Origin of the sequence: Vibrio sp. 1F263 (assembly GCF_041439035.1) — a bacterium.
GTDB lineage: Bacteria > Pseudomonadota > Gammaproteobacteria > Enterobacterales > Vibrionaceae > Vibrio > Vibrio tasmaniensis_A.
Window position 1 is genome coordinate 1 of sequence record NZ_JBGONI010000011.1, and the last position, 57,671, is coordinate 57,671.

Genomic DNA, 57,671 nt, shown 5'->3' on the forward strand with positions numbered 1-57,671 from the left:
CCGATAGTACCAACGTTTACGTGCGGTTTCGTACGTTCAAATTTTTCTTTAGACACAATCGTGTTCCTTCCTAGTTATGATTCGCCACGTTCATTATTGAGCGAGACGCGCCAGAAATTGCTATTTTATGCGCCAACTCTCGTTAGCGCAATATTTGGACGCATTGTTCTTTCAAAAAATGAAAAAATTGCGTCCCTTTTGTTTAACCACGCTCTGCAATGATTGCATTAGCAACATTTTTTGGCACTTCAGCGTACTCACTAAACTCCATAGAGTAAGAAGCACGACCTTGTGTCGCAGAACGTAAATCAGTTGCGTAACCGAACATGACAGACAACGGAACTTGTGCACGAATTATCTTCAGGCCAGCTGTCCCCTCGTCCATACCTTCGATGATGCCGCGACGACGGTTAATATCGCCAACAACGTCACCCATCCAGTCTTCTGGAGTAGTTACTTCAACTTTCATCATAGGCTCAAGCAAAACTGGTTGCGCTTCTAGTGCACCTGTTCTGAAAGCCATAGAGGCAGCGATTGTAAACGCCATCTCACTTGAATCTACTTCATGGTAAGAACCATCATATAGTGTAGCTTTGATATCCAAAACTGGATAGCCCGCTAATACACCATTGTTCATTTGCTCTTCAACGCCTTTAGCGACAGAGGTAATGAACTCTTTTGGCACGATACCATTGGCAATTTCATCTACGAAGACAAAGCCTTCACCGGCTTCTGATGGTTCCAGTTTCAGCCACACGTGACCGTACTGTCCTTTACCACCATGTTCGCGGATAAATTTACCTTCAGCTTTCGCTGTACCACGAATGGTTTCACGATAAGCAACTTGCGGATTACCAACGTTGCAGTTCACACTGAATTCACGCTTCATGCGGTCAACGATGATATCTAAGTGCAGTTCACCCATACCAGAGATTAGTGTCTGGCCAGTCTCGTCATCCGTTTCAACACGGAACGATGGATCTTCTGCCGCTAGCTTACCTAACGCGATAGTCATTTTATCTTGATCAGCTTGAGAGCGAGGCTCTACAACGATCTGAATAACTGGATCTGGGAATTCCATACGTTCAAGAACAATTTTATGGTTCTGATCACATAGAGTTTCACCAGTAGTAACATCTTTAAGGCCGATAATGGCTGCGATGTCACCTGCTCGTACTTCTTTTACTTCTTCACGCTTGTTTGAGTGCATTTGAACAATGCGCCCTAAACGTTCACGTTGTTTCTTCACAGAGTTGTAAGCTGTTTTACCGCTTTCAACAACACCAGAGTAAACACGGATGAAAGTTAAAGTACCAACAAATGGGTCTGTTGCAATTTTAAATGCTAGCGCTGAGAACGGTTCTTTGTCGTCTGCATGACGCTCTGCTTCGTTCTCGTCTTCATCGATACCTTTAATTGCAGGTACATCGACAGGAGAAGGAAGGAAGTCAACAACTGCATCTAGAACAGCTTGTACACCTTTATTTTTGAATGCACTACCACATGTAGCAAGTACGATTTCATTATTAAGGGTACGAGTACGAAGACCTTGTTTGATTTCAGCTTCTGTTAGTTCACCTTCTTCAAGGTACTTATCCATCAGCTCTTCATTTGCTTCTGCAGCAGCTTCAACAAGTTCTGTACGATATTCTTCAGCCATTTCTTGCATGTCTGCAGGAATATCTTCGTACGTGAAAGTCATGCCTTGGTCAGCTTCGTTCCAGTTAATCGCCTTCATCTTGATAAGATCGACAACGCCTTGGAAGTTTTCTTCAGCACCAATGTTCAGTTGAATTGGAACAGGAGTTGCGCCTAGGCGATCCTTGATCTGTTCAACTACACGCAAGAAGTCTGCGCCTGTACGGTCCATTTTATTAACGAAAACCATACGTGGAACTTGGTATTTATCAGCTTGACGCCATACAGTCTCTGACTGAGGTTCAACACCAGATGAGCCACAGAACACAACAACTGCACCATCAAGTACACGCAGAGAACGTTCTACTTCGATTGTGAAGTCAACGTGCCCCGGAGTGTCGATGATATTAATACGGTGGTCAGAGTACTGAGCTTCCATACCACGCCAAAACGTAGTAGTTGCTGCTGAAGTGATCGTAATACCGCGCTCTTGCTCTTGCTCCATCCAATCCATGGTTGCTGCACCATCGTGAACTTCGCCGATTTTGTGAGAAAGACCGGTATAGAACAGAATACGTTCACTTGTGGTTGTTTTACCTGCATCTACGTGAGCAACGATACCGATATTACGGTATTGCTCAATAGGAGTTTTACGAGCCACGGTTGAATCCTCTTATTAGAGACTTAGGGACTATTGCTATGTCTAGATTATGCGCTAGAAGCGATACTTCGCTAAAAAGTGCTTGCCCTAGAAATAGCAATAGTTCCTAGCATAAGCATAGGAACTAAAGAAGTGCTGCAAGGAAACTTGCAGCACTAAAAAGGTATTACCAGCGGTAATGTGCGAACGCTTTGTTTGCGTCAGCCATACGGTGAACGTCTTCACGTTTCTTAACCGAAGTACCTTTGTTCTCAGACGCGTCTAGCATTTCAGCAGCTAGGCGTTGAGCCATAGATTTTTCACCACGCTTACGCGCAGCTTCAACTACCCAACGCATAGCAAGAGCGTTACGGCGAACCGGACGAACTTCTACAGGTACTTGGTAAGTTGAACCACCCACACGGCGAGATTTAACTTCTACCGCTGGACGAACATTTTCAAGAGCTTCTTCAAATACAGCTAAGTGATCTTTACCAGATTTCTCAGCCATAACTTCTAGTGCAGTGTAAACAATCTTCTCTGCAGTAGATTTTTTTCCGTCAACCATAAGGATGTTAACGAATTTTGCCAGCAGCTCAGATTTGAACTTAGGATCTGGAAGGATCTTACGCTGGCCTATTACGCGACGACGTGGCATGGAATTTCTCCGTTGTCTTCTTCAGGTTTTTTCCAAAACTTTTCAGAATAATAAATAAATAGTGTTTGGCCTTACTTAACGCTTTCTTTTAAAAAAAAGACGCATTAAGACTTAGGACGTTTCACACCATACTTAGAACGACCTTTCTTACGGTCGTTAACGCCTGCACAGTCAAGTGCACCGCGAACAGTGTGGTAACGCACACCTGGTAAATCTTTAACACGACCACCACGGATAAGAACAACACTGTGTTCTTGAAGGTTATGACCTTCGCCGCCGATGTATGAAGTAACTTCAAAGCCGTTAGTTAGACGAACACGACATACTTTACGTAGTGCTGAGTTCGGTTTTTTTGGAGTAGTAGTATATACGCGAGTACATACACCACGTTTTTGTGGGCACGCTTCTAGTGCAGGCACGTTGCTTTTAACAACCTGCTTTACACGAGGAGTACGTACCAACTGGTTAATAGTTGCCATTAACTAGCTCCTGATTTACTTGAAAGTAAGCTTGATGAAAAATCTAGCCCTATTACACATAGTGTAAATAGGGACGCAAAATTCTATTCAGCAGTGGGATGTGTGTCAAGAAATATACAGATCTTTTTTAGCCGTCTAGAGCTCAGGATGGTCTTTTTTTAACCACACTGATAAAATGCAGCTACCAAGTGACTGATTTGTCGTTCAAAACAGTCAGTTTTACGAATCCATCGAAGTCCACTTGATCCAGGGTGCTTGAAGCAAGTTGTTGTAAACCTCGACTATAAAGATCTGTTTTTAATACCGACACATGTTTAACGGTGGAGATTTGATTGAATAACTCATGATTTGGAAGGCAAACATACACCGCATCTTCAACCAAAAGGATATGGTCCTTTTGTTGCGAGTACATCAATGCAAGCTTGAGTTTGTCTACTGATTTTACAATATGAAGCATAACGTTCCCTAGAAAGTCAGTATTTTTTGGCTCTGAGCTAACTTCTGCGTCAACTCATTCATTTCTAGCGCAGTCACATCGATCAGTAAGTTATCAGTCGAGAGACCAAACTGATTGAGGCTATGTTGACACACGTAAACCTGCTCGATGTCGTAGAGGTCCATAAGCTTGAATGCAGAAATATAGTCACGTGATAAGGATTCATCAGGCTGTTGCGCTTTGAGAAGCTGTGTAACGCCATCACCGACAAAGAATACGCTGATGTCTTCACTGTAAGCTGAAGCCGCTAACAATGCGTCTAGCCCTTCCCTACCTGCAGCCGTTGTATGAGGAAAGCTGTTAAATATAAATGCTAATGTGCTCAAAACTGGACAACCCTATCTTGCGTCAGAAGTGCTTCAGATAAACTCCCTAAGCCTGCTTGGGTAAACCCTGTCGCCAAGTTAGAGGCAATTAATTGATGTTGCGCCGCTTCTTCAGTGCTGATAACTCCACGCCTTAGCGCAGCAGCAACACATGTCTCTAGGCTAACATTGTGCTCGTCCGCCAGTTTTTGCCAAGCGGCAGCTAAGTCAAATTCATCATTAGCCGGCACAGTAATGCCAGAGCCATTACTGACGCCGTCTTGATAGAAGAACACACTGTGAAGTTTGTGGCCCTGTTTCAATAGAGCCACAGCAAACTGATAAGCACTTCTTGCGGATTGTGACCCGTAAACGGGTCCATTAACTAAGAGTGTATAGCTTAACAACCCTCTTCATCCTCTGTTTTACGTTGACGGATGTACAAGTACACTGTGTGCTTAGAGATATTCAATCGCTCAGCAACGCGGTTAATCGCGTCTTTGATGTCGAAAATACCTTTGTCGTATAGCTCCATCACGATTTGGCGATTTTTGGTGTTGTTCGATACAGATTTGTCTGCATTGATTTCTTCAATCGTGCGTTCAACCGTTTGATCGACAAGTTCTTCAACATCACTAGCAAAGTTAACAGATGACGCAGCTTCGTCCGCGTCTTGCGTAGGCATGAAAGATTGCAGCACTTGTGAGAATGGCGCATCTAAGTTCACGTTAATACACAGTAAGCCAATCACTCGGTCTTCACCATTGCGGATAGCAACCGTGATCGACTTCATTAGTACCCCGCCTTTAGCGCGAGTAAAATATGAACGAGAGAAGTTACGCTTAGAACCTTCAATATCTTTCAACATCTTCAATGCAAGATCTGTGATTGGCGAACCAACCTGACGGCCTGTATTTTCACCATTGGCAATTTTAATCGCTGAAGTATTGAGGTCTTCTAAAGAGTGTAAAACGATTTCACAAAACGGACCGATCAGACTCGCAATACCATCAACTACGGCCTCATAAGATCTTAGGATAATTTTATCGTGTTCACTGAATGGCATGACATGGACTGATTCCATTTCGAGTAACATGTCCGCATTGACTGTTTCTGTAGTAGTCACTTATTCCTTACCTTCGTGTGAAAAATCAACAAATTTATGTAAGTTTATCAGAAAATTTTAATTGCACACCTAGCTAACATTGCAACTAGTGATTTAGAACAAGTTTAAAAATCAAATACTCATATTCAAGTCATAAAAAAAGCCTAACTTAAAGTTAGGCTTTTTATTCAATCAACGTATTTTAGTACGAGGCTTTTAATCGATATTATTGTGCAGGAGCTGCTTCAGCGTTATCGATGTTTAGTAGTTCTACTTCGAATACTAGCGTTGAGTTAGCTGGAATAGTCGGTGTATCTTGCTCACCGTATGCTAGCTCTGGCGGGATAACGAACTTGTACTTAGAACCCACTTGCATCAGTTGTACACCTTCAGTCCAACCTGGGATTACGCGGTTTAGTGGGAATGTTGCTGGTTCGCCACGATCGTAAGAGCTGTCGAACTGAGTACCGTCTGTTAGCGTACCTTTGTAGTGTACTTGAACCGTATCAGTGTCTTTTGGAGAAGCGCCTTCACCAGCCGTCATTACTTGGTAAAGTAGACCAGATTCAGTTTGCTTAACGCCTTCAGTTTTAGCGAACTCAGCGCGGAAGTCATCACCCGCTTTCTTCACTTCTGCAGACTTTTCTGCCGCTTGTGCTTGCATCGTTTCAGCAACACGCTTGTCTAGAGCTTCAAGAGCTGCACGAGTCTCTTCTTCGTTAAGTGCCGTCTTCTCTGCGAATACGTCTTCGATACCTTGAAGAACCATCGCTTTGTCTAGGTTAATACCTAGCTCGCTTGGCTTATCAATGCTTGTGCTTAAGTAGTTAGCGAAAGATACACCGATTGCGTATGCCGCTTTGTCATCTTCTGTTTTAAAGTTTACTGCTGCAACTTTAACTTCTTCTACCTGTGGAGCTTCTGCCTTTGGTTCTTCTTTCTGACAACCAACTGCTAGCATAACCGTTGCGGCAAGCAGTGATACTTTTAAAACTGATTTCATTGAATTCTCCAATTAATGGCCAAGCCATTGGTTATTGTGCACAAATCTAATGATTAGATTGGTGTGAATACGTTAGTTATAACAATATACTAGTCATATGTCTTTCGACACAAACCGGATTATTGGATGTGATGCGAATATTTTTCCACTCATTGCTATGTACGATTGTCATCACCTTGTTAAATGGCTGCTTTTTCTTCCAAGATGATGACCAACGCTGGGAAATTGAACCCAACGGCGCCACCAGCTTTGCCCTAAGTAGAGATGGACGCTTCGCGCTGCTCTACTCGCAGCAAAAACAGCTGCTCCTTTGGGATCTTGCCCAGAACAAAGAACTGGCTCAGCTTGGTCCACAAGATCAATCCGAAAATCAAGTATCGCGTATTCGCATCTCTGACAATGGTCGCTTTGCCATTACCGCCAGTCAGATGAATTTCGCCGTTTGGGACTTATCTTGGACACAAGCTGAAGGGCTATGGTCGATTTCCGATGGCTTAATTCGCGATGTTGATATCTCTAGCAACGGTGAAAAAGTACTGCTGGGCCTATCTAATGGCAAAGCTATCTATGTGGACTTAGTCACCGGACGCCGTCTGGAGTTCCTCGCTCACCGAGAAAAAGTTAATTCCGTCTCCCTATCTTCGAATGGGCGCTACGCATTATCAGGCGGTAACGACTATAAAGCTTACCTTTGGGATACCGAATCAGGCTTGGTATTGCGTACATTCGAGCACGAACAAAGAGTCGTACGAGTTGCCTTACAACGAGATGGAGAGCTAGCTTTTACCTCCGATGGAGGGAATCAAGCGATGATCTGGGATCTTGAGACAGGTGAACCTCAAGCTCAATTGCAGAGCTGGTCTCGACAGCTAATTTTCTCCAGTGCTCGCTTTTCTGATGACGGCAGTATGTTGGTAACAGGTACGCCATCTAGCCAAGTGAGCGTGTGGAATACTCAAGATGGCAAACGCATTTCTCGCCACGACGCCGAGCCATTAAAAGATGCTCGCCCTCCTCGTGCGGTAGTGTATGATGCAGCCTTTGATGATAAGAACCGTGTGATATCGGGCACCTCTGCGGGCATTGCCCAAGCTTGGAATGTGGATTAAGAACGATGACAGAAAAGCGAGTTGAACAATTAGAAAGCCGCGTGAATGACCTAGAATGTCAGTTGGCTTTCCAAGAGCAAACCATTGAAGAACTTAATGAAGCGCTTAGCCAACAACAGATGTTGATCACGAGAATGCAAGACCAGATGAAGTTCGTGGTTGGCAAAGTAAAAAATATGGATGGCTCAAACCTCGCTGACGCATCAGAAGAGACGCCCCCTCCACACTATTAAGTGCGCTTTAAAGATAACGAATTAGTTCTAGTGACGCATATCGTTAGTTTTTCGTCCTCAATGTGTAAACACATTTCAGGACGGGACATAGAAAACCAAAAGGGCGACAGATACTTATCTGTCGCCCTTTTGTTTGTTTAATCTGCGCTAATTCAACTAAAGTCAGTTAAGCCAATACAAACTTAGTCATCGGCATAAATTTTTACTTCCACGCAGCCATTAGTATCAACACTCGCACGGTACATTCCTGAACTGTTCATACCGAAATGAATATCACCTTGTCCATCGATAGCAATCAAGCCTCCTTCACCACCCATGGTTTTCAATTCACCTTGAATTATCGTTTCACAAGCCGTATGCACATCTTCCTTGAGATAACGCATTCGTGCCGCCACATCACTGGCAACCATCTTTCTAAGGAAGAACTCCCCCATACCTGTTGTTGAAACGGCCACATTGCCATTTTCAGCAACAGTGCCTGCACCGATGATTGGAGAATCTCCCACACGACCGTATTTTTTATTGGTTACGCCACCAGTGCTGGTTGCGGCTGCTAAGTTTCCGGCTTGGTCTAATGCGACCGCGCCAACCGTGCCGTACTTTTTATCATCTGGATATTTATCAGCTTGCTCTTCATCATATTTCGCTTCAGACAAAGCAAAAATACCTTTCTCTTTCATCGACTGAAGTTGGTCATAACGACGCTCAGTAAAGAAGTAATCTTGCTCGGTGAAAGTATGGTCATACTCAAACGCAAACTTCTCGGCGCCTTCACCAATCAGTAGCACATGGTCGCTTTTAAGCATCACATCACGCGCAAGCTCAATTGGATTTTTGATATGGCGGACACCGGCAATAGCCCCCGCATCCATTTCACGACCGTGCATCACAGAAGCATCCATCTCAACAAATTCATCATGAGTTAGAACTGAACCTTTACCTGCATTAAAGTGGGGACTGTCTTCCATCACCTTAACTGAAGCAACCACTGCATCTAGCGCATCGCCACCCGACTGTAATACTTGATAGCCAGCCAAAACCGATTTTTCCAAAGCCTCGGTAATACCCGTTTTTAATTCATCACTCATTTGCTCTCGTAAGATGGTGCCTGCACCACCATGAATGGCAATTGAAAAAGGCTGTGACATACAAACTCTCCACTGACGTCGACTTATAATGTTGTGCTATCAATACCACATCCATGGTTTGATGTCTGATAGCGAAAACCAAACTATTTACGAACGCTTAGATTTGCGGACACTAAGATTTGCAGACAATTAGTTTGGTAGACGGAAAGCCAGCTCAAAAAGCTAGCACCCTAAACGAAAAAAACCTCCACAAGGGAGGCTTTCAATATTCTTAAACTAAACCGTTAATTCGGTATTAGTGAGAACCACAGCTACCGCCGCCGCAGCAGCCGTCTTTTTTCTCTTCAGCATGGTCATGGCCTTCGCCACCACAGCAACCACCTTCGTGATCATGATCGTGGTCGTGACCGCCACAGCCGCCTTCTTGGTGTACGTGACCGTGTTGAACTTCTTCTTCAGTCGCTTCACGAACCGCTACAACTTCAACGTCAAACGTTAGAGTTTGGCCAGCTAGCATGTGGTTACCGTCAACAACAACTTCGTCGCCATCTACTTCAGTAACTTCAACTGGGATTGGACCTTGGTCAGTATCCGCTAGGAAACGCATGCCAACTTCGATTTGCTCAACACCTTGGAATACGTCTGCAGGAACACGTTGAACTAGGTCATCGTTGTGCTCGCCGTAAGCGTCTTCTGGAGTAACAGTTGCTGAGAACTTGTCGCCAGCGACTTTGCCTTCAAGCTCTTTTTCAAGACCTGTAATTAGGTTGTTGTGACCGTGAAGGTAATCTAGTGGAGCTTCTGCAGTTGATTGATCAACTACTACGCCATCTTCAAGTTTCACTTGATATGCAACACTAACTACTACGTTCTTTTCAATTTTCATGAGAGCTCCAAGGAGGTTTGGACTAAGCTCGAACAGTTGAGCTTAGGAAAAATTCTGTACCCGGATATTATGGGGATCAATTGACGAAACTCAATCACTCAGGCTTAAAAATACCGATCATTTCTTGATTCGCGTGTTCAGATTTCTCTACAGTTTTCGGTTTACGCTGTTCTGTGAAGTCACAATCGACACATTCCACCAGCTCGATATTATTTTCAATCCACCAGCGGAGTGTGTCTTGAGTCTTGCAGCTTGGGCAGCTCGCCCCTGCGATAAAGCGTTTTTTCTGTTTCACGTTGATATCCTTTACTACTCTGGATTCGCAGTTCTTCCGCTCTAGCTCTATTAAAGACAAAGCAGAGACCACGTTTATTATTAGATCAGTTATCTAGACTTTTATTTCTAGAGCTCAAGCTATATGTCTATGCCCAAGCTTCATTTCTAAGCTCAAGCATTAGTTATCACTTCAAGCTACTGCCAATAGTTTCGAGATTGGTGATCGTTTTCCATCTCGTGTCCAAAAATCTCTTCAAGCTCTTTGCGAGCCTCTTTCGCTCTTTGGGCTAACTCGGCATCTTCGTTATGCTGAGGCAGCAACTCTTTCAGCATACCATTATCCAGTTTCCTAAAGTGTGCTTCTGCTCGCTTCGCTTTATATGGATGCATGCCAAGTTCAGTCAATGTTTGACGACCTAAATCCAGAGCACCAAGGAAGGTTTCACGCGAGTAGTTGCTCACACCGTGGTTAAGTAATTGATACGCTTCAACACGGCTTCGAGCACGCGCTAAAATCTTTAACTGTGGGAAATGCTGCTTACACAAGTCGACAGTTTTCATGATTTCGTCTGGAGAGTCGGTACACAACACGATCGCTTCCGCTTTATCAGCTCCGGCTGCGCGTAATAATTCAAGATGAGTCGAGTCACCGTAAAACACCTTGTAGCCGAACTTCCTAAGGATATGTATTTGGCTGGCATCACTTTCAAGGACGGTGATACGAATCTTGTTAGCATACATCAGACGACCAATGATCTGACCGAAACGACCAAAGCCTGCAATGATCACTCGAGGGCTACGATCAACCACATCCGAAGACATCGCACTTTCGCTGATTTGGTTCAGCTGACGAGCAAAGAATCGGTCTTGCAGCTTAAGCATCAGCGGCGTGGTCACCATAGACAGGCTCACTACCACCAGTAAGAACGACACCTGTTCGCCACTTAAGATGCCTTGTGCACTCGCAGCGGTAAAAATTACGAAGGCAAACTCACCACCTTGGCTGAGAATCATCGCCATTCGGCTGCGCGCTTTAGCTTGAGTGCCGAAGATACGAGCCAGCGCATACAGCACCAAACCTTTCAATATGACCAGAGACGACACTGCGATAAGTATTGCGAATGGGCTTTCTGCCAATAAACCTAGGTTTACTGCCATACCCACAGAGATAAAGAACAGACCAAGCAGTAACCCTTTGAATGGGTCAATCGCAATTTCTAACTCGTGTCGATATTCACTTTCAGCCAGAAGTACGCCCGCCAAGAAAGTACCTAATGCCATCGACAAACCAATCTGCTGCATGATGACGGCAATACCAATCACCAATAACAGCGCTGCTACCGTGAACAACTCACGCACACCGCTCATGACTACATATCGGAACAGTGGTCTCAACAAGAAGTGACCACCGACAAGCAAGCCAATCACACCGCCTAGCATCCACAACATGTCAGCCCAACTGCCGCCCGTATTGCCAGCAAGCAAAGGCAGCATCGCCAACATAGGGATTACGGCAATATCTTGGAAAAGTAATACCGCAAAGCCTGACTGCCCTGCTTCTTTGCCACCAAGCTCTCGCTCTTCAATAACACGCAACGCAATAGCGGTCGAAGACAAAGCTAAACCCATGCCGATGACTAAGCTAGTTTGCCAAGTTAAACCAAACATACACGCGATAGCGGTAATAATCAGAGTGGTGATCAGCACTTGCGCGCCACCGAGTCCTAGAATGGGGGCTCGCATCTGCCACAGTTTTTTCGGATTAAGTTCGAGACCAATCAAGAAGAGCAGCAGTACCACCCCGAATTCGGAGAAGTGTAGAATCGCCTCTACATCACTGATTAAACCAAGCCCCCATGGGCCAATCGCCACACCCGCTAATAAGTAACCGAGTACCGACCCTAATCCAGCGCGCTGTGCGATAGGAACCGCAACTACAGCAGCTGCTAAAAATATAACGCTACTTTGTAGAAAATCGTTAGTCAGAGCCATCATTCGCTCCTATATCTTGTAGCGGGTCTCGCAACCAATTTCGATACGCTTCTGCGTGTTGGTAACGCGTCATATCGGTGACATTTCGTGCCCAGTGTAAAACCAAAGGGGATATCCAGTGCATCTGACACAAAGCAGCCGTTAGCTCGAATGGTTGCAAAATCTCTTGTAATGGATATTTATTATAGCCTGCGGCACCAAACGCCTCTTCTTTACCACCGGTAGTAATCACACTGCGCCAGTGTTTACCTTTAAGCGCACTTTGCTCACCAAACGCAAAACCCTTGCCTAATACTCGGTCAAACCACTCTTTAAGCAGTGATGGGCAGGAATACATAAACAAAGGGTGTTGGAACACGATCACATCAAATTCAAGCAGCAATGCATGCTCAGAAGGCACATCAATAAAGAAGTCAGGATAGATGGCGTAGAGATCGTGGACTTTGACATTCCCAAGCGACTCTATCTTTTTAACCATGATCTGGTTAGCGATAGAGGTTTGCGGCTCTGGGTGCGCATAGATGACCAGCACCTTTGGCACGGGGTTGTCTGTCGAGGGAGTATTACTCATTCCTTTGAAACATTCCTTTGAAGGCTAAACGGTGGCAAGGCCACAAGAATTTAAGCAAAAGTTACTAATATGTTATTGGCATCATAACGCAAATTGCATTGTGATCGACTTTTATCTGGTTTCAGCCTACTATGCAGGCGTCTGTTCACCTCTAATTTCTATGCTATTTCAATTATGATTACTTTCTCTGATATTCAATTGCTACGCGGCGGTAAGCCACTCCTCGACCAAGCATCTGCGACTTTTCACCCTGGCGACAAGATCGGTTTGGTTGGTAAGAATGGCTGTGGTAAATCTACGCTGTTCGCCCTAATTAAGGACGAACTGTCTATTGATGCTGGCTCATTCAGTAAACCAGCCCATTGGGAAATGGCTTGGGTTGCTCAAGAAACACCTGCATTAGAAAGAACAGCAATTGAATACGTGATTGATGGCGACCGTGAATACCGTGGCCTTGAAGATCAACTTGAGAAAGCCGAACAAGCCGACAACGGCACATTAGTCGCAGAGATCCATGGCAAGATTGAAACCATTGGTGGTTATAGCATCAAAGCACGCGCGGCTGAGCTGTTAGACGGCCTGGGCTTTCGCCAAGAACAAATGACATGGAACCTGACTCAATTTTCAGGGGGTTGGCGTATGCGTTTAAACCTAGCGCAAGCCCTACTGTGTCGCAGTGACCTACTGTTACTCGATGAGCCAACCAACCACTTGGATTTAGACGCTGTAATGTGGCTAGAACGCTGGTTACAAAACTACCCAGGCACACTCGTTCTTATCTCACACGATAGGGACTTCTTGGATCCTATCGTCAACCGCATCGTGCATGTTGAAAATCAACTGCTCAATGAATACACCGGTAACTACTCGTCGTTCGAAACCCAACGAGCGCAAAAGCTAATTCTGCAACAAGCTATGTACCAAAAGCAGCAGAAACAAATGTCGCACATGCAGAGCTACATTGACCGTTTCCGTTACAAAGCTTCAAAAGCTCGCCAAGCGCAAAGCCGTATTAAAGCGCTAGAAAAAATGGAACAAGTACTGCCCGCTCAGTTTGATAACCCTTTCAGCTTTGAATTTAGAGAACCAGACGCACTACCAAACCCAATCATGATGATGGACGAGGTATCGGCGGGTTACGACGACAACCTGATTCTAGAGAAGATTCGCCTAAACCTAGTACCGGGCAGCCGTATTGGTTTGCTTGGTCGAAATGGTGCAGGTAAATCGACGCTGATTAAACTGCTTTCTGGCGAACTGAAACAGCAAGGTGGTGAGCTGAGCTATTCGCAAGGCGTTAAAATGGGTTACTTTGCACAGCACCAATTAGAGACGCTGCACCCGGAAGAGACACCACTTCAGCACATGATGCAGATTGCGCCAAAACACACCGAGCAACAACTGCGTGACTACCTAGGTAGCTTTGGCTTCCAAGGTGAAAAAGCACTCGATAAAGTGGCACCGTTCTCCGGTGGTGAAAAAGCGCGTTTAGTATTGGCTCTGCTGGTATGGCAAAAACCGAACCTATTACTACTCGATGAACCAACCAACCACTTGGATCTCGATATGCGTCAGGCACTAACGTTTGCGTTGCAGACGTTTGAAGGCGCGATGGTTATCGTATCGCACGACCGCTACCTACTTCGTGCCACTACTGATGATTTATACCTTGTACACGACCGTCAAGTTGCACCGTTTGATGGTGACCTTAGCGATTACTACAAGTGGCTAACCGAACAACAGAAAGTTGAGCGCAAAGAAGCACAAGCATTGGCACCAGCAAAAGATGGCGCCAACAGTGCAGCAGCAAAAAAAGATCAGAAACGTAAAGAAGCAGAGTTCCGTAAACTGACGGCACCAATTCGTAAAAAGCTGACTCAATTTGAAAAGCAGATGGATAAATTAACGTTGGCTCTTGAAGAAGCCGAGCAAGAATTATCCGATACTTCACTGTATGAAGCTGAAAATAAGGCTAAACTGAATAAAGTACTCGCTCTACAAGCGAGCAGTAAGTCACAGCTAGAAGAAGTTGAAATGGATTGGATGTCCACTCAAGAAGAGCTTGAGCAGATGGAACTGGATATGGATAGCTTATGAGCCCAGAGCACGCACCAATATCACTAACACTGGAACGACTATGGCAATTTAGCCTTCAGTATTACAGTGTGCGCGGTGTTAAGGATGCGTGCTTAGCTTTGCAAAACCAATTCCATGGCAACGTCAATCTACTGCTGCTTCTCAAATGGCTTGATGAGCAGCAACTCTCTTTCGCTGAGGAGGAGTGGCACAAGGTGCAACAATGCTTAAGTCGCTCTGAAACCTTGCTTCATAGTTATCGAGAGCTGCGTAAACACCTCAAAGCACACGTTGTTGATTCACTCTACCGTGAAGCCTTACAATTTGAGCTACAGCTTGAGAAACAACAGCAATCCGATCTCGTCGACTGCATTAAGTCTCTTCAACTTACTGCGAACCAACAATCACCGCTCGCTTTACAGTACTGTCGTTTATTAGGGGCGGAAAATCTCTACGACGCTTTTTCTGAACCAGCACCACAGCCCTAACGCATTTCCTTTTCCTTTTATTCAATCAAGCTCCAAGCTTAACTGCGCTCTCTCGCTACCATGATCGCATGCTGACTAAAACACATTTGGGGGAGTCTTTAATACGCCCAACCTTGATATTATTCAACCAGTTACCCATCACCTGTTTTGGTCGATCATATCAGTGAAACCCTTGCGCTTATGCTAAGAATCAACCAAGCTCAAATAAAAACGTGGGCGTTTCGCTAAAAGCTCAACACTTTATCAAAGCCCATAAAAGAAGCATGGACTGTTTTTATGACAATATTTACCGCTGCCGCTGGCCTATCGAATCCACATTTACAAACCTTAGTGCCAAGATTTATTAGAAAGCAGGCGTTGTTTGCTCCTCAATGGCAGACCTTAGAAACTCCCGACGGCGATTTCCTAGACCTTGCATGGAGTGAATCGCCAGACGGTGACACGCCAAGCAATGATGATAAAAGTAACAAGCCAATATTCGTTCTATTCCACGGATTAGAAGGGAGCTTTGAGAGCCCTTACGCCAACGGGCTGATGAATGCATTTGCTAAAGATGGTTGGCTATCAGTGATGATGCACTTTAGAGGTTGCAGCGGAAAACCAAATCGCTTGGCTCGTGCATACCATTCAGGTGAAGTCGAAGATGCGCGCTTTTTCCTAAGGCATCTGCACGCGCAGTTCCCCAACAACCCCAAAGTTGCAGTTGGTATCTCTTTGGGTGGTAACATGCTGGCGAATTATTTGGCTGAGTATGCCGACGACCCATTGCTGTCGGCGGCGACCATAGTATCTGCTCCATTTGACTTGGCTTGTTGTTCTAGTCGCATTGAGCAGGGCTTCTCCAAACTCTATAAGAAGTATCTACTCAACTCTCTAAAATCAAACGCCTTGAAAAAAGTTAGCCTGCTACAGGAAAAGCTTGGTGTCACAGCGGAAACCATTAAGAAGATCACCAAACTGTATGAGTTTGATGAACAAATCACGGCGCCTCTGCATGGGTTCAAAAATGCCCAAGATTATTATGCACAATGCTCCGCACTACCTAAACTCAAGAAGATCAAACTACCAACTCAGATCATTCATGCCAAGGACGATCCTTTCATGACCGATGATGTGATTCCAAAGTTCGTTCTGCCTGATAACATCGATTATCGACTGTTTCAAAAAGGCGGTCATGTGGGGTTCATTACCGGCAGCACACTCAAGCCAAGATTTTGGTTAGAAGAAGCATTACCCGCCTACTATGAAAGTCTACAAGATTCGGCATAATGACGAGCCTTAGTAAATAACAGTTAAAATATTACTAAGCTCACTCATTTCTACAACAATAAACCTACCCATGAACATAAAAGAGAGAAGTATTTATGATCATCCCGTGGCAAGACATTGCGCCAGAGACACTGGAAAACCTCATCAAAGAATTCGTACTGCGTGAAGGTACGGACTATGGTGACGTAGAAGTTTCACTGCAAAACAAAATTGACCAAGTGAAACATCAATTAGCCTCAGGAGAAGTGAGTATCGTGTTTTCTGAACTGCATGAAACAGTTGATATTCAAGTCACAAAACGCTTCTAAGCTGCGCTCATAAAGGAGCCGTGTTATAGTGGTAAACGATTGCTAACAAGTAAGTTACTCAAAAGACAAGGGTTGTCATGTCCGCTAAACATCCAATTATTGCGGTGACGGGTTCATCTGGAGCCGGCACCACCACTACCTCAGAAGCCTTCCGAAAAATGTTCAATATGATGGACGTGAAGGCAGCTTGGGTTGAAGGGGATAGTTTCCATCGCTTCACTCGACCAGAGATGGATGTCGAGATCCGTAAGGCGCGCGAGCAAGGTAAGCACATCAGCTACTTTGGTCCACAAGCTAACGATTTTGGTGCATTAGAAGATTTCTTCCGTCAATACGGCAATGAAGGCACGGGAAAAGTCCGTAGCTATCTGCATACCTTCGATGAAGCCGTGCCTTACAATCAAATGCCCGGCACCTTTACGCCATGGCAAGAGATCCCTGAAAACTCGGATGTGATGTTCTACGAAGGTCTTCACGGTGGCGTAGTCGATGGTGACATCAATGTTTCTCAACACGTCGATCTGCTTATCGGCATGGTACCTATCGTAAACTTGGAGTGGATCCAGAAATTCGTTCGTGACACACGCGATCGTGGTCACTCTCGCGAAGCGGTGATGGATTCTATTGTTCGCTCAATGGATGATTACCTTAACTACATTACCCCGCAGTTTTCGCGTACTCATATCAACTTTCAGCGTGTCCCTACCGTAGATACATCAAATCCACTGAATGCAAAAGGGATCCCAAGTTTAGACGAAAGCTTCGTGGTTATACGTTTGCGCGGCATCAAAAACGTCGATTTCCCTTACCTGTTGGCTATGATTGATGGCTCATTTATGTCACGTCATAACACGCTTGTGGTGCCAGGAGGCAAGATGAGTTTTGCTATGGAGCTCATTGTAAGGCCGATCCTGCAACAACTTATAGAAACCGGGAAAATAGGCTAACAAAACAACATTCTGGTTGATTACTTTTCATACCGTGATCATGTGCACAATTTTGCGTAAAAAATCGTAGCTTGGTCACGATTAAAATCAAGAAATAGTACCTGAAAAAGGATACTATTCTTAAACGAAACACAAGATAGCTTGCAGCACTCAACGAGTGCTCTTATCCTAGCTAGGTCAATTCAGGCTTAGCTAAAATATGGAAAGCGGCAAGCATACCCTGCAGAGGAAGTAAGATATTATGGTTCTAGGTAAACCCCAAACCGATCCAACATTAGAGTGGTTCCTTTCACACTGTCATATTCATAAGTACCCTTCAAAAAGTACTTTGATTCATGCTGGTGAAAAGGCAGAAACCTTGTACTACATCGTTAAAGGTTCTGTGGCAGTTCTTATCAAAGACGAAGAAGGTAAGGAAATGATTCTTTCTTACCTAAACCAAGGCGACTTCATCGGTGAGCTTGGCTTGTTCGAAGAAGACCAAGAGCGTACTGCATGGGTTCGTGCAAAATCTCCTTGTGAAGTAGCTGAGATTTCTTTCAAGAAATTCCGTCAACTTATCCAAGTGAACCCAGATATTCTAATGCGTCTTTCAGCGCAAATGGCAAACCGTCTACAAGTAACTAGCCAAAAGGTTGGTGACTTAGCGTTCCTTGACGTAACAGGTCGTATCGCTCAAACGCTACTAAACCTAGCAAAACAGCCAGATGCAATGACTCACCCTGACGGCATGCAAATCAAGATCACTCGTCAAGAGATTGGCCAGATTGTTGGTTGTTCTCGTGAGACCGTAGGTCGTATCTTGAAGATGCTAGAAGAGCAGAACCTAATTTCTGCACACGGTAAGACCATCGTGGTATACGGCACTCGTTAATCTCGATTAACTGAGCCAAAAATTTGAAAGCCACCAAATGCGAATTTGGTGGCTTTTTTGTTTTCTAAAGGTCTAAAGAACAGATGCGGGAAGCAAAGTTAGAAATCGGACTTCACTATTCTAAAGTATCTCGAAGCGAAGCGTACCCGCACCTCTAGGGCAAAGCCCGTACTCGTATCTTTCTTTAACCGTTGGTGCTTTCAAAGATCTTGTCAGCTGAAGCCGCGACAAATCCGGTATAAAGCTCACCATTGGCCATCACATAACGCTTAGCAAACTCATAAAAGCCTCCAGGAATCATCTCATTGCCTTCAACAAATGAAACTGGGACTTTGTCTGCCATAGTTGATGATTGCTCTAATAAGACCTCTGGAGAGCCTTTCACCTCACCACCTGACGCATTGATAGTGAATCCCGACTCATTCAGATAGTCATTCACGGCCTGCACTTCATCGAACTTATTTAACTGGTTCACACTCACCGTAAAGTGGTTTGCACCGTAACCATGAGCTGCGAGCCAAGAAGCGTATTCACTCTCTTTTGCTAGCACTTGGAAATCTGCGAAGCTCAAACCCCAAAGACGACCACCAAACAAGAATTCATGACCCTGAAGCTTGCTTGCGTCTACTTGCCCAACCAACTTAGCAACGATCTGTTGTAAGTCGCTTGAACACTCTTCGACCTTCAACTCACTAATGAACACTTTTGGTTGTTTTGGATCTGGATGCTCGTAATGCTTAGCCACTAGCTTCTTGCTCTCAAACAAGTAATCGCCACATGCCTTGTAACCTAACTCAAGGAAAGGCTTGGCCAGTGTTTCAATCCCCAGCGGTGCAACATTAAAAGTACGCAGTGCAATATGATCATTAATCAGGGCTTCGTCTTCTTTCAGCAAGTGATGTACTTTCTCAGCCGATGGACAAAGCCTGTGAATGTAATCATTCCATAGTGATTTAAAGAGTAGATCGGGCGTCATGGTGACTCCTTGTCAGAGGTTCTAGCAAGCTAGTAATTTGGATTAGAAAGGGAGAGGCTGGACATAGAGTCAGCAGCCATCAGCCTGTGACATACTTGTTCTATTATTATCTAGCGCCCAATCTAGGTGTCGGACGTGGGTGAAAATAGGAAGCGATAACACCGCTTCCTTATTACACAATCAATCAATGAATCTGTTACTCATGAACCTAGAGCTCATAAGCTTATGATTCATCAAGTTAAAGCTTAAGAACCAAAACTACAGCTCAATACCTGGGCTAAACGTAGTTGGCAGTTGAGTTTCACCACCTTCCATTGACGCCATTGGGTAAGCACAGTAGTCAGCCGCATAGTAAGCACTTGGGCGTAGGTTGCCTGAAGCACCCGGGCCACCAAATGGTGCATCACCACTTGCACCTGTTAGCTGGCGATTACGGTTAACAATACCCGCACGGATATGGTCAACGAAGTATTCCCATTCGGAATCGTCGGTTGAAACTAGGCCTGCAGACAAACCAAAGCGCGTGTCATTAGCCAGTTCAACGGCTTGCTCTAGCGATTGGTAGCGAACCACTTGCAGCAATGGGCCGAAGTACTCTTCATCTGGCAGTTCAGCAATGTTGGTTGCATCGATAATACCCGGAGAAACAAACGCCGCTTCGCCCGCTTTGGCTTCGACTAGGCTTACACCACCTAACGATTGCAGATTAGCTTGCGCGTCCAAAATGAACTTAGCCGCCGCTTCAGAGATTTGTGGGCCCATGAAGGGTGCTGGCTCAGCGAATGGCTGATCAACACGAATCTTCAAGGTAGCCGCAACAAGCTTATCGAGCAGTTGATCGCCCTTTTCTCCAACAGGCACATACAAGCGACGCGCACACGTACAACGTTGACCCGCACTGATGAAAGCCGATTGAATAATGGTGTAAACCGTCGCGTCAGCATCACCAAATTGGTCAGTGATCACCATAGGGTTGTTGCCGCCCATCTCTAGCGCCAACATCTTGCCCGGTTGACCTGCGAACTGACGGTGAAGGATATGACCGGTATTAGCACTGCCCGTGAATAACACGCCATCAAGACCTTTAGCATCAGCCAGTGCGATACCAGTTTCTTTAGCGCCTTGCACTAGGTTAATCACGCCAGCTGGAAGGCCTGCTTCTTGCCACAGTTTCATCGCAAACTCACCCGTCCAAGGTGTCTGCTCTGACGGCTTAAATACCACGGTATTACCCGATAGCAGTGCCGGAACAATATGACCGTTAGGCAGATGACCTGGGAAGTTATAAGGACCAAATACCGCCATTACGCCTAATGGGCGATGACGCAATACGATTTGGTTGCCTGCGGCTTCACGTGAAGCTTCACCCGTACGTTCGTGGTAAGCACGAATAGAGATAGCGATTTTACCCGCCATCGCACCCGCTTCAGTGCGAGTTTCCCAAATCGGCTTACCCGTCTCTTTTGCAATAATCTGTGCAATTTCTTCGCTGTTCTCTTTTACCTTCTCAGCAAAGTTCAATACGATCGCTTCACGCTCTGCAAAGCTCAATTGTTTCCAAACTAAGAAAGCGTCACGCGCCGCTGCTACTGCAGATTCAACCTGTGCTGGTGTTGCACTATCGCCTTGCCACACGACTTCATTATTGTATGGGCTTACTGATGTCATGGCGTCGCCTTGACCTGCCACCCACTGTCCTGCTATCCACTGAGTCATACTTCTATCCTTAAAATCTTCGACAGATAATCGCCGCTCTTATTGAGCCAACATGCGAACGAATTCGCCTTCTTTTACTTCAAGAGCGCTTGCTACTTCAGATGATAAAATCACTGTGTCGCTAGCTTGGTCATACGCGCCTTTCGCAGCTACTGCGCGGAAGTTCTCAAACGAGGTATTACCAATTAGGAAGTCTTTAGAGCTTGAATGCTCTGCAATTGTCACTTGAGCTCGAATCGCATGACGCACTGATTCGATATTTCTTAGATCACACTCAACCGTTGGGCCCCCATCAAAGATATCGACATAGCCACGGTTGGTGAAACCTTCACGCTCCAGCAACTTAAGTGCAGGGCGCGTATTGTCATGAACCTCTCCAATCACCGCCTGAGCTTCTTTGCTCAGCAAGTTCACATAGATAGGTAACTTCGGCATTAGGTCAGCAATGAAGCCTTTCTTACCAATACCCGTTAGGTAATCGGCGAGCGTAAAATCAATCGAGAAGAAATGCTCTTGCAGCCACTGCCAGAAAGGAGAGTTACCTTCCGCATCCGATACACCACGCATCTCAGCAAAAATCGTTTTCGAGAAACGCTCTGGGTGCTCTGACATGATCAAGAAGCGACACTTAGACATCAAACGACCATTCAATCCACCACGGAAAGCCGGGCGCAAGAACAGTGTGCAGATCTCACTGCATCCGGTGTAGTTATTGCCGAAAGTCAGTAGCTTCACGACGTTATTCACGCCAAGCTTCTGCGATGAGTGAACCACTTTGCTGATGTGGTAAGAGTAAAACGGAACATCCCAGCCAATTGAGGCTTCGATACCCGTAGTACCTGCGACTTCTCCGGTTTCGGTATCAAAGCCAACCATTAGGTAGCCTTCATCACCAGGTTCAGTCACGTCTTGTTTAGCAAAGCTGTATTCAGAATGAGTAATTCGGTTGGTTAACAGTTCTTCGTTAACCGGAAGAGATGTGAATCCGTGACCAGACTCAACCGCGCAGGTATGCAACGCATCGTAATCAGATAATTTTATTGGGCGAACAACTAGCATCAATATTCCCTCCAGATGCAAAACAGGCCCAAAACGAGAATCTTGGGCCTTTAGCAGTACGTCATGGGATCGCTCTAATGGCGATCATTCCTATGACGCCGCTCAGGCTAAACTAGCGTAGCGATTGCTTTGTCTAGTTTTGATAAACCTTCTTCAATTTCTTGTGTAGTGATAACCAGTGATGGCGTGAAACGAACCACGTTTGCACCCGCAACCAGTACCATCAAGCCTTGTTCGCCTGCTGCTACTAATACATCACGAGCACGACCTTGCCATGCTTCATTAAGTGCAGCACCTAGCAATAGGCCTTTACCGCGAACTTCACTGAATATTTGGTATTTGTCGTTAATCTTAGCCAAACCATCACGGAACATTGCTTCACGTTCTTTCACGCCAGCTAGCGTTTCCGGTTGGCTAACGACATCAACAACCGCTTCAGCAACGGCACACGCCAGTGGATTACCACCGTAAGTAGAACCGTGCGTACCGACTTTTAGGTGCGTCGCAAGCTCAGACGTTGTTAGCATTGCGCCGATAGGGAAACCGCCACCTAGTGATTTCGCTGTGCTTAGAATATCAGGTGTTACACCTAGGCCTTGGTAAGCGTAAAAGTTACCCGTACGGCCATTACCTGTTTGCACTTCATCAAAGATAAGCAGTGCATTGTGTTTGTCACACAGTTCACGAACTGTATTCACGAACTCAGATGTTGGAGAGATGATACCGCCCTCGCCTTGCAGGGGTTCCATCATGATTGCACATGTGCGATCTGAAATGTGCGCTTCTAGCGCAGCAATATCGTTGTAAGGCAGGTGAGTTACATCGCCCGGTTTAGGACCGAAGCCATCAGAGTAAGCCTCTTGACCACCCACAGTTACGGTAAAGAAAGTACGACCGTGGAAACCTTGTTTGAATGCAATGATTTCAGACTTCTCAGGACCGTGAACATCCGCTGCCCAACGACGAGCTAGCTTCAATGCAGCTTCGTTCGCTTCTGCACCAGAGTTGGCAAAGAATACTTTTTCTGCAAAACATACGTCGGTTAGCTTCTTCGCTAGACGCAATGCAGGTTCGTTGGTCATGACATTACTTAAATGCCAAATCTTGTTTGCTTGCTCAGTAACTGCGTTAACCATTGCTGGGTGACAGTGACCCAAACAGCTCACAGCGATACCACCAGCAAAGTCGATATATTCTCGGCCTTGTTGGTCCCAAACGCGTGCGCCTTCCCCTTTTACCGGGATCATTTCCATTGGGTTATAACAAGGCACCATCACCTCATTAAACAGACTACGTTCTACTTTTTTTTCCACTGTCATCGTACATTCCTTTTCGATACCGCAAGCTTCGCAAATAAGCGTACTGGTTCATAAGTGAGACAAAGATATTTTCTCTCGCCATAATCCCGCTGCAGCATTATATTTACATTTAATTAACGTTTTCAATAGTAGATTATTCTTTAGCTATCCCTAACAACCAGCTAAACGTCACTACCTATGACTATTTATGCATCAATTAATCTGTTTTATGAAGCTTTTTTTACCTAAACGTATAACCTGCAACGGCAAAGCCTTACTGGCATTGCGGTATATTGGGTTCGAGACGAAATAAGGCGAATAATTTTGCATAGGCTAAAAACTTAGCCTTAAGAGGGAGAAATGTTATAAAAAGTGATCAGCGTCAGAGGAGTAAGAGACGCGTAGCGCCCGAATTTAAACACTTAACGAATGGACTAACAGGTTTAACTGGCTTATTTAGACGGAGAAAGAGTCAAATTTAAACACTCAACGCGCTAAGAAGTTAGCGAGAAGCTGGTGTCCTTGCTCTGTTTTAATCGACTCAGGGTGAAATTGCACCGCATCAATCGGCAAGGTTTTGTGTTGATACCCCATGATCTCATCCATGCTGCCATCTTCAAATTCCGTCCAAGACGTCAGTTCAAAGCAGTCAGGCAGCGTGCCATTTTTTACCACTAGGGAATGGTAACGTGTCACAGTTAGAGGGTTATTAAGCCCTTGAAAAACGCTCTTACCATTGTGGCGTATTGGAGAGGTTTTACCGTGCATCACTTGTCTGGCTCGTACTACTTCACCACCAAACACTTGAGCGATGGCTTGATGACCAAGACACACACCTAAGATCGGCAGTTTACCCACGAAGTGTTCAATGACTTGCAGAGAGATTCCCGCATCATCAGGCGTACAAGGACCTGGCGAGATAACTAAATGGCTAGGATTCAGCGCTTCAATACCGACAATATCAATCTCATCGTTGCGAACAACTTTTACAGTGACCCCTAACTCACAGAAATACTGATACAAGTTATAGGTAAAAGAGTCGTAGTTATCGATGATAAGTAACATGGGTCGAAATCGTTTGCTAAATACTAAATGATTGGAAGATATAGGGGCGGTATTGTGCAATATAAAGCAAGAAAGGCAAGTGAAAATGATAAAAAGAAAATCAGCTTTCGCTGCCCTGATAACTTTACACTACAAATACATAAACGTTACTGGCAATGAAGCCAGAGTGATCCACTTAGTCTTCTCAAGACATAGATGTCTCCCATCCCTGCCAAAGTTCCCATAAAAATTAAAACCTTATAAGTTGCGGGTTTTTTATGACATAGTTCTTTTTTTGTGAAAAATAACAACTCAATGAATAATTGTTTGAGTTATCATTAGCGTGAATTTACTGACCTTTAATAGAAAAATGAAAGAGAACAAGCTCGTCTACCTAATTCGTTACATACCGACTATAACTGTGGTTCTATTCTCTATTATCGTCTTTTCGTTATCGGTCAATGATAGTTATCGACGAACCAATCAAGAAATCACTCACATAGAGTCCGATATTGTTGAAGAAAAAAAAGCCTATTTAAAATCTCAAGTCAGCTATGTCAACAAGCAGCTCAACTACTTAGAAGAAACAACAATAACCACACTACGCGACAGTATAAAAACTCATACTCTCCGCACTCACTCCATACTAAATCAACTGTACAAGGACAACCCACAATTAAGTGAACAAGAGTTTACAACCTTGGTTCGTTCGAGTTTGAAAAACTACAGATTCAATGACGGTCGTGGTTACCCTTTTATTTATCACCATGATGGAACTGTTATTTTTCACCCTGTTTTTCCTAGTATGCAAGGAGCCTCTAAATGGGAATTTCAAGATGCTAAAGGACACTTTGTTGCTCAGGAATTAACAAAAAAAGCGATTGAAGAAAAAGAAGGCTTTCATAAATGGTGGTTTCTAAAACCGAATTCATTCGCAAAGCAGTATGAAAAAATCGGCTATATCGTTAATTTCTCGCCATATAATTGGTATATAGGTACGAGTGACTTTATTACAGATGTCCAGGCAGACATTCAAAGTGACGTGCTCGAATGGTTAAGTCAGCTTCAAATTGGTCAACAGAGTAACTTCTACGTTATCGACACTAAAGGCGATGTGCTGGCTCATACCACTCCTAGCTTTATTGACACTAATATCCATAACATTCAAAACTTACACTTCCGCACTCAAGCAGTCGCGCTGTTGGAACAATCGGATGTCTATGTTAGACACTTAGCTGCCGACAATCACTCGTTAGAAAACCTTAGTTATGTCATCAAAAATAGTACTTGGGGCTGGACGATAGGCGCGAGCTTTAGTGTCACTGCATTAGAAAGACTTGTTGCTAAAAAAAATGCCGAGTTGATTGAAAAAAGAAATGATGAGCTCAATCGCTTAGCACTCATGTATAGCATAGTCGTTCTATTAGTCGGACTACTCTCATATTATGTAAGCACTCTAGTTTCTCGTCGCTTTGAATCTTATCAAGCTGAAATTCAATCTGACTTTGAAAAGCTCTGTACTGCAAACAGCACGCTGAATCACTTTGCTAATCATGACCAACTGACTGGGCTTTTTAATCGACACTTTTTTGAAGTCTATATGGAGGAAGAGCTGGCCAAAACTCAATCAGATGACGATAAATTTCTTGTCTGTTTTATTGATGTTGATAACTTTAAAAACATCAACGACTACTACGGACACAGTGTTGGAGACGAACTCTTAATACAGATATCTCAAACGCTTAAAAAAGTATGCCCTAATTTTTCAGAAGTGTTCCGGTTCGGAGGTGATGAATTTATTGTTACTTTCCCCGCTCTAAACAGCCTAAAACAGGCAGAAAGCGTCATGAAACTATTTCATGATGAACTTGCGACCAAGTATCAATGCTTTGAGCATGAATTTGATATCAGTTTTAGCTTAGGTGCCGCCTTGTATCCCGATCACGGGCGCACTGTCGATGAGTTGCTCGCAAGCTCTGATATTATGCTCCATTCTGTGAAATCAGAAGGCAAAGCAAACTGTGCTATTTTCTCATCAAAAACCTCTGCGAAAAATCAACGTAAGTTTCTGATTGAAGACAATTTACTTACCGCTATAGAAAGAAGAGAAATTTATTTAGATTATCAGCCTCAGTATTGCTTACAGTCTGGAAGGTTATGGGGAATCGAAGCGCTAGCTCGATGGAAAAGCCCAACATTGGGTAACGTTTACCCTGATGAATTTATCTCCGTAGCTGAAGTCAGTGGTCATATACGCGCATTAGGTTGGTATTTTATTGAATTAGCCTACCAACATTATTCAGAACTCGATTTTCCAGACGATGCGCCTATATTACTGGCACTGAACTTATCACCAGTTCAAATTAGTGAAACAAACTTTGCTGAAAATATCATAAAAATAACAGAGCGCTACGGTATAAACCCATCCCATATATGCCTAGAAGCCACCGAAGGCATCATGCTAAAAAATCCGGAAGAGGTAGCAAAAGTTGCGTATCAACTTCGTAGTAAAGGGTTTCACTTGGCCTTAGATGATTTTGGTACTGGGTACTCTTCGTTGAAGTATTTGTCATTGCTTCCTATTCATGAAATTAAAATAGATCGTAGCTTTATTTGGCAACTTTCAGAATCGAATACCGCTCATGAACTATTAAAAAGCATTGTCGCAATTGGGCGGTCTACAGGAACAAGAACCGTCGCTGAAGGTGTCGAAACCATTGAACAACTAGAATATGTTAAACAATATGGATGTGACATTGTCCAAGGGTACTTATTTTCAAAACCGGTATCACTAGAAAAAGCGGTACAAATACGCCAATACGACCTTGAAAAAATGGAACCCATTAGTAGCTAAAATATAAACCGCTACCTATAGGTAGCGGTTTATTATGACTCGAAAAGCCTTATGACTTACGACGACGCCACATTGCTAAGCCAAACAATGACATCAGCGCACCGAAACCAAACGAACCACCGACTTTAAGCTCAAGAACTGCCGGATCATGATCCGATGAACGGAAGTGATCTTGATACTTCGGCAGATCACCTTTGTACTCTTCGTTGTAATCAAGCAACTTCGATTCACCGCCATTGATATGCCAGTCAGTCGCATCCACCACCATGTCTTTCAGGCTGTCGCTGATCAACAGGTGATCCAAAGCGCCAACCTCATCATTGTATGAGTAGCTCCAGCTGTCTGGGTGCTTTTGAGCCACAGCATTAATGTAGCCGTAGTTCTTAGTAATCACCGCACCGTTATCACCAAACTGCTCGACACCGTCAATGTAAGTGTTACGCGCCGCTTTGATTTGCTTACCGTATTTCTCTTCAGAGTAATCCGTCAGTACCAGCATTGGGTCTTCCATGCCGTACGAGTTCATATCACCCAGAATCACTTTATGGCCTTTGATGCCATCTAGCGCTTCACCCAGAGCAACTGCTGCAGCCACACGGAAGTTCTCACATGAGCCTTGCTTATCGGCATCAATACCACCTTGGCCGCCCTGTTCGACAGGGGCTGCATCTTCCCAACACTTAGAACCTTTCGATTTAAAGTGGTTAATCGCAACGGTGAGTTTCTCTTTGGTGCCTTTCACTTTAAAAGTTGGCGCCAATGAGTCACGTTGGTAGTTCTTACCGTCTTCAATCACCTTGCCAGAATCGTCTAACACTTCTGGCGCTTGTTGGCTTGGCATCGCGATAACACGGCGGTCTTTAAGCTTAACCACTTTCTTACGGTAAATAACACCTGTTGTAATGACGTCAGTACCAATCGAGTCCATCTCGTCGGTTACGCCATCTTCGTTAGAGTCCACGGCCACAAAGGTATAACGGTCTTTCTTACGCTCAATACGATCATTCAGTTGGTTTACAAGCTGCTGAATGGCAGAGCCTTCACCAAAACCGTTGTTCTCAATTTCCATCAAACCAATGATGTCGGCATCTAGACGAAGAATCGCGTTCACAATCTTCTCTTGCTGCATCTCAAACTCAGTGATGGTGTTCGCGCCACGGTTGTTGCCGTGTTGGTTCGCGTCACCGCCAAATGGAGAGTTAAAGTAGTTCAATACGTTGAAGGTCGCGATACGTAGATCACCTTCATCCATATCAGGCTTGTCAGTACGTGGGTCATTACGTACAAAGTTCTCAGCCGAGATCTGGTTGGTTGTCACTAAGCGATACTCGCCGTAGCTGTAGGTCAGCACGCCTTCTAGGCCAACAATGGTGTCATCAATACGGATATAGTCTTCTGTTGAACCATCTTGGTCAATATCGGTACGGCCAAAGTCCGGATAGAAAGGAACTTGTCCGTCACCGGCTTTTTGATCGGTTTCAACAAAAAGACGACGGTCTGCGTTATCTTTAGTTTGTTGTTTCGCATCTTCAGAGCCAGCTGCAGATAACTGGTTCGGCTGCATGTTAATACGCTCATGGGCCAGTACCATGTTGTTACGACGACCTGCGTAGTCATAACCAAAGGTACGCGTTACACGCATATCAAGCGCTTCGGTTGTTTTCACCAACATGCCTTCATGGCGTTCAAGCGTTGCAGCGAAGTTCTCGTCACTGTCTAAGGCTTCAATTGCTGTCGCTTCAGGCGCTTGTTGCTCGCCCTGCTTAAGCCATTGGTTGTTTTCAACTTTAAGCTGAGTATGACTGTAATACTCTTGAACCTTACCTTTCACACACACTACATCGCCCGCTGCCAGTTCTGAACTCGATTGATTGGTGTGGATAAATAGACCTTCAGAAGTGCTTGAATTGAAGTCATCCTCAAGTGCTTGCAGGTAGAAACCTTTGGTTATGCCAGTAGTGACTGCACTTACCACACCTTTGACGAAGTATTCATCGTCAGTGATGTATGGATAGCCATCAATGAACGGTGATGTTGCGCCTTCACCTTGGATCTCTTGAATGGTTGTGAATACAGGAGCAGAGCCATCTTGTGTACAGGCAAACGCGTCAGGCAACTCTACATTGTCTAGTGAACCTAGCCCTTCAATACTGTCCTTAGGTAACGATACCCATTGCGAAGCATCAAACGTCGCAGAAGGTGTTTGTTTAGCACGAACCAAAGTAACATCTTTACCCCAGTCCACATCGCCCATCAAACCGACAACATCGTGCACCGAACCATCTGAATTCAAGATAGCCAGCGGATCGTCACCATTGTGATTAGCAATCGACGCGTTAAGAATATCAGCTGCCGCTTTAATTTCGTCACTTGCGCTGGTGTGCGCAACCACGAGTACTTCACCGGGCGCTAAAACGTGGCCATTCAAAGATAAAGTGGCGCCCCATGATCCATTACCATTCGCAGACTTCGCCAACGAGTAACCATCTAAATTAATGCTGCTATCGCCGTTATTGGCAATCTCAACCGCTTTGTTATAGCTGCCGCCTTCCACATATTGTGAAATAAACAAATCAGCGTGTGCGCTTGTGGTTAACAAGCTACCAATTGCCACTGCTAGCAATGAAGGTTTATGTAAAAGAGCCATCCGTTTCACCTAAGTTCATCGATTTATAGTCACTGCCATCTATGGGCAGTCATGTATTTTGTGGTAACTATCAGGTTTATTTATGAAAGGAATAAGTCAGTTGGCAAGAAAATGAGGAACTTATCACTTTGGAATCATCAATTGTTTGGCACGTTTTATATTTCCAACATATATAGAAACAAGAGTGACTTTATAAAGCTTGAGGATACCAAATAAGATCACCTGCACAGCATTAGTATGATGAATGTGTTAGCTAGATAATGCTTAAATTATCAATTCAAACAAGAGATTTACTGGGAAGGTAAATGGAGCGGGCAATAAAAAGCCCAAAGTAAACAAAGTCACTTTGGGCTTGAATTTCTAAACGAGTCGTTTTAGTAAACCCTATGGGCGAGTAACAAAACCTACCGCTTCGTATGCTTTTTTCAGTGTTACTGCAGCACGCTCAGAGGCTTTTTCGGCACCCGCTTTCATTACTGCGTCCATGTAAGCACGGTCAGCACGGATACGGTGGTATTCAGATTGAATCGGCTCAAGCATCTCAACCAATGCTGCGCCTACATCTTTCTTAAATGGACCGTACATTTCAACGCCTTGGTACTGCGCTTCGATCTCTTCAAACGTTTTACCCGTCGCCGCAGAGTAAAGACCCATTAGGTTAGAGATACCTGCTTTGTTTTCCCAATCGTGAGCAATACGTGGTGGCGTTTCTGCATCGGTTTGCGCTTTGTTGATCTTCTTGATGATCGACTTAGGCTCTTCTAGCAGAGTAATCACGTTCTTACGGTTGTCATCCGACTTAGACATCTTCTTCGTCGCATCTTGCAGGCTCATTACACGTGCATTCACTGTTGGAATGTAAGGTTCTGGTACTTGGAAGATTGGCGTTTCAGGACCGTAAATGTTGTTAAAGCGAGTTGCGATATCACGCGCTAGCTCTAAGTGTTGTTTCTGGTCGCTACCTACTGGCACTTGGTGAGCACCGTAAAGCAGGATGTCTGCAGCCATCAACACTGGGTAGTCGTATAGGCCTACGTTTACGTCGTTTGAGTGACGTGCAGACTTATCTTTAAACTGAGTCATACGGCTCAGTTCACCCATTTGCGTGTAACAGTTAAGAAGCCAACCAAGTTGAGCATGCTCTGGTACGTGTGACTGAACAAATAGCGTGCTCTTCTTTGGATCAACACCGACAGCAAGACAGATTGCTAATGCGTCTAGAGTCGCTTCGTGCAGTGCTTTCGGATCTTGGCGAACCGTAATTGCATGAAGGTCTACAACACAGTATTGGCAATCGTAATCATCTTGCATCTGTTGCCATTGACGTAGAGCACCCAAGTAGTTACCGATACTTAGTTCACCAGATGGTTGAACACCACTCAATACGATGGGCTTGCTCATGGTTTTAATTCCTTTGCTTGTTAGCTAAGCTCGTTAACTTAGTTTCTTAACCTAGTATCTGAAAAACTTAGCTTCTTAACTTTAAAATAGAAAGCCGTACAGCTCTTCTGCACGGCTCATCCAGTGTACTCATTGATAAGTATTTTGCTAGTAGGTTAGCTAACTTTTATCCGCTTTATGCTGAAACTAGAACGACATCTAGTAATTGCGCAATATTGTCTGCGACATAGTCAGGGTTTGATACTGAAATCGACTCACCGTGGTTGTAGCCGTATGTCAGACCAAACGAGTGACAGCCAGCATTCTTAGCCGCTTTGATGTCATTGCTTGAATCGCCAACCATCAGCATCTCTTCAGCTTTTACATTGTGCTTTTCTAGCAACCAGTTCAACGCCACTGGATTCGGCTTTTTCTCTGGGAAAGAGTCGCCACCCAACACATCAACAAAGTACTTATCAATATCGTGTTGCGCCAGAACGGCTGGTACAAATTTCGATGGCTTGTTTGTTACAAGCGCCATGGTGAAGCCCGCTTTATCCAACTCAGCTAACGTTTCTTTTACTGATGGGTAAAGGTGGCTCAGCTTATGGCCACTCTGCTCGTAAAAATCATCAAACAAGATACGCGCTTTCTTTAGCAGTTCAGGCTCTAGGTTTGGATCAACCGTCAAGTTGCGGCTCAGTGAGCGCCCGATAAGAACGTCAGCACCATTACCCACGTAGTCGCGAACTTGCTCTTCGCTTACAGAAGAAAAACCCAGTTCCTGACAAGCCTGATCAGCGGCAACAGCCAAATCAGGCACGCTATCTAACAAGGTTCCATCCAAATCAAAGGCAATCAGTTTTATTGAGCTTAATGACATCTTACTTTCCTATTTATTATGTTCGTCTTATGAGTTGAGATCCAAGACGTAAAAAAGGGGCCAATGAGCCCCTTAATATTCAATCTATCTGTAGTTTTACGATTATGCGTTTACTTTTGCAAGCTCTGAACGCATCTCATCAATCACTTCTTTGTAATCTGGTTGATTGAAGATAGCGGAACCCGCAACGAACATATCTGCACCCGCTTCTGCAATTTCACGGATGTTATCAACCTTCACGCCGCCATCAATCTCAAGGCGGATATCACGGCCAGATTCGTCAATAAGTTTACGAACAGCGCGCAGCTTATCAAGAGTATGAGGAATGAAAGATTGACCGCCAAAGCCAGGGTTCACTGACATCAGTAGAATCATGTCGACTTTGTCTAGGATGTAATCAAGGCAAGAAAGTGGCGTTGCTGGGTTAAGTACGACACCCGCTTTACAGCCGTGTTCTTTGATTAACTGTAGAGTGCGATCAACGTGCTCAGACGCTTCAACGTGGAAGGTAATCATTGATGCGCCAGCTTTGGCAAACTCAGGTACGATGCTGTCTACTGGCTTAACCATTAGATGAACATCGATAGGAGCTGTGATGCCGTAGTCGCGCAATGCTTTACAGATCGGTGCACCAAAAGTCAGGTTAGGTACGTAGTGGTTATCCATCACATCGAAGTGCACAACGTCGGCACCGGCTGCGAGTACTTTTTCGACGTCTTCACCAAGACGAGCAAAATCTGCAGACAAAATCGATGGAGCGATTAGAAAATCTTTCATACCAAACCTCTTAAGAGTGAGTAAATTGCGAATATCACCGCCTTGTGACCTCTCATACACAAGTACAAGACTCAATCCCAAGACTATTTGGTGTGCAATTCTACCTAAGCACCTAAGCAGATCCTAGCAGTTCGAAAGATTAGTTTAAGAAAGTACCCGTGGGTCACTCAATTTAATGAGTTAGAGGATTATTCTGACGACGACAATTCTGTTGAAGCGTGTTGCTGGTTTTTCTCTTTATGGAAAAGCGCCAGTAACTCATCAACTTTATTGCGCCCTGCGCCATTACGGCTAATGGTGCGCTTAACCTTGACCACGTTCAGTTCCGCACCATGGTATAAACGGCGCGTTAAGGTGGTGTCATGGTTTGAAATCAAGACAGGAATATCGCGTTCCATCGCCGCTTTTTCAGCGACATCCGCCAGTGCAGCTTGGTCATCTAAGCTAAAACCATTACCTGCGTAAGAGGTAAAGTTAGCCGTGTTCGACAGCGGTGCGTATGGAGGATCACAGTAAACCACGCAACCTTTACGCGCGCGGCTAAAGGTTTCATGGTATCCCTCACAGACGAAGGTGGCTTTTTTCGCTTTCTCAGCAAAAAACTCTAGCTCGGCTTCAGGGAAATAAGGTTTTTTATAAGAACCAAACGGAACGTTAAAACCGCCCTTCTTGTTGTAACGACACAAGCCATTGAAGCCAAATCGGTTCATGTACAAGAAAGCTAACGAGCGATACATAACGTTATCTGTACCATTGAACTCAGCGCGAACATCTAAGAACACTTCTCTACGGTTATTCTCCGGACAGAACCAACGCTTCGCTTCAGTGATATAGGTTTCAGGATCGGTTTTAAGTAGATTGTATAGGTTGATAAGATCAGGATTAATATCTGCAAGTAGGTACTGTTCAAAATCAGTATTCAGAAATACTGATCCGGCACCGACAAACGGTTCTACCAATTTACGAGCAGGTGGCAGGTGACGTTGGATGTCTTCAACTAGGCCATATTTACCACCAGCCCATTTTAGAAAGGCACGCTGCTTTTTCATTTACTGCTCTATCTATCAACTCAAAAATAAGGCTGCGGAATGTAACATATTTTGAGACTAAGCTCAGGGTTATTTCGCACGTTCTATCTCTCGATGCACTTGATTCATCGATTTTGCCCAAGGTTCCAACTGTTGAAGTGGTTTTGATAACGCACTTGCCGCATCTCGCGCCACTTGAATCGTTGGGTAATCTTGATAAGTGATAATAAACCACTTGGTGTCGTTACGAAGTGTTGGGTAAATACGAACCTTGTTCTCAAGCTCATACTCTTCAATGAAAGATTGTACATCTTCCAATGATGTCATCGCACTCAACTGCAGGGTATAAGCGCGCGGCGAGATAGCTTGTAGCTCTTCGCGTGCAAATGAGAATGTGATTTTTTTTGTCGGAGGTGCTGATTGTGTTAGCTCTGAACCTTCATTCGTTGCCGGCAATGACTCACGTTCCACAACATCAGGCTGCGGGATAACGACTGCATCTGTCTTTTCTTCAACTACAGCTTCAATTGCACTGGTATCAACACTCTCAGGTTTATCATCAAGCAAAGCATCGACCACATCAGAGGTGATCACCACACGTTGCTGATCTTGTTCTACCTGACCAACACTGGCTGTCTCTTCAACCACGACCGGCGGCAGAGAAGAGCTGTCATCGTCAGCACCTTGATAACTCATATCAACTTCGGCTTCAGAATCGACAGTTCCGTCGATTGTGGCTTGCTCAGTTACATTTTCCACTTCCAACGTTGGAATAACTGTCTGCTCAATAGGGGCGATAATAGATTGCGCTTTATCGTCAGGCGTTGGTTGATTAAACATCCACCAGTAACCGCCGCCGATAACAAGCAACAACAACGCCACCACAATCGCAATATTGATAGGTGAACCAATGATTGAGCGAATAATAATCCTTTTTTCCACTTTCAATTCTCCTAAGGCCATTAGCTCACCGGGCAAAGGTTGCGCTTTTTTAAATGCATTTCGCACCCGAGATTCTGACTCATCATCGACATATCGAATCACCAGTGACTCAAAGAAATGTTCAGCTTCTGGTTGCGAAAGATCATCGATCTCAAGGGCGATAGGTTTGTGCGGCTGACCGTAACTAAGTCGTGTTAATAGCGTGTCTAGGTGACCAGTTTGCGAGAACAGAACGATATTAATCGTCCATTGAGGGTTTGATTGAGATTCAAGTACCAACATCCATAATTCTGATACCAGTAGCTCAGACAATCGGTGGGCGTCATCAATGACAATAAGCACATTACACGTATCTCCATCCAGCAACCTAGCAAGGCTATCAGATAAAGAATCATGTTGATTAAAGAGTGGGTCAGAAACAATCTGACTAAGAATAAGTGCGCGGCGCTGTTGATCGTCTTGGCTTGGGTGACAAAGCAGTAAACACTGATTTTTTTCTGTCGACCATGCTTCAAGATAACGCTGAGCTAACCAAGATCGGCCAGAACCCGTTTTACCAGCAACATTTACAAAGTTTGAACCAAAGTTAGTTAAAAGCTGTAAACGCTCTAGCAACTCAACTTGAGACTCTAACTCCAATACTCTTAAATCATGAGCCAAACTCATTGGGGATCCCTACTGATAAGTTCGATCTGTAAAGCGCTTGAGTTGCCTAGAGTTTAGCTAGGCAACCTCACAACCGAATTTAAAGAGTACGGCAGAAATCAATCGCTTGTTTAATGATGTCTTGAGGTACATCAGCAACCACTTCAGCAGTACCAATACTTGTTGGTAATACCAGACGCAACTGACCAGACAGCACTTTTTTATCGCGCATCATGTGCTTCATAAAGTCTTCAAAAGACATGCTTTCTGGCGTATGGATTGGTAGTTTCGCATTCTTGAGTATAGAAATAATTCGCTCAAGTTGCTGCTGAGAAATCAGTCCCTGTAATTGGGCGGTTTTTGCTGCCATTACAGTGCCTGACGACACAGCTTCACCATGTAGCCAATTACCATAGCCTAGTTCTGCTTCAATCGCATGACCAAATGTATGACCTAGGTTCAATAACGCTCTGATTCCTGACTCTTTTTCATCGATAGCAACCACTTCAGCCTTAATTGCACAACAACGAGCAATCGCGGTAATCAGTGCGTCTTCATCAAGTTGATACAGTTTCTCTAGATTCTGTTCCAACCAGCCAAAAAAGGCTTCATCGTAAATGATGCCGTATTTGATCACCTCAGCCATGCCCGCTGCAAACTCACGCTCTGGAAGCGTTGATAGGCAGTTAGTATCGATGATGACAGATTTTGGTTGGTAAAAAGCGCCGATCATATTCTTGCCAAGGGGATGGTTCACTGCAGTTTTACCACCTACAGAGGAGTCCACTTGAGAAAGAAGGGTCGTCGGGATTTGAATGAAATCAATACCGCGCTGGTAGCAAGAGGCAGCAAAACCGACCAAATCACCGATAACACCACCACCCAAAGCAATCACCACCACATCGCGGCTGTAATTTCCTTCAAGCATGTAGCTCATCACTGAGTTGAACGTTTCAAGTGTTTTGTATTGCTCACCGTCTGGCAACTCTAAAAGAGATGTCTGACAGCCGACTTGATCCAATAGCGATAAAATTTTATCAGCATAAAGAGGCGCTACTGTCACATTACTGATAACAACAACTTTCTGCTTACCTGATAAAAAAGAAAGGTACGCCGGGTCTTCAAATAACCCGGCGCCAATAGAGATAGGGTAGCTACGCTCAGCTAGATTGACCGTAATCCGTTCCATGGGTTTGCTCTCCGAAAAATGAACTTAACGTTCTTCTAGCATTTTTACGATCTGGTTGGCTACCACTTTTGCACTTTGGTCGTCAGTACGAACTGTGTAGTCCGCCACTTCTTCGTATAGTGCGTTGCGAGATACAGCTAGATCTTCTAGCACATCACGCGGGTTGTCTGTTTGAAGTAGAGGGCGTTTCTTGTCGCGGTTAGTGCGAGCAAGTTGCTTTTCAATTGTTGTCTCTAGGTATACAACAATGCCTCGTGCAGATAGACGGTTACGGTTTTCTTTGCTCAGCACTGAACCACCACCTGTCGCAAGAACAATACCTTGTTCTTCTGTCAGATCGTTGATTACAGATTCTTCGCGCTTACGGAAACCATCTTCGCCCTCAACATCAAAAACCCATGCGATGTCTGCGCCAGTGCGCTCTTCGATCACAGTGTCAGAGTCTAGAAACTCCATATGAAGTTGGGAAGCTAGGTGTCTACCAATTGTACTTTTGCCGGCGCCCATTGGGCCAACAAGAAAAATATTGCGTTTCTCAGCCATGTTTTTAGCAGTAATTTACAACGTTAATTCAATGACATCGCCACAAGGTAGGTCAGTACAAGTACTGAAATTAAAAGGCCCGTGGCACCGATTCCTCACAGATAATTCGTGATAAGACCCGAAATTATCAAGGTTAGGTGCCACTAATGCAACTTTATTTTTAATCTAATTGCTCATTACTGAATCACAACTTTAGGTGTAACAAAAATAAGTAGTTCACTTTTGCCTACATTTTCATAGCTACGACGGAACAATGCGCCAAGAACAGGAAGGTCTCCTAACAGTGGAACTTTATCAACTTGGCTGCTCACACTGTGTTGAAAAATACCACCTAACACGACCGTTTCACCATTATTAACAAGTACTTGCGTTCCAATTCTTTGCGTATCAATAGCGACAGCTTCACCGGTGCCGGTTTTCACCACTTGCCCCGGCCTATCTTGAGTCACGCTCAAATCCAATACCAAACGATTGTCGGGTGTGATCTGCGGAGTCACCTTGAGACTCAATACCGCTTTCTTAAATGCGACTGAAGTAGCACCACTTGAAGAAGACTCTAAATAAGGGATTTCAGTACCTTGCTCAATATAAGCGGGGTTTTTATTGGTGGTAATTAAGCGTGGGCTAGAAATAATCTCTGCTTTCGACTCTTGTTGCAGTGCTGACAATTCAAGATCAAGCAAGGTATCAGACCCCAGCTTGGCTACCTGAAACGCAATACTCGACGCGCTCGGAGAAGTTGCTCCTAAATTAACGTTGAGGAAATCGTCAATCGCACTATTCCCACCATTATCGTCATACGGTGTAATTTGCGATGGATGGTTGCCCTCTATCGAGCCGCCAACTTTGAAGCTTCCGTTGGTCGAGGAAACGCCCCAACGCACTCCTAGTTCATCAAGATTACCCTCAGTAACAGTGACAATACGTGCTTCTATCTGAACTTGCTTCACGGGAATGTCTAGCGATTCAATAATGCCTCGTATCACCGCAATGTTTTCTTCCAATTCACGGATCAACAGGGAGTTAGTTCGCTCATCAATGGTAATCGAGCCTCGCTCGGACAACATGCTTACCGCCCCTTCCCCACCAATCATGTCGGCAATGTCGGTGGCTTTGGCAAAGTTAATCTTGATGATTTCCGACTTGAGTTCACCTAGCTCTTCTTCCAAACGAGATTTCTCTAGCGCTTGTTGCTCTCTAAGGTCGAGCTCAGCTTTAGGTGCCACCAAGATAACGTTGCCATCAACACGCTTATCCAATCCCTTAACTTGCAAGATAATGTCGAGAACTTGCTGCCAAGGCACACCATCTAAACGTAAAGTCAGGTTACCCGTGACTGAATCAGAAACAACGAGATTGAAATCGTTGTAATCAGCAATAAGCTGCAAAACATTACGTACAGGGATATCTTGGAAGTTAATCGATATCACCTTGCCTTCTTTTTCTAAAACATTTTTCTCTATTGTCACTTCATCAATAGTAGGCCCACTGATCACTACCTCAATAAAGCGACCTTTTAAGTTGTATTCATATTGATAGTCACCAGCGATCGTTGCCAACAATCGCGTACTGGGCGTTTCCTTATACACCTCAATACCTTCAACTAAGGTCGCGAAGTCCTTCACATCCAGAAGGTAAAGCTTATCGTCATTCACCTGAGTATTGAGTAACTCGATACTTAAACCTTCCTGAGCACGTTGAACATCCACCACAGCAGTACTGGTTGCCAATTCGATAATGATGACGGCGTCTTTCTCCTTGTTGACCCTAAAATCAATATTTTCCAATTGATTTGGCAAGCTCTCGGCATAGCTGAACACGCTAACCACCAACATCACAGACACAACTAGGCTTTGCAGCCCTTTGTTTATTAACTTACTTAGTCCTTTAATCATATTTACATCTCATATCCACATCATGTGACATTGGTTTACTTCAGAGCGAGCTTAACGTTGCGCTTATGCCAACAACCTAAACCATCTGGAAGGGTTTCATTAATCTGTACGTACTGGCTCGTCACCTTAGTCACTCGACCATTATTTAAGCCAATAAACTGACCTTTTTTCACATTGACCACGTTCCCTTTTGGGGTTTGTACTAACCCTGAAACGCTTGTTCCACTGCCCATTACGCCTCTTAAACGCAGCTTACTCAGTGGGTATTTTTCTAACTTGCCAATACGAGAGCGAGCGTTCGGCTGCCAACAGTCTTTCTTCACCAAGGGTTGATTTTGCACCATGGCTTCTTTAGGAAGTTCAAAGGGAGGACGAAAAGCGTGGCGTTGATAAGTTGCGGCCAAGAACTCCGTTTCTGGGACAAGTTTTTCTACCTCTTTTCTCGCCTTAGCTTCAACTTGCCTCACAAAATCTTCTAACGAATCCTGATTGGCTTTACAGCCTGAAAGCACAAGCAGTAACAATAGGGACAAAAGGACGCTACTGAATTTCATCATTCACCTCCGATTTAAACTGATAGGTGTAAGCTCGAACCCTGAAGTGCAGCGTGCTGCTTTCTTGACTGACTCGCTGCCAATTCACATCATCGAAGCTAATAATGCGCGGCAGTTTTGCGATGGCTGCGGAGAAATCACCAATCTCGTGGTAATCACCGGTTAGCTCAATATTGAGGGGTAACCGATAGAGGAATTCCTTGTTCTGCTTTTGCCCCCAATCAATGCGCGTAAAGGTTAGCGCATTATCCAAACCAAGTTCATTCACTGAGGCCAACATACTGGCGAGCTCCTTTTGAACTGGCAACTGTTCTAACAGATAGTCGTAGCGACTGGTTAGCTCATCCAACTGACTCTGAAGCTTAGGCAAAGCCGCAACCTTGTTCGCTTTTATCCTTAATGTTGCTTTCAAAGTCTGCTCTTGCTGCTTCATCTGCTGCAGTTCATCGTCTAAAGGCAGCACATACAGCCAAGTCCCGACACCTTGGATTAATATCACCAGCAACAGAATAACGAGCAGTTGGGGCAACAACGGCCATTCGGTGATCTCATCAACATCGAGATCTTGCAAGCTCACACTATTTTGCCAGCTAATCCTACTTTGAAGGTTAGCCATGATTTGCCCCCTTCTCTTTTCTGCTCGCGGTTGCGCTCTCTGCGGTTGTGTTTTCTAAAGAAACAGGTCTAAACACAAAAGAGACCTTGAAGGTCTGAAACTCTTTATTGAAGCGCTTTCGGTTATGGATAATAGAGTGCATCTCGACCCCTTTAAGAGAATCAGAACGCTCTAGATTGTCCAACATTGTGGCGAGGCGAGCCGTACTGTCGCTGATACCTGCCATCTCAATCTCCTGACCATTCATCTTTATCTTGTCGACATACACGCCCTCAGGAATCAGCTCCGGCATTAGATTCATAAAGTCGGTGGTCTTATTACGGCCAAGCTGTAACGACTCCACGACATCAAGTCGAGTCAGAATGGCTTTGTGTTCTTGTTCTGCAACTTTTAACGATTGAATTTGTCGGTCGAGCTCGGCAATGTATTGATTAAGATAATTGAGGCGAGCTTGCTGTTTGGCTTGTTGACCCTGAAAATAGTGACCAATCGCCCATTGCCCTGTAAGTGCAATGATGACGCCAAGAATGACTAGGTGGATAAAACGCTTCTTGTGCTGAGCGCGAATCTCATCACGCCACGGCAGCAGGTTAATTTGATGCAACATGCTTCTCTCCTTGCCACTTGAGTCCACTCATCGCCATACCCGCGGCAATGCCGAAATGTTGCCAGTTCATCGGCAGTTGGTGCCGCTTCGCCACCTTGTTCTCAAATAACGATAAAGGATTGAGCGATTCACAACTCATCTGAAAATGGCGCTCTAGATCTTCAACTACCATCGGAATGCTGGCTCCTTCGCCCATCAGCCAGATCCCGGATATCGGCTCAAGTGCATTCACTGAGGAATAGAGTTGCAACTGTCGCTTAAGCTTTTCAACCAAATTAACAATAAACCGATGTGTGTCCTCTGCGTTGCCGAAAACACCTTCTGTATAACTCGGGCTGTCAGTACCGCGAAGATCTTGAGTACCAAAGGCGATGTCTTTATAGAAAGGTGCTGAATCCTGCGGGATAATGCCTAACGACGTTTGGTCAACTCCCACGTCCACTAGCAACCAGTTACTTTTTTCAGGATAAAGGCGTGAAGCCAACTGCCAAATATTGAGCAGACCATGTGCTTGGGTGTCGACGACAACAGGTTTAAATCCGGCTTTATTTAAAGCATCCGCTCGACTGTCTACAACTTCCTTACGAGTCGCATATATCTGATAGCTACTTGTCGATCCTTTACCAAATCGTTTGTCTTCCAGCTTTACAAAATCTAAACTCAGCTCCTCGATAGGAAAGGGAGATTGATGAGCAAAGGTTTGATAGATAGAAAACTCCTTTTCTCTGTCTTCTAAGTCACTCTCTATTTGCAGTACTTTGCTGATCACCGTGTTATCGGGTACCGAAATGGCGACGTTGCGACAGCCAAAAGGCAGTCCTTTCCTAAGTTCTTTAAGTTTCTTAACAGTTTTCTGATACTCCAAAGTATGGTTAGCTGTAAAAATGTCGTCCGAAATCGGCAGCTCTTTGTATCCCACTAGGGCATACGACTCCCCCACGGGTTTTAGTACCACGGCTTTGATGCTGTGATGATTTATATCTATACCTGTAATTAATGATGAACCCATGTGACCTAGCTCCTGAAGTGCCAAGCATTTCGTTGATTATCTAGGGGTTGTGATTATTAGTTAAATAAGCGTTAATAAACGAAAGCTAAGTTTTTAACCTAGAGTACAAGGGTTTGCTGCTTATCAGCCTTAACTAATCAGGGATTATCCGGTGAAGTTCATAAAGCGATTATTCATATTTACATTGATTTGCATGATTCTTGGAGTCAGTACAATTTTCGGGTTTTACTATTACGTAAAACCAGAGTTGCCTGATGTTGCCACTTTGCGTGACGTAGAACTCCAAACGCCAATGCAAGTCTTCAGTCAAGACGGTAAATTGATCTCTCAATTTGGTGAAAAGCGTCGTAATCCAGTGACTTATGATGAGATTCCTCGCCACCTAGTTGAAGCTTTGATTGCTACCGAAGATAGCCGCTTCTACGAGCACCCTGGTATTGATCCAATTGGTATTACTCGAGCAGCACTCGTGGTTGCTATGTCCGGTTCAGCCAAACAAGGGGCAAGTACCATTACTCAGCAGCTTGCGCGTAACTTCTTCTTATCTAATGAGAAAAAGATCATGCGTAAAATCAAAGAGATCTTCATTGCGATCCACATAGAGCAACTTCTGAGTAAAGAAGAGATCATGGAGCTTTACGTAAACAAGATCTTCCTTGGTCACCGTTCATATGGTTTCGGCGCAGCAGCGCGTGTTTATTTTGGTAAGGATCTTCCTGAGCTCACCTTAAGTGAATTGGCTACGCTTGCGGGCATGCCAAAAGCACCTTCAACTATGAACCCTATTTATTCTGTTGAGCGTGCGACCAACCGTCGTAACGTGGTATTACGTCGTATGCTAGACGAAAAATACATCACTCAATCGGAGTACGATGAAGCTCGCAGTGAAGAACTTATCTCGAAATATCACGGTGCCGAGATTGAACTGAGCGCACCATATGTAGCAGAAGTTGCACGAGCTTGGATGGTTGAACGCTATGGTGAAGCCGCTTACACATCAGGCATGAAGGTTTACACGACCGTTGATTCAAAACTGCAAAAAGCAGCGAACCAAGCCGCGATTAAGAACCTGCTCGGCTACGATGAGCGTCACGGTTACCGTGGTGCTGAAAAAGTATTATGGCAAACGGCGCAATCAACTTGGGATCAAGAACAAATCGTTAAGCACCTTAAGTCTCAACCAACCTATGGTGACTTAGTACCAGCAGTTGTAACTGCTGTTGATTCGAAAAGTGCTCAAGTTTGGGTTAAGAACCAAGGCGAAGGCACTATCGAGTGGCAAGGCATGAACTGGGCACGTAAATTCCTAACGGACAACCGCCAAGGACCAGCGCCTTCTCAAGCGAAGGAGATTTTGGCTGTTGGTGAGCAAGTTTGGGTTCGACATGAAGCAGTAACAGGCGATGAAGTATCTGAAGAGCCTACCGAAGAAACAACAACTGAACCTGAAACACCGGTTGTATGGCGACTAAGCCAAGTGCCAAATGCAAACACCGCGTTTGTTGCCATGAACCCTAACAACGGCGCAGTATTGTCGATGGTGGGTGGCTTTAACTTTGTACACAACAAATTCAACCGTGCGACCCAATCTATTCGTCAGGTGGGTTCTGGTATCAAGCCATTTATCTACTCAGCGGCGATTGAAAAAGGTTTAACACTAGCCTCACTGATCAACGATGCGCCTATTAATCAATGGGATAAGAGCCAAGGTACGGCATGGCGACCAAAGAATTCACCACCGACCTATGTGGGTCCAACTCGTTTACGTATTGGCTTAGCTCAATCTAAAAACGTAATGGCGGTACGTGTACTGCGCGAAGTGGGCTTGGATGATACTCGTAACTACCTAACTCGATTTGGTTTTGATATTGACGAAGTACCGCGCTCTGAAACCATTGCTCTGGGTGCGGGTAGCTTAACGCCAATGAAGGTAGCTCAAGGTTACTCAGTATTTGCGAATGGCGGCTACTACGTTGAACCTTTCTACATCAGCCGCATTGAAACACCATTTGGTGAGACTGAATTCCAAGCGACACCGAAAGTTGTGTGTAAAGACGATTGCCAACAGCCTATGACCTCAGATTCAATGGCTGATGAGTTTGCAGAGCAAGATGTGGATGCCCAAGTACAGTACGCACCTCAAGTGATCACTGAGCAGAACGCGTTCCTTGTTCGTGAAATGATGTACAGCAATATCTGGGGCGGCGGTGACTGGAGTGCAGGCACAGGCTGGAATGGTACAGGTTGGCGTGCTCAACCGCTGAAGCGTCGCGATATTGGCGGAAAAACCGGTACCACCAACGATTCGAAAGATACTTGGTACAGCGGTTACGGCCCAGGCATGGTTGCAACGGTATGGGTTGGCTTTGACAACCACAACCGTAACCTAGGTCGAACCAAAGCGAACTCTAACCTTGGTAAGAATCAAATTACAGGTGCAGAAGCGGGCGCTAAAACAGCAGAGCCGGCATGGGTTGATTTCATGGGCACAGCGTTAGCGGGTGTTCCTGCACAACGTAAAGAGCTTCCAGAAAATATCGTTCGCGTTCGTATCGACCGTGAAACTGGCTTACTGACCAACAAGTTCGATAGCTCATCAATGTTCGAGTATTTCGAGAAAGGCACTGAGCCAACCGAGTACATTACTGAACGTTTCAATGATGACATCTACTCAACGTCATCAGGTGAAGCAGTAGAAGAGCTGTTCTAATTAGGGTTTGTTGAACCAAGTAACATGAACCAACAAAAAGGGTTGATATGAATTCATATCAACCCTTTTTTGTTATCTACAATTTAAACGGCTTTGTACCTACAATCTGAATTTGGCCGTTAAGCTGTTTTTTCCAATTGAGTTCGGATAGCCTCAGCCAATTGCTCAAAGCGCCCCTTTAACGGAGAACCCGGTCGGTAGGCAACAACAATACGACGTGAAGGTGTTGGATTCACCGCTGGAACGTAACACACACCATCTTTCTGCTTTTCCTTTGGTACAGACAATTGAGGTAGCAAGGTAATGCCCGCCCCTGCTGCTACCATGTTACGCAGCGTTTCTAAGCTGGTCGCTTTAAAGCGCTCATCGTCTTTTGCACCCGCAGCAAAACAGAAGCCTAAGGCTTGGTCTCGTAAGCAGTGACCATCGCCCAGTGCAAGTACGGTTTGTCCATTTAACTGCAACATATCGACAGTGTCTTGCTTAGCCCACTCATGATCACATGGCACTGCGACGCTTAACGGTTCGTTATACACATCAATCTCTTTGAACGCCGCCGTTTCATCAACTGCAGCCAATACCAAGCAATCAAGCTTGCCATCTTCAAGTTGACTCACTAGCTGATGGGTCTGCGCTTCATGCAGGTAAAGCTCAAGATCGGGGAAGCACTCTTTAAGATGAGGAATGATCTTAGGTAAAATATAAGGGCCAACGGTCGGAATAAAACCAATGTGCATCGGCCCCGTCATCGCTTCACCGTGTCCACTTGCCATATCCTTAAAAGTCTTTACTTCATTGAGAATACGCTTGGCTTGTTCAACAAGTTGTAACCCTGATTCTGTAAATATGACCTTCCTTGGACTACGCTCGGTTAACTGAAGTCCAATTTCATCTTCTAGTTTGCGTATTTGACCGCTTAGTGTCGGCTGACTGACAAAGCACGCTTCTGCCGCTTTTCGGAAGTGTTTATGCTCTGCGAGCGCCACCAAGTATTCAAAGTCACGAATGTTCATGATCAGTCTCTTACCTCAGGTTTTAATAAGAACAAGGGGTTTCATAGAAACATTTAAAAGAAAAATGCTCTTGATAGAATTTACCTATCAAAACCATAACATCAAACGATTAGAGCTATCAAAGGATTTGTCTAATAATGGGCTCAACGAAACGAAACAGAGCAAAGAAAAACGTTAAGCTCTGATAGAACAAAATTAAAAATACTATTTAAGGAAATCAATATGTTTGCATCTAAAGAAGGTCAATCAATCCCTCAAGTAACATTCCCAACTCGCCAAGGCGATGCATGGGTTAACGTAACGACGGAAGAGCTATTCAAAGACAAGACAGTTATCGTATTCAGCTTACCAGGTGCGTTTACACCGACATGTTCTTCAAGCCACCTACCTCGTTACAACGAGCTACATTCTGTATTCAAAGAAAACGGTGTTGATGACATTCTATGTGTTTCAGTAAACGACACATTCGTAATGAACGCTTGGAAAGCAGACCAAGAAGCTGAAAAAATCACATTCATCCCAGATGGTAACGGTGATTTCACAGACGGTATGGGCATGCTAGTTGAGAAAAACGACATCGGCTTCGGCAAACGTTCATGGCGCTACAGCATGCTGGTTAAAAACGGCGTGGTAGAAAAAATGTTCATCGAAGAAGACGTACCAGGCGACCCGTTCAAGGTTTCTGATGCAGATACTATGCTTAACTACATTGCTCCTGAGCACAAAGAGCAAGAGTCAATCACAGTATTCACTAAGCCAGGCTGTCCTTTCTGTATGAAAGCGAAGCAGAACCTAATCGACAAAGGTTTGAACTACGAAGAAGTAGTACTAGGTAAAGACGCGACAACAGTAAGCCTACGTGCAATCTCTGGTCGTACAACGGTTCCACAAGTATTCATCGGTGGCAAACACATCGGTGGTAGCGAAGAACTAGAAACTTTCCTAGGCTAATCGCTTCATCGCCGATATAGGCTTAGAAGTCTCAGCTAACCCACCCTCTTGTGGGTTAGCTATTCCAAACACTCTTATCTGAGTTTTGGGAAAAAGAATATAGCTGGTGACTCGCCTGTCTTTTACTAACCTATAGTTAGCAATAAAAGCAGAGTCACAAGCTAAACCTAATAAAACAGAATCACAAAACTGACCCGCTATCCTGACTCTCAAGAAATCACCAGAGTTGGAGGGGTTCGTTCAAACCAAATTTAGCCATTGCGAGAAAATTATTATGAAACAAGTCAATGTAGATGTAGCAGTTATCGGGGGCGGTACGGCAGGTTTAGGTTCTTACCGCGCTGCAAAAGCACACACTGACAGTGTCGTGATGATTGAAGGCGGCCCTTACGGTACAACCTGTGCTCGTGTTGGTTGTATGCCATCTAAACTGCTTATTGCAGCAGCGGAAAGCGTACACCAAATCGAGAAAGCTCCGGCTTTTGGCGTTCACCCACAAGGTGATATCGTGATTAACGGCCGTGAAGTGATGGACCGAGTGAAGTTTGAACGTGACCGTTTTGTTGGTTTTGTTTTAGAAGGTGTTGATGAAATCCCAGAGCAAGACAAGATCTCTGGCTACGCAAAATTTTTAGACGACAACACACTACAAATTGATGACCACACGGTTGTCACAGCTAAACGTATTGTTATCGCAACTGGCTCTCGCCCTGCATACCCTGCCGTTTGGAATGAGCTTGGTGATCGTCTGATCATTAACGACGACGTATTCAGCTGGGATGATTTACCAGAATCAGTGGCGGTATTTGGCCCGGGCGTTATTGGCCTAGAGCTTGGTCAGTCACTGCACCGCTTGGGTGTAAAAACAAAACTGTTCGGCTTAGGTGGTCAAGTAGGCCCAGTAACCGACCCAGAGATCATGGCTTACGCAGACAAAGCCTTCAATGAAGAATTCTACCTTGATGCCGACGTAAAAATCGAAAGCATGAAACGTATTACTACTGAATCGGGTGAAGATCGCGTCGAGATCCAGTTCATCAATAAAGAAGGTGAATTAGAAACTAACGTCGTTGAATATGTACTTGCAGCAACAGGTCGTCGTCCAAACACTGATAAGCTTGGCCTAGAGAATACCTCTCTAGAACTTGATGAACGTGGTGTTCCTATCGCAGACCACTACACACTACAAACATCGCTACCATCAGTATTTATTGCCGGTGACGCAAGTAACCAACTGCCTCTACTACATGAAGCAGCAGACCAAGCACGTATTGCGGGTGATAACGCAGGTCGCTTCCCAGAGATTCGTGCAGGCCTACGCCGTTCTAAAATCTCAGCGGTATTCTCTGACCCACAAATCGCGATGGTGGGTGAAACTTACAAAGAGATCACCACACGCTTAGGCACATGTGGTTGTTTCGCAACAGGTGAAGTGTCTTTCGAGAACCAAGGTCGTTCACGAGTGATGCTGCGCAACAAAGGTATTCTGCACGTATACGGCGAGCAAGGTACAGGCCGCTTCCTTGGTGCTGAAATGATGGGACCAAACGCAGAACACTTGGCTCACCTATTAGCTTGGGCACACCAAAACAAGATGACGGTTTCTGAAATGCTGGATATGCCGTTCTACCACCCAGTGATTGAAGAAGGTGTGCGAACAGCGCTACGTGACCTCAATGCGAAACTGCACCTAGGTCCAGAGATAGTGAAACACTGTCTAGATTGTGGCCCTGGTTGTTAATCTCAGGCTATCGTTAGTCAGTTAACAAACGCTAGATACTAAAAAGGAAAGCCAGTGGCTTTCCTTTTTGTTTTTGGCAACAAGTAAACTATAGATTCCCGATTACGCTCCTTCGTCGCTCTCGGGAATGACAGCTATTTTCATACACGTCTAGGCGAAGCTAACCAGAATAGCGGTGCTCTTCAAACGCGTCTAAACTGAAGCAAATCAAAGTGACGCATCAGCTAAACCAAAACTAAACTCGTCATTCCAGAACCGCGGGACGAGGTATCTGGAATCTCTTGAAGCCATTGCTTATCGCTAAAGGCTTAGCAATTACTTCTCAGCAGCAATCACAGAGATCTCAACAAGTAGCGCTTCACGAGCCATATCACCCGTTACACATGCGCGAGCTGGAGCGTGACCTTCAGGAACCCATGCATCCCATACTGCGTTCATTTCTTGGAAGTCTTTCATGTCTTTCAAGTAAATCGTTGCTGACAGCATGTGCTCTTTATCGCTGCCCGCTTGCTCAAGTAGGGCTTCCACTTTATCTAGCATCGTTTGTGTTTGTTCTGTGATGTCTTTAGTTGCATCAGCACACACCTGGCCACATAGGTAGATAGTGCCGTTGTGTTTAACAATACGGCTCATGCGTTGTTTGGTTTCTTGGCGCTCAATCATTGACTTTCTCTCTCTGTGTCACCGTGATCCAATATCTTGTGACGTGTTATTATCAGGGCAACAAGCATAACGCGAATTAAGCCTAAGATGACATGTGTTCATTGCAATAAAAATGAAAAAATCTTCAACAAACTCGGTCGCTGCCAACGTTGCATGAACCAGCTAATGGTGTTGTCGCTAGTAAGTTGGGGAGCGTGGTGGTTATTTTTCAAAGAAGACCCAAAAACCATCAATGCCATCGCGTTGATGATGGCCGCTTTCACGTTCAGTGGGTTGTTGTGGTTGCATTGGATAATGAAATTTTTCGTGCTGCCTTTAAGGAACAAAAAGCGTTAGCTGGAAATCTTTACTGGATAAAGAGTAGTGATTAGAGACAGAGCTAAATAATCCGATAATTCGTCATAATTATCGAGCCATCATCATTTCCCAAACAGCAGATAGAAAAAAGCCCCAGAACCAATCGATTCTAGGGCTTTCTTAGAAAATTCTAAGAAAAAGCAGTGGTACTTTAATAGACCGGACTTTTCTTAGTTTGTTCCCAAAAAAGATCAGATTTTTGATCTTTTTTTTAGGGGCTATAAAATCAATGCTTTATGCAACATTCACCTTTGCGATGATCTGTTCAACCAAGTTCACTTCCAACGCCACTTCATCACATGCATGTTGGCGAGGACACTGATCACAATCTTTCAGTACCTTCTCAGGTAGCAAAGATTTCGATGTTGGTAAAAAGTCATGCTTCATAAAGAACTCTGGGGTACGAGTCAGCACAAACACCTTCTTGATCGCCATTTGTCGCGCTTTCTCAACCAAGTGCTGCACAATCGCGGTACCCTGCCCTTGACCTTGCCAGCCAGCTTCAACACCTAACGAACGGATTTCCGCTAAACCAGAGTCATACACATAGAGTGATGCACAACCCGTCACCTCGCCATGATGCTCAGCGACCGCAAACGAGCCAATATCACGCACCAGTTCATTACGAGAACGAGGCAGGTTCTCACCCATATTCGCCCAGTAGGCCACCATGCCTTCCAACGCTTCAATATCGGTCAGACGAGCAGAACGAACCTTAACGATAGAAGTATCACGCTGTGATAAACGCTTCTCTGCTTGGTCAACCGCGTAAGCCACTTGTTGTGGTGATACACCGCCTAGCGCACTACGTTTTTCAAGACACGATTCAATAGTCAGGATGTCATACACATCCTCTTCAATCACCTCAGAGAACTCTTTCATCTCTGCGATTGTTAATTCTTCTAATGCGCAGCCTTTAGCAATCGCTGCGACGACTGTTACACCAACAATGTGGTGAGCTTCACGGAAAGGAATCCCTTTCGCTACTAAGTAATCAGCCAGTTCTGTTGAGTTCGCGTAACCTTGTTTTGCTGCTTCAAGTGTACGTTCGCCGTTCACTTTAATACCGTCAAAACAGAGTGCTGCCATTTCCATACAATCATTCCAAGTATCTAAAGCGTCGAACAGACCTTCTTTATCTTCTTGCATGTCTTTGTTGTACGCCAAAGGCAGAGCTTTTACAGTCATCATCATTGCAGCTAATGAACCGTACACACGGCCAGTTTTGCCACGGATTAGCTCTAGCGCATCTGGGTTTTTCTTTTGTGGCATCAGAGATGAACCTGATGTCACGGTATCGGCTAACTCGATGAAGTTCGATTCACCCGAGTTGTAGAAAATCATGTCTTCTGCAAGACGCGAAAGGTGAAGCATAGAAATAGAAGCGATCGACATCAGCTCCATCACATGGTCACGGTCAGAAACTGAATCTAGAGAGTTACGCGTTGCACGATGGAAACCTAAGTTGTGAGCTAACTCTTCACGGTCCATCGGGTAAGCAGTTCCGGCAAGGGCACCAGAACCCAGCGGACATGTATCTAGACGCTTAATCGCATCATTCAAACGAGAATAATCACGCTCAAGCATTTCAACGTAAGCCAAGCACCAGTGAGCAAATGTTACCGGCTGAGCACGTTGTAAGTGTGTGTAGCCAGGAAGTACGGTTTCTTGATGCTGAGAAGCGACGTTCACCATTTGGCTTTGTAGGCGATCCAATGCAAGTAGCAGTTGGTTACCTTGCTGACGACACCATAGTTTAAGGTCTGTCGCCACTTGGTCATTACGAGAACGGCCAGTGTGAAGTTTTTTGCCCAAGTCACCGACTTTGCCGATAAGTTGTTGCTCGACCCAACTGTGAATATCTTCTGCATCAGAACGTAGAATCTGTTCAGGATCTTCCATCACCTCAAGTTTTAGCTCATTCAACGCTAACTCAAGCTTCTGTTGCTCTTCTTCTGTTAATACGTTGACCGACAGTAGAGCTTTAGACCAGGCAATTGAGCCCACAATGTCTTGCTCAGCCAATCGGTAATCAAAACGAAGAGAATCGTTAAAATCTTTAAACCGGGTGTCTGCTGCTTGGGTAAATCTACCGCCCCATAATGCCATTGTGTATCTCCTAATTGCACAGTGCTCACTGTTTTTGCAAATGATAATTCTGATTAAAATTCAGTATTTTTCTGATGATTTAAACTTACGGCAATTCAAAATGAAAATAAAGTATTAATTCATTATTTTCACATATTTATTCACCGATAGTTTAATCCACTATTTATTTTCAGCGTGATTCGCGAATTATATGCCATTCAATGATAAAAACCGAAGCTGATTTATTAGACTAATAGATAGAAAAAAGCCCATTCACTAATCAATAGTGGATGGGCTTTGCATAATAATGTCTATTTGCTAGCCTTCCGTTATTCGTAAAAGGCTAGCTCACTAACTCATGGTTCGGATTACTTTTGGCTATTCAGAGCACGGATACGGCTTGATAGCGAGTAAAGACGGATAAAGCCTTCAGCGTGGCTTTGGTCGTAGACTTCATCTTCACCAAAGGTTGCAAACTCTTCTGAGTACAAGCTGTTGTCAGAACGCTTCTGAGTCACAGTTGCATGGCCTTTGTAAAGTTTGATAACCACTTCACCATTCACGTCTTGTGCTAGCTCATCTGTTGCTGCAAGAATTGACTTACATAGCGGAGTGAACCAACGGCCATCGTATACAAGGTGAGAAGCTTTAACACCTAGCTCTTCACGGAATTCGAATGCCGCTTTATCAAGAACCAGTTGCTCTACTGCACGCAGTGCTTCCATCATGATTGTGCCACCTGGAGTTTCGTAACAACCACGAGACTTCATGCCAACAAGACGGTTTTCTACGATATCGATACGACCAACACCGTGCTTCGCACCCTTCTCATTTAGGTAAACCAGTGCGTTGTATGGCGTCATTGTTTCGCCATCAACCGCTACCACTTCACCTTTTTCAACTTTAAGCGTCACAGTTTCAGATTCGTTTGGCGCTTGCTCTGGGTCTACAGTCCAAGCCCAGCAATCTTCATCCGGTGCGTTCCATGTATTTTCTAGCACGCCGCCTTCTGTAGAGATGTGCCATGCGTTTGCATCACGCGAGTAGATCTTAGTAAGAGAAGCCGTACAAGGGATGTTACGTTCAGCTAAGTAATCTAGACACTCTTCACGGCTCACTAGATCCCATTCACGCCATGGTGCAATTACGTGTAAGTCTGGTGCGAGGGCAGCAAATGCGCCTTCAAAACGAACTTGGTCGTTACCCTTACCTGTACAGCCGTGACACAGTGCGTCTGCACCGACTTTACGTGCAACCTCAACCTGAGCTTTCGCGATAATTGGACGAGCCATTGAAGTACCTAGTAGGTATTTACCTTCGTAGTAAGCGCCAGTTTTTAGCGTTGGGTAGATGTAATCTGCCACCATCTCTTCTTTAAGGTCAGCGATGTAGCACTCAGATGCACCAGACGCTTTTGCTTTCTCTTCAATACCAATCAGCTCTTCATCGCCTTGGCCTACATCTGCAACAAATGCGATAACTTCGCAATCATAGTTCTCTTTCAACCATGGAATAATTACTGATGTGTCTAGACCGCCAGAGTAGGCTACTACAACTTTCTTTACGTTAACTTTGCTCATTTTCTTTCTCCTAGTTTCCATACTGCACATGGCGGTCAGCGTTGGAAATGACTTCATTATTATGTGTTAAATTTATTTGTCTAAATTCTTTAAGTAGTAACTCGTTGTGAGGTCTACTGAGGTAAAAACTGCGTTCCTATGCTTTTACCTGAAAACAGTTGTGTTAGCTTTTCTGGGTATCGCCAAGTGGCAACTTCGATTGGTCGTCCAAGGTCGTTAGCGGCTTCTAGTGCGGCTTGAACCTTAACGATCATGCCATCGGTAATCACTTTGCCTGTAATAAGGTCATCAGCTTGTTGTTGATTAAGGCTTGGAATCAGGTGACCTTTGCCATCCAACACACCGCTTACATCAGAAAGCAGTACCAATTCAGCATCAAGCGCGCCAGCTACAGCTACAGCAGCTTGGTCTGCATTGACGTTCATCAGTTGGCCTTGCTCAGTCAGACCAATTGAGCTAATGATTGGCAGTGCGCCCGCATTAAGAATCGCTTGAAGGACGGTTGAGTCGCCCGGCTCCGCTTTACCTACCGCGCCCAGTTCAGGGTTCAGTTCGCTCACTTTGCATAAACCACCATCTGCAAGGCTCAAACCAACGGCATTGATACCGTCTTTAATCGCCTGACCTTGAAGTAGTTTGTTGGCCGTGCCCGCTAGCGCGCCAGCGATAACAGGGATCTGATCATAAGGAGTAACACGAAGCCCCTCTTTCTTAACGGTTTCGAGGTTCAACTTATTCATCAAATCATCAACAAGGTAACCGCCGCCGTGAACAATCACGATTGGTCGCTGTGCCTGTTGTTGGTAAGCTGAAATCGCACCAAATAACTTGCTAAGTGTTTCACCACAAGATAGCGCAGCGCCACCTAACTTTATGATTAATGGTTGATTATTAAGGCTCATATCTAGATTTCCTTACACTAACGCAGTTAATGGCGCAAAACCATAACGTAAATTTAAACACTGTATCGCTTGGCTAGATGCACCCTTTAATAAGTTATCAATCGCCGAAACAACGATGATGTGCTGACCTTGTACCTTCCAGCCTAAATCGCAGAAAGGTGTCTGTTCTACATCTTGAATTCTTGGCAATGTCTCTTCGAGCAATCTCACGGCTGGCTTACCTTGATAAGCTTGCTCGAAGGCATCTTGTATCTGTTGTTCTGTCACACCGTCAGCCAGTTTCATGGTAATGGTCGCTAAAATGCCACGCTTAAAGTTGCCGAGGTGCGGAGTGAAAATCACATCACATCCTAAATGTGCGGCCATTTCAGGTTGATGACGGTGATTGAAGACGCCATAAGCTTGTAGGCTCACTTCGCAGAAGCTGTTAACCATGGTCGCCTTGCGGCCTGCGCCAGTCACACCGCTGGTTGCGTTAATCACTGGCCATTGGTTCTCATCAAGTAACTTGGCTTCAACCAAAGGCTTAATCGCCAGTTGTGATGCCGTTGGGTAACAACCCGCTACCGCAACAAGCTGAGCTTCTTTGATTTCTTGTTCGTTCCATTCCGCTAAACCGTAAGCCGCTTTGTCTAGCCATTGTTCGTGTTGATGTTCAAAACCGTAAAACTCTTGATAGAAGTTTTCACCTTTAACTCTGAATGCACCCGATAGGTCGAACACTTGGCAGTCGTTCTCTAGAAAAATTGGCGCTAGGTCGTGACTGACTTCGTGTGCCGTTGCTAGAAAAATCACATCAGACTGTTTGGCCACTTCTTCCGGATTTGTTAAAGGTTGTACTGGCATATCAATCAGGCCAGCTAACTTACCGTGCAGTGCAGCGATAGGTTTGCCCGCATCTACACTATTGGCTGAGACATATAAACCTGATAGCGTGAGCTCAGGGTGTCTGTTTATCATTAGAGCCAGTTCTGCTCCTGTATAGCCGCTTGCACCAATGATCGTGGTTTTCAACATCTCAACACATCCATTCTTGAGGTAAGTTACATTTCAAATTTGACTATTCATACTTAATTTTTAGCTATATTTGATTTCTTATGCATTAAATATGATTTAATATGTGTTTTACCGACTTATGGTTTTCCTGTCAATAGTAGAAGTGAAGATATTATGCAATTACCGAGTTTCCTTGAGGTCTATAAAGGCCTAATTTCCACCGACTCCATTAGCTCAACAGATCCAAGCTGGGATCATGGCAACGAGAAAGTGATCGAAAAAATGGCTCAATGGTTTAAAGACGTAGGCTTTAGCGTTGAGGTCGTGGAAGTCGAACCCGGCAAGCATAATATGGTCGCAAAGATGGGTTCTGGCGAAGGGGGCTTATTGCTTGCAGGACACAGCGACACCGTGCCATTCGATGAAGGACGTTGGAACTTCGACCCTCACGCATTGACAGAACACAACAACCGCTTCTACGGATTAGGCACCGCCGATATGAAAGGCTTTTTTGCCTTCGTTTATGAAGCTGCGAAGAAAATGGATTGGAGCAAGCAAACCAAGCCACTTTATGTTTTAGCAACGTGTGACGAAGAAACCACTATGCTAGGTGCACGTCATTTCACTGAAAATGCGCCGTTTAAACCGGACTACTGCATTATTGGTGAGCCGACCAGCCTAGTGCCTATTCGCGGTCATAAAGGTCACGTTGCTAATGCTGTGCGAGTAACGGGTAAATCAGGTCACTCTTCTGATCCTGCATTAGGCGTTAACGCCATCGAGATCATGCATGAAGTGCTGTTTGCTTTAATGCAGCTGCGTGACAAGTTAGTCAAAGAGTACCATCACCCGGGTTTCGCGATTCCAAGCCCTACTCTAAATCTTGGGCATATTCACGGTGGCGACAGCGCTAACCGTATCTGTGGCTGTTGTGAATTACACTACGACGTTCGTCCTTTACCGGGCATCAGCTTAGATGGTTTGGATAACATGCTACGCAGCGCGCTCAAGGAAGTAGAAGCAAAATGGCCGGGCAGGATTGAGATTACTCCCCTGCATGAGCCGATTCCGGGTTACGAATGTCAGCACGATCATCCATTTATCGGTGGCATGGAATCAGTGTGTGAAACCGAATCTCAAACTGTGAACTATTGTACTGAAGCACCTTTCCTTCAGGAGCTATGTCCAACCTTAGTGTTAGGCCCAGGCTCAATCGACCAAGCTCACCAACCGGATGAGTTCTTAAGCTTCGATTTTATTGACCCTACAATTGATGTTCTGAGTAAATCGATCCGTAAATATTGTTTCTAGTTATTACTTTCCTTCCGATATTTTCGTATAAAAGCCACCCGAAAAGGTGGCTTTTATTCTGTTATCCCTGACACAGCCCGATCTTGTAATTAAATTTCACTTTTTCCCTAAGTTTTGAAAAATTTACTTCTCCCGCATTTTTAAACCTAATAATTGCAAACTTAGAATGCTTTATTTGACTAGATACAGCACTTTTCGCTAGATTGTGTACTTAACAAGGAACAATGGATGTAATTTTTTTACGAGGCAGGATGACAATGAACGAGAAATACGCCGCTCTCAAGAGTAACGTAAGCATGCTGGGACGCTTGCTAGGTAACACAATCCAAGATGCACATGGTGACGTTATCTTAGAGAAAGTGGAGACTATCCGTAAACTTTCCAAATCCGCCCGCGCAGGCAACAAAGCTGACCGTGACAGCCTAGTTGAAGAAATCAAAAACCTGCCGAACGAACAACTCACTCCTGTTGCTCGTGCATTTAACCAATTTCTCAACCTCACCAACATGGCAGAGCAATACCACACCATCTCTCGCCACTGTGAGGAGCATGTTTGTGAACCAGACGTGCTGCAATCTCTATTTTCCAAATTAAACCAAAACGACATCAGCAAGCTAGACGCAGCTCAAGCTGTTCGCAACCTGAACATCGAACTCGTTTTGACTGCTCACCCAACAGAAATCACTCGTCGCACCATGATCAACAAGTTGGTTAAGATCAACGAGTGTCTGTCTAAATTAGAATTAAGCGATCTATCACACAAAGAGCGTGTGAAAACCGAACGTCGCCTAGAGCAGCTTATCGCTCAAGGTTGGCACTCTGATGTGATTCGTCAGCAACGCCCAACACCACTTGATGAAGCTAAGTGGGGCTTTGCGGTTGTAGAAAACTCTCTTTGGGAAGCTGTGCCTGATTTCCTACGTGAAATGGATGGTCGATTAAAAGGTTACCTTGGTGAAGGCCTGCCAATTGATGCGCGCCCTGTTCATTTCTCATCTTGGATGGGTGGTGACCGCGATGGTAACCCATTCGTAACGCACACCATCACTAAAGAAGTACTGCGTCTGTCTCGCTGGAAAGCCGCTGATCTATACCTAGGTGACGTGAACGAGTTGATTACCGAACTGTCGATGACCAAGTGTAATGATGCCGTTCGTGAATTGGCTGGCGATGAGCACGAAGCTTACCGTGCAATCCTGAAGAGCCTACGTACTCTGCTCAACAACACGCTAGAAGTGCTTGATGCAAAACTGCAC

The 57,671-nt window shown here is 44.8% G+C and carries 53 protein-coding genes (1 of these 53 running past the window's edge); 16 read left to right on the top strand and 37 right to left on the bottom strand.

Going from position 1 to position 57,671, the window contains the following annotated elements:
• Positions 1–202: 202 nt before the first annotated feature.
• The 8 genes from fusA to fkpA all read right to left on the bottom strand — a co-directional run bounded on the left by fusA (position 203) and on the right by fkpA (position 6,324).
• Positions 203–2,299, bottom strand: a complete 2,097-nt coding sequence (fusA, locus tag ACED25_RS09670; protein ID WP_012604915.1) for an elongation factor G — start codon at positions 2,297–2,299, stop codon at positions 203–205.
• Between the two features lie 166 nt (positions 2,300–2,465).
• Entirely contained in the window at positions 2,466–2,936 is a 471-nt protein-coding gene (gene rpsG, locus ACED25_RS09675; protein WP_012604916.1) for a 30S ribosomal protein S7, read from the bottom strand.
• A 104-nt stretch (positions 2,937–3,040) separates the two neighbouring features.
• A complete protein-coding gene (gene rpsL / locus ACED25_RS09680) occupies positions 3,041–3,415 on the bottom strand; it encodes a 30S ribosomal protein S12 (RefSeq protein WP_012604917.1) in 375 nt (124 codons plus the stop codon).
• 181 nt (positions 3,416–3,596) lie between these two features.
• The gene (gene tusB / locus ACED25_RS09685; protein WP_009848936.1) at positions 3,597–3,872 is read right to left on the bottom strand and encodes a sulfurtransferase complex subunit TusB; all 276 of its coding nucleotides are present in this window, start codon (positions 3,870–3,872) and stop codon (positions 3,597–3,599) included.
• Positions 3,873–3,880: 8 nt separating this feature from the next.
• A complete protein-coding gene (gene tusC / locus ACED25_RS09690) occupies positions 3,881–4,237 on the bottom strand; it encodes a sulfurtransferase complex subunit TusC (protein WP_017096568.1) in 357 nt (118 codons plus the stop codon).
• Positions 4,234–4,623 (bottom strand): sulfurtransferase complex subunit TusD, encoded by a 390-nt coding sequence (gene tusD, locus ACED25_RS09695; RefSeq protein WP_009848934.1) that lies wholly within the window; start codon positions 4,621–4,623, stop codon positions 4,234–4,236. Before tusD ends, tusC begins: the two co-directional genes overlap by 4 nt.
• Positions 4,617–5,342, bottom strand: a complete 726-nt coding sequence (locus ACED25_RS09700; protein ID WP_012604921.1) for a transcriptional regulator — start codon at positions 5,340–5,342, stop codon at positions 4,617–4,619. The genes tusD and ACED25_RS09700 overlap by 7 nt, the downstream gene beginning before the upstream one ends.
• Before the next feature lie 205 nt (positions 5,343–5,547).
• On the bottom strand, positions 5,548–6,324 hold the full coding sequence (gene fkpA, locus ACED25_RS09705) for an FKBP-type peptidyl-prolyl cis-trans isomerase (RefSeq protein WP_009848932.1): 777 nt from the start codon (positions 6,322–6,324) through the stop codon (positions 5,548–5,550).
• A 131-nt stretch (positions 6,325–6,455) separates the two neighbouring features.
• Here fkpA and ACED25_RS09710 point away from each other — a divergent pair, with 131 nt between their 5' ends.
• On the top strand, positions 6,456–7,433 hold the full coding sequence (locus tag ACED25_RS09710) for a WD40 repeat domain-containing protein (RefSeq protein WP_009848931.1): 978 nt from the start codon (positions 6,456–6,458) through the stop codon (positions 7,431–7,433).
• A gap of 5 nt (positions 7,434–7,438) precedes the next feature.
• Complete coding sequence (locus ACED25_RS09715; RefSeq protein ID WP_009848930.1) at positions 7,439–7,666, top strand: SlyX family protein; 228 nt, start codon at positions 7,439–7,441, stop codon at positions 7,664–7,666.
• Positions 7,667–7,848: 182 nt separating this feature from the next.
• Here ACED25_RS09715 and ACED25_RS09720 read toward each other — a convergent pair whose 3' ends face one another.
• The 5 genes from ACED25_RS09720 to kefG all read right to left on the bottom strand — a co-directional run bounded on the left by ACED25_RS09720 (position 7,849) and on the right by kefG (position 12,479).
• Positions 7,849–8,814 (bottom strand): isoaspartyl peptidase/L-asparaginase family protein, encoded by a 966-nt coding sequence (locus ACED25_RS09720; protein WP_017096565.1) that lies wholly within the window; start codon positions 8,812–8,814, stop codon positions 7,849–7,851.
• A gap of 235 nt (positions 8,815–9,049) precedes the next feature.
• The gene (slyD, locus tag ACED25_RS09725; protein WP_009848928.1) at positions 9,050–9,640 is read right to left on the bottom strand and encodes a peptidylprolyl isomerase; all 591 of its coding nucleotides are present in this window, start codon (positions 9,638–9,640) and stop codon (positions 9,050–9,052) included.
• 94 nt (positions 9,641–9,734) lie between these two features.
• Positions 9,735–9,935 carry a YheV family putative zinc ribbon protein gene (locus ACED25_RS09730; RefSeq protein WP_009848927.1) on the bottom strand — a complete coding sequence of 67 codons (201 nt, stop codon included), beginning with the start codon at positions 9,933–9,935 and terminating at the stop codon, positions 9,735–9,737.
• Between the two features lie 176 nt (positions 9,936–10,111).
• Positions 10,112–11,908 carry a glutathione-regulated potassium-efflux system protein KefB gene (kefB, locus tag ACED25_RS09735; RefSeq protein WP_029223757.1) on the bottom strand — a complete coding sequence of 599 codons (1,797 nt, stop codon included), beginning with the start codon at positions 11,906–11,908 and terminating at the stop codon, positions 10,112–10,114.
• Positions 11,895–12,479: a glutathione-regulated potassium-efflux system ancillary protein KefG gene (gene kefG, locus ACED25_RS09740; RefSeq protein WP_017096561.1), complete on the bottom strand. Its 585-nt coding sequence runs from the start codon at positions 12,477–12,479 to the stop codon at positions 11,895–11,897. The genes kefB and kefG overlap by 14 nt, the downstream gene beginning before the upstream one ends.
• Positions 12,480–12,653: 174 nt before the next feature.
• Between kefG and ACED25_RS09745 the strand changes: the two genes are divergently transcribed.
• The 6 genes from ACED25_RS09745 to crp all read left to right on the top strand — a co-directional run bounded on the left by ACED25_RS09745 (position 12,654) and on the right by crp (position 18,441).
• The gene (locus ACED25_RS09745; RefSeq protein ID WP_017096560.1) at positions 12,654–14,576 is read left to right on the top strand and encodes an ABC transporter ATP-binding protein; all 1,923 of its coding nucleotides are present in this window, start codon (positions 12,654–12,656) and stop codon (positions 14,574–14,576) included.
• Complete coding sequence (locus ACED25_RS09750; RefSeq protein ID WP_009848923.1) at positions 14,573–15,043, top strand: TIGR02444 family protein; 471 nt, start codon at positions 14,573–14,575, stop codon at positions 15,041–15,043. Before ACED25_RS09745 ends, ACED25_RS09750 begins: the two co-directional genes overlap by 4 nt.
• 276 nt (positions 15,044–15,319) lie before the next feature.
• Complete coding sequence (locus ACED25_RS09755) at positions 15,320–16,312, top strand: hydrolase (RefSeq protein WP_135384636.1); 993 nt, start codon at positions 15,320–15,322, stop codon at positions 16,310–16,312.
• A gap of 95 nt (positions 16,313–16,407) precedes the next feature.
• Entirely contained in the window at positions 16,408–16,620 is a 213-nt protein-coding gene (locus ACED25_RS09760; RefSeq protein WP_010435208.1) for a YheU family protein, read from the top strand.
• A 77-nt stretch (positions 16,621–16,697) separates the two neighbouring features.
• Positions 16,698–17,567, top strand: coding sequence for a phosphoribulokinase (locus tag ACED25_RS09765; RefSeq protein ID WP_012604929.1), 870 nt, complete (start codon positions 16,698–16,700; stop codon positions 17,565–17,567).
• 241 nt (positions 17,568–17,808) lie between these two features.
• Positions 17,809–18,441 carry a cAMP-activated global transcriptional regulator CRP gene (gene crp, locus ACED25_RS09770; RefSeq protein ID WP_004729651.1) on the top strand — a complete coding sequence of 211 codons (633 nt, stop codon included), beginning with the start codon at positions 17,809–17,811 and terminating at the stop codon, positions 18,439–18,441.
• A gap of 184 nt (positions 18,442–18,625) precedes the next feature.
• On the opposite strand, the gene ACED25_RS09775 is transcribed toward crp, so the two are convergent.
• The 5 genes from ACED25_RS09775 to ACED25_RS09795 form a co-directional block, all read right to left on the bottom strand.
• The gene (locus tag ACED25_RS09775) at positions 18,626–19,417 is read right to left on the bottom strand and encodes a DUF1338 domain-containing protein (protein WP_371695173.1); all 792 of its coding nucleotides are present in this window, start codon (positions 19,415–19,417) and stop codon (positions 18,626–18,628) included.
• Between the two features lie 258 nt (positions 19,418–19,675).
• Positions 19,676–21,133: a succinylglutamate-semialdehyde dehydrogenase gene (gene astD / locus ACED25_RS09780; RefSeq protein ID WP_371695174.1), complete on the bottom strand. Its 1,458-nt coding sequence runs from the start codon at positions 21,131–21,133 to the stop codon at positions 19,676–19,678.
• 39 nt (positions 21,134–21,172) lie between these two features.
• Complete coding sequence (gene astA / locus ACED25_RS09785) at positions 21,173–22,192, bottom strand: arginine N-succinyltransferase (protein WP_004729654.1); 1,020 nt, start codon at positions 22,190–22,192, stop codon at positions 21,173–21,175.
• Positions 22,193–22,299: 107 nt separating this feature from the next.
• A complete protein-coding gene (locus ACED25_RS09790; RefSeq protein ID WP_076668796.1) occupies positions 22,300–23,511 on the bottom strand; it encodes an aspartate aminotransferase family protein in 1,212 nt (403 codons plus the stop codon).
• A 465-nt stretch (positions 23,512–23,976) separates the two neighbouring features.
• A complete protein-coding gene (locus tag ACED25_RS09795; RefSeq protein ID WP_004729656.1) occupies positions 23,977–24,555 on the bottom strand; it encodes an aminodeoxychorismate/anthranilate synthase component II in 579 nt (192 codons plus the stop codon).
• A 349-nt stretch (positions 24,556–24,904) separates the two neighbouring features.
• Here ACED25_RS09795 and ACED25_RS09800 point away from each other — a divergent pair, with 349 nt between their 5' ends.
• Positions 24,905–27,388, top strand: a complete 2,484-nt coding sequence (locus ACED25_RS09800; protein WP_371695175.1) for an EAL domain-containing protein — start codon at positions 24,905–24,907, stop codon at positions 27,386–27,388.
• Positions 27,389–27,437: 49 nt separating this feature from the next.
• Here the strand turns inward: ACED25_RS09800 and ACED25_RS09805 are convergent, their stop codons facing one another.
• From ACED25_RS09805 to pilM, 13 genes are all read right to left on the bottom strand, one after another.
• Positions 27,438–30,035, bottom strand: coding sequence for an ExeM/NucH family extracellular endonuclease (locus ACED25_RS09805; protein ID WP_371695176.1), 2,598 nt, complete (start codon positions 30,033–30,035; stop codon positions 27,438–27,440).
• Between the two features lie 384 nt (positions 30,036–30,419).
• Positions 30,420–31,436 (bottom strand): tryptophan--tRNA ligase, encoded by a 1,017-nt coding sequence (gene trpS / locus ACED25_RS09810; protein ID WP_010435234.1) that lies wholly within the window; start codon positions 31,434–31,436, stop codon positions 30,420–30,422.
• 175 nt (positions 31,437–31,611) lie between these two features.
• Positions 31,612–32,298, bottom strand: a complete 687-nt coding sequence (locus ACED25_RS09815; RefSeq protein ID WP_009848912.1) for a phosphoglycolate phosphatase — start codon at positions 32,296–32,298, stop codon at positions 31,612–31,614.
• A gap of 102 nt (positions 32,299–32,400) precedes the next feature.
• Positions 32,401–33,075, bottom strand: coding sequence for a ribulose-phosphate 3-epimerase (rpe, locus tag ACED25_RS09820; protein WP_009848911.1), 675 nt, complete (start codon positions 33,073–33,075; stop codon positions 32,401–32,403).
• Positions 33,076–33,263: 188 nt separating this feature from the next.
• Positions 33,264–34,124, bottom strand: coding sequence for a Dam family site-specific DNA-(adenine-N6)-methyltransferase (locus ACED25_RS09825; RefSeq protein WP_012604942.1), 861 nt, complete (start codon positions 34,122–34,124; stop codon positions 33,264–33,266).
• A 69-nt stretch (positions 34,125–34,193) separates the two neighbouring features.
• Complete coding sequence (locus ACED25_RS09830) at positions 34,194–35,711, bottom strand: SPOR domain-containing protein (protein ID WP_012604943.1); 1,518 nt, start codon at positions 35,709–35,711, stop codon at positions 34,194–34,196.
• Positions 35,712–35,790: 79 nt separating this feature from the next.
• Positions 35,791–36,879: a 3-dehydroquinate synthase gene (gene aroB / locus ACED25_RS09835; RefSeq protein WP_009848908.1), complete on the bottom strand. Its 1,089-nt coding sequence runs from the start codon at positions 36,877–36,879 to the stop codon at positions 35,791–35,793.
• Between the two features lie 24 nt (positions 36,880–36,903).
• A complete protein-coding gene (gene aroK, locus ACED25_RS09840; protein WP_009848907.1) occupies positions 36,904–37,422 on the bottom strand; it encodes a shikimate kinase AroK in 519 nt (172 codons plus the stop codon).
• 176 nt (positions 37,423–37,598) lie between these two features.
• A complete protein-coding gene (locus ACED25_RS09845) occupies positions 37,599–39,317 on the bottom strand; it encodes a type IV pilus secretin PilQ (RefSeq protein WP_371695177.1) in 1,719 nt (572 codons plus the stop codon).
• A 35-nt stretch (positions 39,318–39,352) separates the two neighbouring features.
• Positions 39,353–39,871, bottom strand: a complete 519-nt coding sequence (locus ACED25_RS09850; protein ID WP_371695205.1) for a pilus assembly protein PilP — start codon at positions 39,869–39,871, stop codon at positions 39,353–39,355.
• Positions 39,858–40,487: a type 4a pilus biogenesis protein PilO gene (locus tag ACED25_RS09855; RefSeq protein ID WP_371695178.1), complete on the bottom strand. Its 630-nt coding sequence runs from the start codon at positions 40,485–40,487 to the stop codon at positions 39,858–39,860. Before ACED25_RS09855 ends, ACED25_RS09850 begins: the two co-directional genes overlap by 14 nt.
• Positions 40,480–41,094 carry a PilN domain-containing protein gene (locus ACED25_RS09860; protein WP_371695179.1) on the bottom strand — a complete coding sequence of 205 codons (615 nt, stop codon included), beginning with the start codon at positions 41,092–41,094 and terminating at the stop codon, positions 40,480–40,482. The genes ACED25_RS09855 and ACED25_RS09860 overlap by 8 nt, the downstream gene beginning before the upstream one ends.
• A complete protein-coding gene (gene pilM, locus ACED25_RS09865; RefSeq protein ID WP_371695180.1) occupies positions 41,078–42,103 on the bottom strand; it encodes a type IV pilus assembly protein PilM in 1,026 nt (341 codons plus the stop codon). Before pilM ends, ACED25_RS09860 begins: the two co-directional genes overlap by 17 nt.
• A gap of 151 nt (positions 42,104–42,254) precedes the next feature.
• Here pilM and ACED25_RS09870 point away from each other — a divergent pair, with 151 nt between their 5' ends.
• The gene (locus tag ACED25_RS09870) at positions 42,255–44,813 is read left to right on the top strand and encodes a penicillin-binding protein 1A (protein WP_198592283.1); all 2,559 of its coding nucleotides are present in this window, start codon (positions 42,255–42,257) and stop codon (positions 44,811–44,813) included.
• 119 nt (positions 44,814–44,932) lie between these two features.
• Here the strand turns inward: ACED25_RS09870 and oxyR are convergent, their stop codons facing one another.
• A complete protein-coding gene (gene oxyR, locus ACED25_RS09875; RefSeq protein WP_017099998.1) occupies positions 44,933–45,826 on the bottom strand; it encodes a DNA-binding transcriptional regulator OxyR in 894 nt (297 codons plus the stop codon).
• Between oxyR and ACED25_RS09880 the strand changes: the two genes are divergently transcribed.
• The 3 genes from ACED25_RS09880 to ACED25_RS09890 all read left to right on the top strand — a co-directional run bounded on the left by ACED25_RS09880 (position 45,825) and on the right by ACED25_RS09890 (position 48,518).
• Positions 45,825–46,004: a hypothetical protein gene (locus ACED25_RS09880; protein WP_371695182.1), complete on the top strand. Its 180-nt coding sequence runs from the start codon at positions 45,825–45,827 to the stop codon at positions 46,002–46,004. The genes oxyR and ACED25_RS09880 overlap by 2 nt on opposite strands.
• A 44-nt stretch (positions 46,005–46,048) precedes the next feature.
• Positions 46,049–46,777 (top strand): glutathione peroxidase, encoded by a 729-nt coding sequence (locus tag ACED25_RS09885; RefSeq protein WP_017099996.1) that lies wholly within the window; start codon positions 46,049–46,051, stop codon positions 46,775–46,777.
• Between the two features lie 274 nt (positions 46,778–47,051).
• Positions 47,052–48,518 (top strand): dihydrolipoyl dehydrogenase, encoded by a 1,467-nt coding sequence (locus ACED25_RS09890; protein WP_371695183.1) that lies wholly within the window; start codon positions 47,052–47,054, stop codon positions 48,516–48,518.
• 315 nt (positions 48,519–48,833) lie between these two features.
• Here the strand turns inward: ACED25_RS09890 and ACED25_RS09895 are convergent, their stop codons facing one another.
• Positions 48,834–49,181: a RidA family protein gene (locus ACED25_RS09895; protein ID WP_004729674.1), complete on the bottom strand. Its 348-nt coding sequence runs from the start codon at positions 49,179–49,181 to the stop codon at positions 48,834–48,836.
• An 87-nt stretch (positions 49,182–49,268) separates the two neighbouring features.
• Here ACED25_RS09895 and ACED25_RS09900 point away from each other — a divergent pair, with 87 nt between their 5' ends.
• Positions 49,269–49,517, top strand: coding sequence for a DUF3624 domain-containing protein (locus ACED25_RS09900; protein WP_371695185.1), 249 nt, complete (start codon positions 49,269–49,271; stop codon positions 49,515–49,517).
• Positions 49,518–49,772: 255 nt separating this feature from the next.
• Here the strand turns inward: ACED25_RS09900 and argH are convergent, their stop codons facing one another.
• From argH to argC, 4 genes are all read right to left on the bottom strand, one after another.
• Complete coding sequence (gene argH / locus ACED25_RS09905; RefSeq protein ID WP_371695186.1) at positions 49,773–51,647, bottom strand: argininosuccinate lyase; 1,875 nt, start codon at positions 51,645–51,647, stop codon at positions 49,773–49,775.
• A gap of 347 nt (positions 51,648–51,994) precedes the next feature.
• Positions 51,995–53,206: an argininosuccinate synthase gene (locus ACED25_RS09910; RefSeq protein WP_009848894.1), complete on the bottom strand. Its 1,212-nt coding sequence runs from the start codon at positions 53,204–53,206 to the stop codon at positions 51,995–51,997.
• Between the two features lie 113 nt (positions 53,207–53,319).
• On the bottom strand, positions 53,320–54,108 hold the full coding sequence (gene argB, locus ACED25_RS09915) for an acetylglutamate kinase (protein ID WP_017061138.1): 789 nt from the start codon (positions 54,106–54,108) through the stop codon (positions 53,320–53,322).
• Between the two features lie 12 nt (positions 54,109–54,120).
• Positions 54,121–55,125: an N-acetyl-gamma-glutamyl-phosphate reductase gene (argC, locus tag ACED25_RS09920; protein WP_371695187.1), complete on the bottom strand. Its 1,005-nt coding sequence runs from the start codon at positions 55,123–55,125 to the stop codon at positions 54,121–54,123.
• A gap of 153 nt (positions 55,126–55,278) precedes the next feature.
• Here argC and argE point away from each other — a divergent pair, with 153 nt between their 5' ends.
• Positions 55,279–56,415 carry an acetylornithine deacetylase gene (gene argE, locus ACED25_RS09925; protein WP_009848891.1) on the top strand — a complete coding sequence of 379 codons (1,137 nt, stop codon included), beginning with the start codon at positions 55,279–55,281 and terminating at the stop codon, positions 56,413–56,415.
• Positions 56,416–56,666: 251 nt separating this feature from the next.
• Positions 56,667–57,671: the beginning of a phosphoenolpyruvate carboxylase gene (gene ppc, locus ACED25_RS09930; protein WP_371695188.1), read on the top strand. It continues 1,632 nt past the right edge of the window; only the first 1,005 of its 2,637 coding nucleotides appear in the window; its start codon is at positions 56,667–56,669; its stop codon lies off the right edge, out of view.

Bases quoted from the DNA above. Each gene is read 5' to 3' on its own strand.
- rpsG (WP_012604916.1), bottom strand. From the start codon at position 2,936: ATGCCACGTCGTCGCGTAATAGGCCAGCGTAAGATCCTTCCAGATCCT.
- rpsL (WP_012604917.1), bottom strand. From the start codon at position 3,415: ATGGCAACTATTAACCAGTTGGTACGTACTCCTCGTGTAAAGCAGGTT.
- tusB (WP_009848936.1), bottom strand. From the start codon at position 3,872: ATGCTTCATATTGTAAAATCAGTAGACAAACTCAAGCTTGCATTGATG.
- fkpA (WP_009848932.1), bottom strand. From the start codon at position 6,324: ATGAAATCAGTTTTAAAAGTATCACTGCTTGCCGCAACGGTTATGCTA.
- ACED25_RS09710 (WP_009848931.1), top strand. From the start codon at position 6,456: ATGCGAATATTTTTCCACTCATTGCTATGTACGATTGTCATCACCTTG.
- ACED25_RS09715 (WP_009848930.1), top strand. From the start codon at position 7,439: ATGACAGAAAAGCGAGTTGAACAATTAGAAAGCCGCGTGAATGACCTA.
- ACED25_RS09720 (WP_017096565.1), bottom strand. From the start codon at position 8,814: ATGTCACAGCCTTTTTCAATTGCCATTCATGGTGGTGCAGGCACCATC.
- slyD (WP_009848928.1), bottom strand. From the start codon at position 9,640: ATGAAAATTGAAAAGAACGTAGTAGTTAGTGTTGCATATCAAGTGAAA.
- kefB (WP_029223757.1), bottom strand. From the start codon at position 11,908: ATGGCTCTGACTAACGATTTTCTACAAAGTAGCGTTATATTTTTAGCA.
- kefG (WP_017096561.1), bottom strand. From the start codon at position 12,479: ATGAGTAATACTCCCTCGACAGACAACCCCGTGCCAAAGGTGCTGGTC.
- ACED25_RS09745 (WP_017096560.1), top strand. From the start codon at position 12,654: ATGATTACTTTCTCTGATATTCAATTGCTACGCGGCGGTAAGCCACTC.
- ACED25_RS09750 (WP_009848923.1), top strand. From the start codon at position 14,573: ATGAGCCCAGAGCACGCACCAATATCACTAACACTGGAACGACTATGG.
- ACED25_RS09755 (WP_135384636.1), top strand. From the start codon at position 15,320: ATGACAATATTTACCGCTGCCGCTGGCCTATCGAATCCACATTTACAA.
- ACED25_RS09760 (WP_010435208.1), top strand. From the start codon at position 16,408: ATGATCATCCCGTGGCAAGACATTGCGCCAGAGACACTGGAAAACCTC.
- ACED25_RS09765 (WP_012604929.1), top strand. From the start codon at position 16,698: ATGTCCGCTAAACATCCAATTATTGCGGTGACGGGTTCATCTGGAGCC.
- crp (WP_004729651.1), top strand. From the start codon at position 17,809: ATGGTTCTAGGTAAACCCCAAACCGATCCAACATTAGAGTGGTTCCTT.
- ACED25_RS09775 (WP_371695173.1), bottom strand. From the start codon at position 19,417: ATGACGCCCGATCTACTCTTTAAATCACTATGGAATGATTACATTCAC.
- astD (WP_371695174.1), bottom strand. From the start codon at position 21,133: ATGACTCAGTGGATAGCAGGACAGTGGGTGGCAGGTCAAGGCGACGCC.
- astA (WP_004729654.1), bottom strand. From the start codon at position 22,192: ATGCTAGTTGTTCGCCCAATAAAATTATCTGATTACGATGCGTTGCAT.
- ACED25_RS09790 (WP_076668796.1), bottom strand. From the start codon at position 23,511: ATGACAGTGGAAAAAAAAGTAGAACGTAGTCTGTTTAATGAGGTGATG.
- ACED25_RS09795 (WP_004729656.1), bottom strand. From the start codon at position 24,555: ATGTTACTTATCATCGATAACTACGACTCTTTTACCTATAACTTGTAT.
- ACED25_RS09800 (WP_371695175.1), top strand. From the start codon at position 24,905: ATGAAAGAGAACAAGCTCGTCTACCTAATTCGTTACATACCGACTATA.
- ACED25_RS09805 (WP_371695176.1), bottom strand. From the start codon at position 30,035: ATGGCTCTTTTACATAAACCTTCATTGCTAGCAGTGGCAATTGGTAGC.
- trpS (WP_010435234.1), bottom strand. From the start codon at position 31,436: ATGAGCAAGCCCATCGTATTGAGTGGTGTTCAACCATCTGGTGAACTA.
- ACED25_RS09815 (WP_009848912.1), bottom strand. From the start codon at position 32,298: ATGTCATTAAGCTCAATAAAACTGATTGCCTTTGATTTGGATGGAACC.
- rpe (WP_009848911.1), bottom strand. From the start codon at position 33,075: ATGAAAGATTTTCTAATCGCTCCATCGATTTTGTCTGCAGATTTTGCT.
- ACED25_RS09825 (WP_012604942.1), bottom strand. From the start codon at position 34,124: ATGAAAAAGCAGCGTGCCTTTCTAAAATGGGCTGGTGGTAAATATGGC.
- ACED25_RS09830 (WP_012604943.1), bottom strand. From the start codon at position 35,711: ATGAGTTTGGCTCATGATTTAAGAGTATTGGAGTTAGAGTCTCAAGTT.
- aroB (WP_009848908.1), bottom strand. From the start codon at position 36,879: ATGGAACGGATTACGGTCAATCTAGCTGAGCGTAGCTACCCTATCTCT.
- aroK (WP_009848907.1), bottom strand. From the start codon at position 37,422: ATGGCTGAGAAACGCAATATTTTTCTTGTTGGCCCAATGGGCGCCGGC.
- ACED25_RS09845 (WP_371695177.1), bottom strand. From the start codon at position 39,317: ATGATTAAAGGACTAAGTAAGTTAATAAACAAAGGGCTGCAAAGCCTA.
- ACED25_RS09850 (WP_371695205.1), bottom strand. From the start codon at position 39,871: ATGAAATTCAGTAGCGTCCTTTTGTCCCTATTGTTACTGCTTGTGCTT.
- ACED25_RS09855 (WP_371695178.1), bottom strand. From the start codon at position 40,487: ATGGCTAACCTTCAAAGTAGGATTAGCTGGCAAAATAGTGTGAGCTTG.
- ACED25_RS09860 (WP_371695179.1), bottom strand. From the start codon at position 41,094: ATGTTGCATCAAATTAACCTGCTGCCGTGGCGTGATGAGATTCGCGCT.
- pilM (WP_371695180.1), bottom strand. From the start codon at position 42,103: ATGGGTTCATCATTAATTACAGGTATAGATATAAATCATCACAGCATC.
- ACED25_RS09880 (WP_371695182.1), top strand. From the start codon at position 45,825: ATGATCAGTCTCTTACCTCAGGTTTTAATAAGAACAAGGGGTTTCATA.
- oxyR (WP_017099998.1), bottom strand. From the start codon at position 45,826: ATGAACATTCGTGACTTTGAATACTTGGTGGCGCTCGCAGAGCATAAA.
- ACED25_RS09885 (WP_017099996.1), top strand. From the start codon at position 46,049: ATGTTTGCATCTAAAGAAGGTCAATCAATCCCTCAAGTAACATTCCCA.
- ACED25_RS09890 (WP_371695183.1), top strand. From the start codon at position 47,052: ATGAAACAAGTCAATGTAGATGTAGCAGTTATCGGGGGCGGTACGGCA.
- ACED25_RS09895 (WP_004729674.1), bottom strand. From the start codon at position 49,181: ATGATTGAGCGCCAAGAAACCAAACAACGCATGAGCCGTATTGTTAAA.
- ACED25_RS09900 (WP_371695185.1), top strand. From the start codon at position 49,269: ATGACATGTGTTCATTGCAATAAAAATGAAAAAATCTTCAACAAACTC.
- argH (WP_371695186.1), bottom strand. From the start codon at position 51,647: ATGGCATTATGGGGCGGTAGATTTACCCAAGCAGCAGACACCCGGTTT.
- ACED25_RS09910 (WP_009848894.1), bottom strand. From the start codon at position 53,206: ATGAGCAAAGTTAACGTAAAGAAAGTTGTAGTAGCCTACTCTGGCGGT.
- argB (WP_017061138.1), bottom strand. From the start codon at position 54,108: ATGAGCCTTAATAATCAACCATTAATCATAAAGTTAGGTGGCGCTGCG.
- argC (WP_371695187.1), bottom strand. From the start codon at position 55,125: ATGTTGAAAACCACGATCATTGGTGCAAGCGGCTATACAGGAGCAGAA.
- argE (WP_009848891.1), top strand. From the start codon at position 55,279: ATGCAATTACCGAGTTTCCTTGAGGTCTATAAAGGCCTAATTTCCACC.